Origin of the sequence: Paraburkholderia sp. BCC1886, from assembly GCF_900996245.1 — a bacterium.
In the GTDB taxonomy this organism is placed as follows: Bacteria; Pseudomonadota; Gammaproteobacteria; order Burkholderiales; family Burkholderiaceae; genus Paraburkholderia.
In genome coordinates, this window is sequence record NZ_CAAJGK010000043.1 from 1 (window position 1) to 57,514 (window position 57,514).

Annotated in this window: 51 protein-coding genes and 2 pseudogenes (1 of these 53 cut by a window edge); 15 read left to right on the top strand and 38 right to left on the bottom strand. The window is 63.9% G+C overall.

All coding sequences use genetic code 11. The annotated features are described in order from the left end of the window. A partial coding sequence (locus FQ746_RS34785) for a hypothetical protein (RefSeq protein WP_222105876.1) occupies positions 1 to 1,588 on the bottom strand: 1,588 nt, incomplete at its 3' end. A gap of 1,014 nt (positions 1,589 to 2,602) precedes the next feature. Here FQ746_RS34785 and FQ746_RS13135 point away from each other — a divergent pair. Continuing rightward, on the top strand, positions 2,603 to 3,364 hold the full coding sequence (locus tag FQ746_RS13135; RefSeq protein WP_144109822.1) for a 3-oxoacyl-ACP reductase: 762 nt from the start codon (positions 2,603 to 2,605) through the stop codon (positions 3,362 to 3,364). 51 nt (positions 3,365 to 3,415) lie between these two features. Here FQ746_RS13135 and FQ746_RS13140 read toward each other — a convergent pair whose 3' ends face one another. Then, entirely contained in the window at positions 3,416 to 4,402 is a 987-nt protein-coding gene (locus FQ746_RS13140; RefSeq protein WP_144109823.1) for a zinc-dependent alcohol dehydrogenase family protein, read from the bottom strand. A 115-nt stretch (positions 4,403 to 4,517) separates the two neighbouring features. On the opposite strand from FQ746_RS13140, the gene FQ746_RS13145 reads away from it, so the two are divergent. The 5 genes from FQ746_RS13145 (at position 4,518) to FQ746_RS13165 (ending at position 9,855) form a co-directional block, all read left to right on the top strand. Continuing rightward, positions 4,518 to 5,456: a LysR family transcriptional regulator gene (locus FQ746_RS13145; RefSeq protein ID WP_144109824.1), complete on the top strand. Its 939-nt coding sequence runs from the start codon at positions 4,518 to 4,520 to the stop codon at positions 5,454 to 5,456. A 138-nt stretch (positions 5,457 to 5,594) separates the two neighbouring features. Beyond that, positions 5,595 to 6,653: a transporter gene (locus tag FQ746_RS13150; RefSeq protein ID WP_144109825.1), complete on the top strand. Its 1,059-nt coding sequence runs from the start codon at positions 5,595 to 5,597 to the stop codon at positions 6,651 to 6,653. 166 nt (positions 6,654 to 6,819) lie between these two features. Further along, positions 6,820 to 7,410: a YSC84-related protein gene (locus FQ746_RS13155; RefSeq protein WP_144109826.1), complete on the top strand. Its 591-nt coding sequence runs from the start codon at positions 6,820 to 6,822 to the stop codon at positions 7,408 to 7,410. Between the two features lie 290 nt (positions 7,411 to 7,700). Further along, on the top strand, positions 7,701 to 9,194 hold the full coding sequence (locus tag FQ746_RS13160; protein ID WP_144109827.1) for a SulP family inorganic anion transporter: 1,494 nt from the start codon (positions 7,701 to 7,703) through the stop codon (positions 9,192 to 9,194). A 196-nt stretch (positions 9,195 to 9,390) separates the two neighbouring features. Next, positions 9,391 to 9,855 (top strand): histidine kinase, encoded by a 465-nt coding sequence (locus tag FQ746_RS13165; RefSeq protein WP_144109828.1) that lies wholly within the window; start codon positions 9,391 to 9,393, stop codon positions 9,853 to 9,855. 18 nt (positions 9,856 to 9,873) lie between these two features. On the opposite strand, the gene FQ746_RS13170 is transcribed toward FQ746_RS13165, so the two are convergent. After that, positions 9,874 to 10,413: a YbaK/EbsC family protein gene (locus FQ746_RS13170; RefSeq protein WP_144109829.1), complete on the bottom strand. Its 540-nt coding sequence runs from the start codon at positions 10,411 to 10,413 to the stop codon at positions 9,874 to 9,876. 232 nt (positions 10,414 to 10,645) lie between these two features. Between FQ746_RS13170 and FQ746_RS13175 the strand changes: the two genes are divergently transcribed. Then, complete coding sequence (locus tag FQ746_RS13175) at positions 10,646 to 12,070, top strand: YihY/virulence factor BrkB family protein (protein ID WP_144109830.1); 1,425 nt, start codon at positions 10,646 to 10,648, stop codon at positions 12,068 to 12,070. A gap of 348 nt (positions 12,071 to 12,418) precedes the next feature. Then, positions 12,419 to 13,582, top strand: a complete 1,164-nt coding sequence (locus FQ746_RS13180; protein WP_144109831.1) for a porin — start codon at positions 12,419 to 12,421, stop codon at positions 13,580 to 13,582. Between the two features lie 202 nt (positions 13,583 to 13,784). Here the strand turns inward: FQ746_RS13180 and FQ746_RS13185 are convergent, their stop codons facing one another. The 6 genes from FQ746_RS13185 to FQ746_RS13210 form a co-directional block, all read right to left on the bottom strand. After that, on the bottom strand, positions 13,785 to 14,660 hold the full coding sequence (locus tag FQ746_RS13185; protein WP_144109832.1) for a proteasome-type protease: 876 nt from the start codon (positions 14,658 to 14,660) through the stop codon (positions 13,785 to 13,787). Positions 14,661 to 14,815: 155 nt separating this feature from the next. Further along, positions 14,816 to 15,643, bottom strand: coding sequence for a transglutaminase domain-containing protein (locus FQ746_RS13190; protein ID WP_144109833.1), 828 nt, complete (start codon positions 15,641 to 15,643; stop codon positions 14,816 to 14,818). A 12-nt stretch (positions 15,644 to 15,655) separates the two neighbouring features. Further along, a complete protein-coding gene (locus FQ746_RS13195; protein WP_144109834.1) occupies positions 15,656 to 16,606 on the bottom strand; it encodes an alpha-E domain-containing protein in 951 nt (316 codons plus the stop codon). Positions 16,607 to 16,810: 204 nt separating this feature from the next. After that, the gene (locus tag FQ746_RS13200) at positions 16,811 to 18,220 is read right to left on the bottom strand and encodes a circularly permuted type 2 ATP-grasp protein (protein WP_144109835.1); all 1,410 of its coding nucleotides are present in this window, start codon (positions 18,218 to 18,220) and stop codon (positions 16,811 to 16,813) included. 369 nt (positions 18,221 to 18,589) lie between these two features. Then, positions 18,590 to 19,042, bottom strand: coding sequence for an HU family DNA-binding protein (locus FQ746_RS13205; RefSeq protein WP_007177969.1), 453 nt, complete (start codon positions 19,040 to 19,042; stop codon positions 18,590 to 18,592). 496 nt (positions 19,043 to 19,538) lie between these two features. Beyond that, on the bottom strand, positions 19,539 to 21,017 hold the full coding sequence (locus FQ746_RS13210) for a PLP-dependent aminotransferase family protein (protein WP_144109836.1): 1,479 nt from the start codon (positions 21,015 to 21,017) through the stop codon (positions 19,539 to 19,541). Positions 21,018 to 21,130: 113 nt separating this feature from the next. On the opposite strand from FQ746_RS13210, the gene FQ746_RS13215 reads away from it, so the two are divergent. Next, entirely contained in the window at positions 21,131 to 21,568 is a 438-nt protein-coding gene (locus tag FQ746_RS13215) for a carboxymuconolactone decarboxylase family protein (protein WP_144109837.1), read from the top strand. 47 nt (positions 21,569 to 21,615) lie between these two features. On the opposite strand, the gene FQ746_RS13220 is transcribed toward FQ746_RS13215, so the two are convergent. Continuing rightward, positions 21,616 to 23,157, bottom strand: a complete 1,542-nt coding sequence (locus FQ746_RS13220; protein ID WP_144109838.1) for a peptide MFS transporter — start codon at positions 23,155 to 23,157, stop codon at positions 21,616 to 21,618. A 360-nt stretch (positions 23,158 to 23,517) separates the two neighbouring features. Here FQ746_RS13220 and FQ746_RS13225 point away from each other — a divergent pair, with 360 nt between their 5' ends. After that, entirely contained in the window at positions 23,518 to 24,954 is a 1,437-nt protein-coding gene (locus FQ746_RS13225) for an OprD family outer membrane porin (protein WP_144109839.1), read from the top strand. Positions 24,955 to 24,966: 12 nt separating this feature from the next. On the opposite strand, the gene FQ746_RS13230 is transcribed toward FQ746_RS13225, so the two are convergent. From FQ746_RS13230 to FQ746_RS13250, 5 genes and pseudogenes are all read right to left on the bottom strand, one after another. After that, on the bottom strand, positions 24,967 to 25,266 hold the full coding sequence (locus FQ746_RS13230; protein WP_144109840.1) for a hypothetical protein: 300 nt from the start codon (positions 25,264 to 25,266) through the stop codon (positions 24,967 to 24,969). Between the two features lie 87 nt (positions 25,267 to 25,353). After that, positions 25,354 to 26,289, bottom strand: a complete 936-nt coding sequence (gene panE, locus FQ746_RS13235; protein ID WP_144109841.1) for a 2-dehydropantoate 2-reductase — start codon at positions 26,287 to 26,289, stop codon at positions 25,354 to 25,356. 185 nt (positions 26,290 to 26,474) lie between these two features. After that, complete coding sequence (locus tag FQ746_RS13240; protein WP_144109842.1) at positions 26,475 to 27,485, bottom strand: nucleoside hydrolase; 1,011 nt, start codon at positions 27,483 to 27,485, stop codon at positions 26,475 to 26,477. Next, the gene (locus FQ746_RS13245) at positions 27,482 to 27,871 is read right to left on the bottom strand and encodes a cytidine deaminase (protein WP_144109843.1); all 390 of its coding nucleotides are present in this window, start codon (positions 27,869 to 27,871) and stop codon (positions 27,482 to 27,484) included. Before FQ746_RS13245 ends, FQ746_RS13240 begins: the two co-directional genes overlap by 4 nt. A 15-nt stretch (positions 27,872 to 27,886) precedes the next feature. Next, positions 27,887 to 28,196, bottom strand: a pseudogene (locus tag FQ746_RS13250) (nucleoside transporter C-terminal domain-containing protein); the annotation flags it as partial. 101 nt (positions 28,197 to 28,297) lie between these two features. Here FQ746_RS13250 and FQ746_RS13255 point away from each other — a divergent pair. Beyond that, positions 28,298 to 28,798: a low affinity iron permease family protein gene (locus FQ746_RS13255; RefSeq protein ID WP_144109844.1), complete on the top strand. Its 501-nt coding sequence runs from the start codon at positions 28,298 to 28,300 to the stop codon at positions 28,796 to 28,798. Between the two features lie 36 nt (positions 28,799 to 28,834). Here FQ746_RS13255 and FQ746_RS13260 read toward each other — a convergent pair whose 3' ends face one another. The 13 genes from FQ746_RS13260 to FQ746_RS13320 all read right to left on the bottom strand — a co-directional run bounded on the left by FQ746_RS13260 (position 28,835) and on the right by FQ746_RS13320 (position 45,351). Further along, on the bottom strand, positions 28,835 to 30,304 hold the full coding sequence (locus FQ746_RS13260; protein WP_144109845.1) for an efflux transporter outer membrane subunit: 1,470 nt from the start codon (positions 30,302 to 30,304) through the stop codon (positions 28,835 to 28,837). A gap of 10 nt (positions 30,305 to 30,314) precedes the next feature. After that, positions 30,315 to 31,922, bottom strand: coding sequence for a DHA2 family efflux MFS transporter permease subunit (locus FQ746_RS13265; RefSeq protein ID WP_144109846.1), 1,608 nt, complete (start codon positions 31,920 to 31,922; stop codon positions 30,315 to 30,317). 7 nt (positions 31,923 to 31,929) lie between these two features. Next, positions 31,930 to 33,030, bottom strand: coding sequence for an HlyD family secretion protein (locus FQ746_RS13270; protein ID WP_144109847.1), 1,101 nt, complete (start codon positions 33,028 to 33,030; stop codon positions 31,930 to 31,932). Between the two features lie 82 nt (positions 33,031 to 33,112). Next, positions 33,113 to 33,550 carry a MarR family winged helix-turn-helix transcriptional regulator gene (locus FQ746_RS13275; RefSeq protein ID WP_144109848.1) on the bottom strand — a complete coding sequence of 146 codons (438 nt, stop codon included), beginning with the start codon at positions 33,548 to 33,550 and terminating at the stop codon, positions 33,113 to 33,115. Positions 33,551 to 33,637: 87 nt separating this feature from the next. After that, complete coding sequence (locus FQ746_RS13280) at positions 33,638 to 34,060, bottom strand: MarR family winged helix-turn-helix transcriptional regulator (RefSeq protein WP_144109849.1); 423 nt, start codon at positions 34,058 to 34,060, stop codon at positions 33,638 to 33,640. A 115-nt stretch (positions 34,061 to 34,175) separates the two neighbouring features. After that, positions 34,176 to 35,150 carry a formimidoylglutamase gene (gene hutG, locus FQ746_RS13285; RefSeq protein WP_144109850.1) on the bottom strand — a complete coding sequence of 325 codons (975 nt, stop codon included), beginning with the start codon at positions 35,148 to 35,150 and terminating at the stop codon, positions 34,176 to 34,178. After that, positions 35,147 to 35,908, bottom strand: a complete 762-nt coding sequence (locus FQ746_RS13290) for an amino acid ABC transporter ATP-binding protein (protein WP_144109851.1) — start codon at positions 35,906 to 35,908, stop codon at positions 35,147 to 35,149. The genes hutG and FQ746_RS13290 overlap by 4 nt, the downstream gene beginning before the upstream one ends. Then, positions 35,905 to 36,573 carry an amino acid ABC transporter permease gene (locus tag FQ746_RS13295; protein ID WP_144109852.1) on the bottom strand — a complete coding sequence of 223 codons (669 nt, stop codon included), beginning with the start codon at positions 36,571 to 36,573 and terminating at the stop codon, positions 35,905 to 35,907. The genes FQ746_RS13290 and FQ746_RS13295 overlap by 4 nt, the downstream gene beginning before the upstream one ends. 17 nt (positions 36,574 to 36,590) lie before the next feature. After that, positions 36,591 to 37,346, bottom strand: a complete 756-nt coding sequence (locus FQ746_RS13300) for a transporter substrate-binding domain-containing protein (protein WP_144109853.1) — start codon at positions 37,344 to 37,346, stop codon at positions 36,591 to 36,593. Between the two features lie 93 nt (positions 37,347 to 37,439). Continuing rightward, positions 37,440 to 38,189, bottom strand: coding sequence for an IclR family transcriptional regulator (locus FQ746_RS13305; protein ID WP_144109854.1), 750 nt, complete (start codon positions 38,187 to 38,189; stop codon positions 37,440 to 37,442). A 120-nt stretch (positions 38,190 to 38,309) separates the two neighbouring features. Then, positions 38,310 to 39,200 carry a transglutaminase domain-containing protein gene (locus FQ746_RS13310; RefSeq protein ID WP_144109855.1) on the bottom strand — a complete coding sequence of 297 codons (891 nt, stop codon included), beginning with the start codon at positions 39,198 to 39,200 and terminating at the stop codon, positions 38,310 to 38,312. Next, complete coding sequence (locus FQ746_RS13315; RefSeq protein ID WP_144109856.1) at positions 39,197 to 41,818, bottom strand: circularly permuted type 2 ATP-grasp protein; 2,622 nt, start codon at positions 41,816 to 41,818, stop codon at positions 39,197 to 39,199. The genes FQ746_RS13310 and FQ746_RS13315 overlap by 4 nt, the downstream gene beginning before the upstream one ends. A 29-nt stretch (positions 41,819 to 41,847) precedes the next feature. Continuing rightward, positions 41,848 to 45,351, bottom strand: a complete 3,504-nt coding sequence (locus FQ746_RS13320) for a DUF2126 domain-containing protein (protein ID WP_144109857.1) — start codon at positions 45,349 to 45,351, stop codon at positions 41,848 to 41,850. A gap of 459 nt (positions 45,352 to 45,810) precedes the next feature. On the opposite strand from FQ746_RS13320, the pseudogene FQ746_RS13325 reads away from it, so the two are divergent. After that, positions 45,811 to 46,875: pseudogene (locus FQ746_RS13325) on the top strand (putative zinc-binding metallopeptidase); the annotation flags it as partial. 423 nt (positions 46,876 to 47,298) lie between these two features. Here the strand turns inward: FQ746_RS13325 and FQ746_RS13330 are convergent. The 3 genes from FQ746_RS13330 to FQ746_RS13340 form a co-directional block, all read right to left on the bottom strand. Next, positions 47,299 to 48,582: a DUF3443 domain-containing protein gene (locus FQ746_RS13330; RefSeq protein WP_144109858.1), complete on the bottom strand. Its 1,284-nt coding sequence runs from the start codon at positions 48,580 to 48,582 to the stop codon at positions 47,299 to 47,301. A 19-nt stretch (positions 48,583 to 48,601) separates the two neighbouring features. Further along, positions 48,602 to 49,051, bottom strand: coding sequence for a DUF2844 domain-containing protein (locus FQ746_RS13335; RefSeq protein ID WP_144109960.1), 450 nt, complete (start codon positions 49,049 to 49,051; stop codon positions 48,602 to 48,604). 539 nt (positions 49,052 to 49,590) lie between these two features. Beyond that, positions 49,591 to 50,016, bottom strand: coding sequence for a phasin family protein (locus tag FQ746_RS13340; RefSeq protein ID WP_144109859.1), 426 nt, complete (start codon positions 50,014 to 50,016; stop codon positions 49,591 to 49,593). Positions 50,017 to 50,352: 336 nt separating this feature from the next. Here FQ746_RS13340 and FQ746_RS13345 point away from each other — a divergent pair, with 336 nt between their 5' ends. Beyond that, positions 50,353 to 50,799 carry a hypothetical protein gene (locus FQ746_RS13345; protein ID WP_144109860.1) on the top strand — a complete coding sequence of 149 codons (447 nt, stop codon included), beginning with the start codon at positions 50,353 to 50,355 and terminating at the stop codon, positions 50,797 to 50,799. Between the two features lie 455 nt (positions 50,800 to 51,254). Beyond that, entirely contained in the window at positions 51,255 to 52,022 is a 768-nt protein-coding gene (locus tag FQ746_RS13350) for a DUF4410 domain-containing protein (RefSeq protein ID WP_144109861.1), read from the top strand. Positions 52,023 to 52,077: 55 nt separating this feature from the next. Here the strand turns inward: FQ746_RS13350 and FQ746_RS13355 are convergent, their stop codons facing one another. The 5 genes from FQ746_RS13355 to FQ746_RS13375 all read right to left on the bottom strand — a co-directional run bounded on the left by FQ746_RS13355 (position 52,078) and on the right by FQ746_RS13375 (position 55,907). Then, positions 52,078 to 52,758 carry a dihydrofolate reductase family protein gene (locus tag FQ746_RS13355; RefSeq protein WP_144109862.1) on the bottom strand — a complete coding sequence of 227 codons (681 nt, stop codon included), beginning with the start codon at positions 52,756 to 52,758 and terminating at the stop codon, positions 52,078 to 52,080. A 57-nt stretch (positions 52,759 to 52,815) separates the two neighbouring features. After that, entirely contained in the window at positions 52,816 to 53,400 is a 585-nt protein-coding gene (locus FQ746_RS13360) for a DUF2878 domain-containing protein (RefSeq protein ID WP_144109863.1), read from the bottom strand. 49 nt (positions 53,401 to 53,449) lie between these two features. Continuing rightward, the gene (locus tag FQ746_RS13365; RefSeq protein WP_260854016.1) at positions 53,450 to 54,193 is read right to left on the bottom strand and encodes an RNA polymerase sigma factor; all 744 of its coding nucleotides are present in this window, start codon (positions 54,191 to 54,193) and stop codon (positions 53,450 to 53,452) included. Positions 54,194 to 54,221: 28 nt separating this feature from the next. Further along, on the bottom strand, positions 54,222 to 55,223 hold the full coding sequence (locus tag FQ746_RS13370; protein ID WP_144109864.1) for a MerR family transcriptional regulator: 1,002 nt from the start codon (positions 55,221 to 55,223) through the stop codon (positions 54,222 to 54,224). A gap of 252 nt (positions 55,224 to 55,475) precedes the next feature. Further along, entirely contained in the window at positions 55,476 to 55,907 is a 432-nt protein-coding gene (locus tag FQ746_RS13375) for a response regulator (protein ID WP_144109865.1), read from the bottom strand. A gap of 237 nt (positions 55,908 to 56,144) precedes the next feature. Between FQ746_RS13375 and FQ746_RS13380 the strand changes: the two genes are divergently transcribed. Beyond that, positions 56,145 to 56,891 carry a hypothetical protein gene (locus FQ746_RS13380; RefSeq protein ID WP_186310730.1) on the top strand — a complete coding sequence of 249 codons (747 nt, stop codon included), beginning with the start codon at positions 56,145 to 56,147 and terminating at the stop codon, positions 56,889 to 56,891. A gap of 6 nt (positions 56,892 to 56,897) precedes the next feature. Here FQ746_RS13380 and FQ746_RS13385 read toward each other — a convergent pair whose 3' ends face one another. Together FQ746_RS13385 and FQ746_RS13390 are read right to left on the bottom strand one after the other, a co-directional pair. Next, complete coding sequence (locus FQ746_RS13385; protein ID WP_144109867.1) at positions 56,898 to 57,365, bottom strand: DUF3331 domain-containing protein; 468 nt, start codon at positions 57,363 to 57,365, stop codon at positions 56,898 to 56,900. A 137-nt stretch (positions 57,366 to 57,502) separates the two neighbouring features. Beyond that, positions 57,503 to 57,514, bottom strand: partial view of an MBL fold metallo-hydrolase gene (locus FQ746_RS13390; protein ID WP_260854023.1) — the final stretch only. The gene runs 906 nt beyond the window's last position; only the last 12 of its 918 coding nucleotides appear in the window; its start codon lies beyond the right edge, outside the window; its stop codon occupies positions 57,503 to 57,505.

The window sequence follows — 57,514 nt, forward strand, 5'->3', positions numbered from 1 at the left end:
GTTTAGTGCGAACCGCCGCTGCCACCACCGCCACCACCGCCGTTACCGCCACCACCATTTCCACCGCCGTGGCCGCCACCATGGCCACCACCGCTGCCGCTGCCATGGCCGCCGCTGTTGCCGTGGCCACCGCTGCTGCCTTGGCCACCGTTGCTGCCTTGGCCACCGTTGCTGCCTTGGCCACCGTTGCTGCCTTGGCCACCGTTGCTGCCTTGGCCACCGTTGCTGCCTTGGCCACCGCTGTTGCCGTGACCACCGCTGTTGCCGTGACCACCGCTGCTGCCTTCACCGCCGCTGTTGCCGTGACCGCCGTTGCTGCCTTGGCCACCGCTGTTGCCCTGGCCACCGCTGTTGCCCTGGCCGCCGCTGTTGCCTTGACCACCGCTGTTGCCATGACCGCCGTTGCTGCCTTGACCACCGTTGCTGCCTTGGCCACCGCTGCTGCCTTGACCACCGCTGTTGCCGTGACCACCGCTGCTGCCTTCACCGCCGCTGTTGCCGTGACCGCCGTTGCTGCCTTGGCCACCGCTGTTGCCGTGACCGCCGCTGCTGCCTTCACCGCCGCTGTTGCCGTGACCGCCGTTGCTGCCTTGGCCACCGTCACCATGACCGCCGTTGCCGTCGCCGTGACCACCGTTGCTGCCTTGGCCACCGTCGCCATGACCGCCATTGCCATTGCCGTGACCACCGTTGCTGCCTTGGCCGCCATCACCATGACCGCCATTGCCTTCGCCGTGACCACCGTTACTGCCTTGGCCGCCGTCACCATGACCGCCGTTACCGTTGCCGTGACCACCGCTGCCTTGGCCGCCATCACCATGACCGCCATTGCCGTCGCCGTGACCACCGTTGCTGCCTTGGCCGCCGTCACCATGACCGCCATTGCCGTCGCCGTGACCACCGTTGCTGCCTTGGCCGCCGTCACCATGACCGCCATTGCCATTGCCGTGACCACCGTTGCTGCCTTGGCCACCGTCGCCATGACCGCCATTGCCGTCGCCGTGACCACCGTTGCTGCCTTGGCCGCCGTCACCATGACCGCCATTGCCATGACCGCCGCTGCCGTTGCCGCCGTCTCCATGGCCGCCATCACCATGGCCGCCGTTGCCATTGCCGCCGTCTCCATGGCCGCCATCGCCATGACCGCCGCTGCCATTGCCGCCGTCTCCATGGCCACCATCGCCATGACCGCCGCTGCCGTTGCCGCCGTCTCCATGGCCGCCATCGCCATGACCGCCGCTGCCGTTGCCGCCGTCTCCATGGCCGCCGTCGCCGTGACCGCCGCTGCCGCCGTCGCCGTGACCGCCGCTGCCACCGGTCCCAGTTCCACCCGAGCCACCGGTCCCAGTTCCGCCCGTGCCGCCAGTTCCAGTTCCACCCGTGCCGCCCGTGCCGCCCGTACCGCCAGTTCCAGTTCCGCCAGTGCCGCCGGTTCCCGTGCCGCCCGTGCCACCAGTTCCAGTCCCACCAGCACCGCCGGTTCCATTTCCGCCTGTTCCAGTCCCACCATTGGCGCCGCTGCCGTTTCCAGCGCCGCTGCCAGATCCGGTGCCCGCGCCATTCCCGGCACCCGCACTACCCGATCCATTGCTGCCAGTACCTGTGCCTGTGCCTGTGCCAGTGCCAGTGCCCGTGCCAGAGCTTGCCCCAGCGCCAGTCGAAGAGCCCGAACCCGAACCAGAGCCCGCCCCAGCCCCCGACCCCACGGCCGCCCCACCCCCGCTATTGCTCTGCGATCCCGCCGCCGCTGTCCCTCCCAAGCCCGCCGCCGCGACACCCACTCCGCCGCGCGCGCCTAAATTGCCATGGTCCGGCCGGCAGCCCAGATTCGTCCCCGGAGGGCAATCGTGAGACTGAATCGGCGCCGTCGCACCCGCCGTCGCACCCGTAGCCGGCGACGTCGTCTGCGCGCCCGCCATCGCTGCGTACAAACTGACTGCAATTGCCAGAACCGCCTGGCGCGTCCCCAGATTCAACATTTCCCCGTGTTGCTTCTTCATTTCATTCTCCTTATCTCGCACCTGGAACGACCGGCCTAATAACAAGTGAATCTCTGCTCACCGTTAAAATGAAACTTCAAAGCCCGCTTGACCTCGCCGTTAGCCACTTTTAAAACCGATAAGTAAAGTGGCTCCCGGCTTCTCTCCCGCGCAAAATCCCGGTCCGATCTGGCGTGATTCAGGAGAGTCGAGTAGCCGCACATGGACAAAAACGCTGAACAGGCACGGCCGGAGCTGATGGACGTTGAAGTTATGCGCAGCGTCATTCGCCGACCGTGCGCTAGACCACGTAAAGCCAGATTGCGCCAATAATTAGTAATTAATCCCACACGCAAAACGCGGAGGACCGTGATTTACCGGCCTTAAAATCGGAATTTATGATTCGAAATCAGGTGACCGCCCGCCGGCCATGCCTATTTATTTCCGATCCGGTATATCGAGGTTTATCCGGAGCATTAGAACGGGATTAACGGGATTCGAATGAGAGGTATCAAACAGACGGCGTAACGGCGTTTGTGAAGACCCGCCCGTTCCGGCGACAACAGGCGGCGACAACAGGCGACAATACGGCCACCGCAACTTCATCGACCACAGGAATAACGATGCTTCTATCCGAACAATGGGTGCTGGTCACGGGCGGCGCCCGCGGGCTCGGCGCGGCAATCACGCGCGCTCTGGTGCGCGAGGGCGCAGGCGTCGTGGTGAATTACCGCAAGAGCGACGCGCTCGCCCAGGCGCTAAAAGAGGAACTCGGCGAACGCGTGTTGCCGATCCAGGCGGACGTCACCGACGCCGCCGCCGTCAACCGTCTGTTCGAGGCAGCACAGGCGCAAACGGGACAAACGATCGTGTCGGTGGTGAACAATGCGCTGGCCGACTTCCAGTTCGACGGCGATGCCCGCCCGAAAGTCGACTCGATCGACTGGAGCCGCTTCCAGCAGCAGATCGACGGCTCGCTCAAAGGTGCGCTCAACACGACGCAGGCGGCCATTGCCGGCATGCGGGCGCGCGGCTTCGGACGAATAGTCAACGTGGGCACCAACCTGTTCCAGAATCCGGTCGTGCCGTATCACGACTACACGGCGGCCAAAGCGGCGCTGCTCTCGCTCACGCGCACCGCCGCCCACGATCTCGGCCCCGACGGCATCACGGTCAACATGGTGTCGGGCGGTCTGCTGCGCACGACCGATGCGAGCGCCGCCACGCCTGAGTTCGTGTTCGATCTGATTGCGAGTTCGACCCCCGTGCGGCGCGTCACCACCCCCGAAGAATTCGCGGATGCGGTGCTTTTCTTCCTGTCGCCATGGTCGCGCGCGGTGACCGGTCAGAACCTCATCGTCGACGGCGGTCTGGTCAAAGGCTGAACGCAGCGTGCGGAGCCGCGACGACCGCGGCCCGCACAGGCATCGGTTCGATCAATCCACCTCCACCACAATGCGGCCGCGCGCGCTGCCCGCGCTCAGCCGCTCAAAACCCTGCAGCGCCGTTTCCAACCCGTAGCGCTGCGGATCCACCCGCGGCGCGAGTTTGCCTTCTTCGGCGAGTCGCGTCGCAAACCGCAACATCTCGCCGTGATGGGCGCGGCGCTCGCCCGACAGCAGCGCGTGTAACGTGAAGACGCCCGAATAGCTCGCCTCGCGAAACGACAGCGGCGCGAGCGCATGCGTGCCCCAACCGAGCGCGCTGACCACATGCCCAGAATGCCTGACGGCGGCAAGAGAGGCGTCGAGCGTCGCCCCGCCCACGCTATCGAACACGAGATCGAAACCCATCCCTCCGGTCGCAGCGGCAACATATTGCTCGACCGTCTGCGTCCGGTAGTCGATCGGCGTTGCGCCCAGCGCCGCGATGAGCGCGCGATCGCCGGCTCCGGCGGTGGCGAAAACCTGCGCGCCGAGCGCCTTCGCCAGTTGCACGGCCAGATAACCCACGCCGCCCGCGCCGCCTTGTATGAGCGCGGTGTGTCCGGCCTGCAGGTTCGCCCGATCCACGATGCCCGAATAGGCGGTAATAAAGCCGAGCGGCATCGAGGCGGCTTCGCGCATCGACAGATTCGCGGGTTTCAAGGCGAGCAGGTCTGCATCGACGGCCTGGTATTGCGCGAGCGAACCCTGCATTCCGCCGACGCCGCCCGTCATCCCGTACACCTCGTCGCCAACTTCGAATCCGTCGACGCCGGCGCCGAGCGCTTCCACTACACCGGCCATGTCGATGCCGGGCACGAGCGGCAATGGATGCCGCGCATGCGCCGCCGCACCGGCGCGAATCTTGGTATCGAGCGGATTCAAACCCGCAGCGGCGACGCGCACGAGCACTTCGCCCGTCGCGGGAACCGGTCGCGGCATTTCAGTGAGTTCGAGCGGGCCGTTGTGCGCGCGCAGAACAAGAGCTTGCATGGACATGATGATTTCCTGTGATTGATCGAGCAAAGCGAGGCGATCCGACGACCGACAGGTGCATACTCCGCCATGCGAAAACGCACGTAAATCGAAAATTCCGCATGGCATACAAACGAAAATGAATGATCAGGAACTGGATTGGAGCGACGTTAAAATCTTCCTCGCGATCGTCCGTGGCGGCACGCTCGGCGCCGCCGCGCGCCTGACCGGACAGACGCAGCCGACCATGGGCCGGCGTCTGCGCGCGCTCGAAGCGGCGGTCGGTCACACGCTGTTTCAGCGCACGCGCGAAGGCTTTCTACTCACCGACGAAGGCCAAGCCGTGCTGCTCTTCGCCGAGCGCATGCAGGAGGAAGCGCACGGCTTCAGCCGTGCGCTGGACGGTCGTGCACAGGAGTTGACGGGGATGCTGCGGGTGTCGTCGTCCGACTGGTTCGGCGTGCATCTGCTCACGCCGGTTTTCTCGCGATTTCTGGAACGGCATCCGCAGGTGTCCATCGAACTGGTCACCGATTCGCGCCGTTACAACCTGGCGCGCCGCGAAGCCGATCTGGTATTCCGGATCACGCCGTTCGAAGAAGCCGACGTCATCCAGCGTCAGTTGATGCATATGGACTACGCGTTATATGGTCGCGCCGACCTGGCCGCCGCTTTCACCCTGCGCGGCGCCAACGAAAAGTCGGGCGATCAGGAGCGGGCGCACACCGGCGCCGGGCTGAGCCTGATCAGTATGAACAGCGCGTTCGGCACACTGCCGGACGTCGCATGGATCAGGCGAATGCTCCCGCAGGCCCGGCTGGCTTTCGGCAGCAACAACCGCGACGCGCAAGCGCAGATGTGCGCACGAGGCGCGGGTCTCGCGGTGCTGCCGTGCCCGCTGGGCGACGCAACACCCGGTCTCGTGAGAATCGACCTCGGCGAGCCCCCGCCCGGCCGCGACGTGTGGTTCGGTTATCACCGTGATCTGCGCAGGGTCGCACGCCTGCGTGCCCTACTCGATATGACGATCGACGCGTTCGACCCTGGCGCAACGGGCGCAACGGGCGCAACGGGCTAGCAAAACGACCTCCTTACACCCTCGCCATGACATCCTCATGTCTGTCGCGATATCCGTCGAAGTCCCGTCCAGCGGGCTTCCCGGGGCATCCGGATGTGTCAGAATGCGCGCCTGTAGAACGCTCATGCTGAACGGCTTATGAACCTGAACCTTGCGCCCGTCACTTACGGTTCGGACCGCGCGGGCCTCGTCTGCGGCTTCCGTTTCACGGCAGGCCAGGCGGGCGTGCCCATCGACGCGGACGACGCCGCCCAATGGCTTGCCCTCGAACCGTCGGCGTCGTCGACATTGGCGACGGCCGCGCCCCACGACGACGGCGAATTCCTCTGGCTGCATTTCAATCTCGCGCACGTCTCCAGCGAAAAGTGGATGCACGCGCATCTGGACTTGCCGGAGAGTTTCTTCGAAGCCCTGCGCGAAGGCTCGCACTCGACCCGGATCGAACACCAGCACGGCGCGCTGCTCGCGGTCGTCAACGACGTGATGTTCGATTTCGAGCAGACGCCGTCCGATATCGCGACGCTTTGGGTCTACACGCACGAGCGGCTGATGATCACCGCGCGCCTGAAGCCGCTGCGCTCCATCGACCGTTTGCGCGCGTCGGTCCGCGACGGCGAGCGTTTTGATACACCGGCCGAATTACTGATTCATCTGCTGCGCGATCAGGCTGATCTGCTCGTCACCATCGTGCGTCGCAGCAGCACCGAGGTGGATCGGCTCGAAGACCAGTTCCTGTCCCGCAAGAGCTTCGACAACCGCCGCGACCTCGGCGCGATGCGTCGCGTACTGGTGCGGCTGCAACGCCTGCTCGCGCCCGAGCCGGGATCGATTTTCCGGCTGCTGGTGCGACCGCCGGCGTGGCTGTCGGCGCAGGACGTGCAAAGTCTGCGCGATTCGACTGAAGAATTTTCCCTGGTGCTGGGCGATCTGTCCGGCCTCGCGGAGCGCATCAAGCTGCTCCAGGAAGAGATCGCCGCGCGGCTCACCGAGCAAAGCAATCGCACGCTCTTCACGCTGACGCTGGTGACGGTGCTCGCGTTACCGATCAACATCATCGCCGGGCTGTTCGGGATGAACGTGGGCGGCATTCCGCTCGCGGAGAACCGGCATGGCTTCTGGTTCATGGTGCTAGTGGTGGTGAGTTTTACCGCGCTGACCGGCTGGTGGGGCTTTCGCCGGCGCTCGGGCGGACGCTGACTGAAGCCCTGGAGTTCGTGTCGCGAAGTGGAATAACGGGGTCAGGCACAGGAACTGCTGAGTGCTCTACGCGTCACATGTCCGGGCCGACACAGTGGATCGGCACGAGGACAGACAGCGAACTAATCAACCACCCGTTATGAACACAACGAAGAAGGAAATAATCATGCGCAGACGACAATTCATCATGACCGGTACCGCTGCTATCGCCGCCGCAGGCCTCAGCCTCACCGGTTGCACGACGACGTCGGCTTCCTCGGGCGCAGGGGCATCGTCGAACGCAGGCAAGCGCGACACCATCAACGCCGGTATCGACTCGACGCTGGCGCGTCTGTACGAAAACGTCGGCGGCTCGCGCGAACTGGTTGCGAAGGCGCGCGGCGTGCTGGTGTTCCCGTCGGTCATCTCGGCGGGCTTCTGGGTCGGCGGTCAGTATGGCGAAGGCGCACTGCGCGTCGGCGGCCGCACGTCGGGCTATTACAGCACCGCCGCCGGCTCGTTCGGTCTGCAGATCGGCGCACAGTCGAAAGCGCTCGTGTTCCTGTTCATGACGAACGACGCACTGAACAAATTCACGTCGAGCCAGGGCTGGGCCGCGGGTGGCGACGCCACGGTGGCCGTGCTGAAGGTCGGCGCGAACGGTGCGATCGATACGTCGACCGCTACCAGCCCGGTCGAGGCATTCGTGCTGACCAACGGCGGCCTGATGGCCGGCGTGTCGCTCGAAGGCACGAAGGTATCGCGCCTGATGATCTAAGCGATCCGGTGGCCAGCTCGCCGCGCATACTGCGTTAGGCGCGAGCGGCCTCGCGAACGATCCTTGAAAGTCACGCAGCCGCTTCGCCGGCCGCGTGGCTTTTTTCATGGCGCCGCGCGTGCCGTGCGCTGCGCGTGCTGCCGGACACCCAGGCCGTCCTGCGGTACCATCCGTGCTTTCGTCATTTCGGCCTGTTCGCCCGGCTTGCGATGTCCTCTGCCGGGACTCTCTTTGCGACGACACCTCTGGCTGTCGTCACGCCGTGCCTCACCGCCGCCTCTCGCTGAACCATGAACACCGCTCTTCCGACCCCAGCCAGGCGCGCCAGTCTGTCCGGTATCAAAAGCAACGTCCTCGCCGGACTGACCTCGTCGTTCGCGCTCGTGCCCGAGTGCATCGCCTTCGCACTCGTCGCCCATCTCAACCCGTTGATGGGCCTGTACGGCGCGTTTTTCATCTGCACGATCACCGCGCTGTTCGGCGGCCGTCCGGGGATGATTTCCGGCGCGGCCGGTTCGATGGCGGTGGTCATCGTGGCGCTGGTGGTCCAGCATGGCGCGCAATATCTGCTCGCGACCGTGATACTCGGCGGTCTGCTGATGGTCGCGTTCGGCGCGCTGCGGCTCGGCAAGCTGATCCGCATGGTCCCGCATCCGGTCATGCTGGGCTTCGTCAACGGGCTGGCCATCATCATCGCGATGGCGCAGCTCGCGCACTTCCGGGAAAGCACGTCGACCGGCGAGCAGTGGCTGCACGGCAGCGCGCTGGCGATGATGACCGGCCTCGTCGCGCTCACCATGCTGATCGTGTATCTGCTGCCGCGGCTTACGCGGGCCGCGCCGCCGGCGCTAGTGGCGATCGTCGGCGTGGGACTCTTCACCCAGGCCTTGCATCTGCCTACGCGCACGCTCGGCGACATGGCGCACATGGCGGGCGGCCTGCCCGCTCTGCAGTGGCCCGCCGTGCCGCTGACGCTCGATACGCTGCGTATCGTCCTGCCCTATGCGGTCCTGATGGCGCTGGTCGGTCTGCTGGAAACGCTGCTCACGTTCAGTCTGACCGACGACATCACCGAAACGCGCGGCCAGCCTAACCGCGAGTGCCTCGCGCTCGGCGCGGCCAACATCGTGTCGGGACTGTTCGGCGGCATGGGCGGCTGCGCGATGATCGGCCAGACGATGATCAACCTGAACTCGGGCGGACGCTGGCGGCTATCCGGCGTGGTCAGCGGCGTGATGATCCTGATGTACATCCTGTTCCTGTCGCCGCTGATCGAGCGCATTCCGCTCGCGGCGCTGGTCGGTGTGATGTTCGTGGTCGCGCAACAGACGTTCGCATGGGGGTCGCTGCGCGTGCTCGGCAAAGTGCCGCGCAACGACGCGCTGGTGATCGTCGCCGTCACGGTCATCACGGTCTTCACCGACCTCGCGATTGCCGTGTTGTGCGGCATCGTCATCGCGGCGCTGAACTTCGCGTGGCAGCACGCGCGAGAAATCCACGCACAGGCCGACGAGCACGCGGACGGCAAGACTTATTCGCCCAAAGGCACGCTGTTCTTCGCGTCGACCACGCGCTTTCACGAACTCTTCGACCCCGAGCGCGATCCGCTTCACGTCACGATCGACTGCAGTCATCTGTTGCTCGCGGATCATTCGGCGCTCGCAGCTTTGCAAGCGCTCAACGAACGTTACCGGAAGGCCGGCAAGCTTTTGCGCATGAAGAATCTGTCGGGGCACAATTGTCGTTTGCTGACTCGCGCGGGAATCGAATTCGAATCCGCGTGAACGCGAACACACCCTGATGCTGACTGAGAGAGCATCGCCGTCGTTTAGACGCGATAGAAAGGCGTCACCATGACGCGTATCGCATGGGTAAGGAATCTGGCACAGAGAAATCTAAGGTAAGATTTCCCACGCCTATTTCTTTTTTACCGCTTTTTATTGCTTTTTTATTATTAGCGCGCCGTCTCCGGAGGCCACCGTGACAAGACGCGTATCGCTGGAAGACGAGAGCGAATTTGCGATCTGGAAAGATCGCAATGGAACGGGCGGAGCACATCCGTCGCAACCACAGCAAGCGCGCCGCGTGTTGATCGGGCATCGCGACAAAGCCATTGGCGAATCCCTCACTTTGTTGTTGTCGCTGAAGGGCTACGACGCCATTTACGCGGCCGATCTCATCAAGCTCGCCAGTTTTTTGAAGTGGTGGAAACCTAGCGCGATTTTGCTGGATACGCGGCTCGATTCCGCGGCCGACTATCAGTTCACGCGCACCATGCGCACCGAGCAGGCCAACGCCGAAGTGCTGATGCTGGCCATGAGTAATATCTGGCCGCTCGATACCATCTCGCAGTTAAAAGAAGCAGGGTTCGACGGACATTGCCGGCGACCCTGTTCGCTCTGGCGCGTCGTGGATATTCTCGGCGGCTATTTTCACAAGGCCTGAGGCCTTGCGCATCGACGGTTATTCGGCGGCAAGCGTCAGTTCGGCCACTTCGAAGTGGTCAACCTCGCGCAGTACCTGCGGCGCCAGCAGCAATTTTGCCGCGCGAACGCCCGCACCCATCACGACTTGCGGGCGCTCCATCACGGCGGCATCCACGAGCACGCGCCAGTCGGCCGGCAAACCGAACGCGGTGATTCCGCCGAACTCCATGCCGCTGTGCTCGACCGCGGCTTCCCGTTTGGCAAACGACAGCCGCTGCGCACCCAGCGCGGCCTTGACCGCGCCGTTGATATCCAGACGCCGCGAGCCCAGCGACACCAGCGCCGCATAGTGTTCACCGCCGTCCTTCTTGTAGCGGATCACGATCGTATTGGCGCAGTCCTCGAGACCGAAGCCATATCGCGCGCTGAACTCGGCGGTGTCGGAGGCGTCGTCGCTGACGGCGAAAACGGTGATGCCGCTGGCCGGCAAGCGTTCGACCACATGAGCCGGCAACTGCGCGCCCCACTGATCTACCGGAACGATGTCCAACTGTTTGACGGATTCGTGGGAGTGCATAGCGATGGACGTGAAGAATGAGCCAGCCGGCATTCTAGCGGCACGCTGCGCCGATCGGGCGCACGGCGGCCCGCGTACCGGCCAGTTGTCGAGACGGGCACAAGGTTTGCGTAAGACTGGAACGCGAAACCCCACGTCGAGGTCCGCCCGATGCGGCGTTAAGCCGCCCGGACCGACGCCGGTTTCGCCTACGCCGCTTTACGGCGCCAGCAATTCAGCGAGAAAAACGATCATGGATATCGACACCCTTTCCGCCGACAATCTCCAGCAGGTGGCGCGTACTCAGGCCAACTGGGCAATCGGCGCATTTAAACAGTTCTCCGAAGACCGCTGCGCAGCGCTCGCCGCCAGCATCGCGTTTTACGCCGCGTTCTCGCTGGCGCCGACGCTGGTCATGGTCATTGCCGTGGCCGGCTGGTTTTTCGGCGCCGAGGCCGCGCGCGGCGAACTGTTCAATCACATCCATGGATTGCTCGGCGACCAGGCTGCGGCCGGCGTTCAGACCATCGTCGAGAATGCGCATCACAGCGGCAGCGCGGGCGGTGTCGCGGCGATCATTTCGTTTTCGATGCTGGCCATCGGCGCATCGGCGACGTTTTCGTCGCTCAATAGCGCGCTGAATATCGTGTGGCCGAACACGGGACCGCGTTCGTCGAGCGTGATCGCGCTGGTGCGGGTGCGGCTCATCTCGTTCGGGCTCGTGCTGGGCGTCGCATTCCTGCTGATCGTCTCGCTGGTGCTCGACACGGTGATTACCTTTGTCGGCAAATGGCTGTGGGGCGATTCGCCGTACGTGATCATCGGCAATCTGCTGCAGCTCGGCGTCGGCTTGCTGGTGCTGGCGTTCGCGTTCGCCGGCCTGCTCAAGTTTCTGCCCGATGCGCGGGTGCGGTGGCGCGATGCGTTCGTCGGTGGAATCGTGGCGGCCGTGCTGTTCTCGGCGGGCAAGAAGCTGTTTGCGCTTTATATCGCGCATGCCGGTATGGCCAGTTCGTTCGGCGCTGCAGGGTCGCTCGCCGTGTTGCTGATGTGGCTGTATTTCTCCGCGGCGGTCCTGCTGCTCGGCGCGGAGTTCTCCGCGGCGCGCGGCCGCATGCACGATCCGCGTGGCGGTTGGGGCATGCAGGAAGAGTCGCCGCCGGGAAGCCGCGCCAAGCTGGCTTCCGTGCTCGCCGCATCGACGAAGGCGCCCGAAGCTCAAGCCGGTTCCCCCGATCGTCGGAGCGGCGCTATTGGTGTAGTGGCTGGCGCGATAGCCGGTGCGAGTGCCGCCGTCAGGCAATCCGGCTCGACGCCGGGAAGTCCGGCTGCGGTTGCCCCTACCACCCTGCCCGCCGCGCGTGCCGGGACGGCGAGCGCGCTCGCCACGGCTTCGCCTGCCTCGGTCCTGCGCGTGCCCGCACGGCAAAAAGCGTCGGCGCGGGCGGCTGCCATGAAGGTCGGCCGCACCGTCGTAATGGCAGAAACGCAAGCTACGCGAATCGCCGCCGTCACTCTGGTCGAAGCCGGCCGTCAGGCCGTCGTCGCGGATCGCTATGTCAGACGTCATCCGTGGACGTCGATGCTCGTCGCCGCCGCGGCAGGCCTCGCCGCGGCCGCTGTCGCGCGCCGTCACGACGACAGTCGTCACGACGAGATCACCCCTTCGCACGACTGAAAATCCCGCCGCGGATTCAGAAATCAGAAGTCAACCCCTGCGACCGATGCACTCGTTCTAACGACATCGGTTGTAGGAATAAGCCGTCTTCAACTTACGACAATCCTTCAAATCCGCCGCGAATTAGCCGACGCCGGATCGGTCACTGTCAACGAAACAACAATAATGCCGAGTCAACGAATAAATATTGCGGAAATAGAAATAATCAAGAACGCGCTTTAAATACAACGCTTTGCGCTGTTTGTCACTTTTTAGAGACAGTCTTTTTTTTCCTGTACTTGCCGATAGAGTCGGTGAGCTATTCTCCTTTCCGCAACAAAGAAACTAATCATCTGCGTGGAGAAATGGATGAAACGAATTGCACTGTCTACCCTCTCGCTGGCGCTCCTGGGCGTTACCGGCGCGGCACATGCTCAAAGCAGCGTCACCCTGTACGGTTTGATCGACGAGTCGGTCCAGTACGCTCATAACACGGTCAATGCAGCCGGCAACAACAGCAACCAGGTTGGTCTGGTTGGCGGCAACCTGCAAGGCGATCGTTGGGGCTTGAAGGGTACGGAAGATCTGGGCGGCGGTCTGAAGGCAATTTTCCAATTGGAAAACGGCTTTGACCTGAACAGCGGCGCACTGGGTCAAGGCGGCAAGATGTTCGGTCGTCAAGCCTACGTCGGTTTGACGGGCGATCAGTTCGGTACGGTCACGCTGGGTCGTCAATACGATCCGCTGGTCGACCTGGTTCAGCCGCTGACGGCTGACAACTATTTCGGTTCCACTTTCGCAACGCCGGGTGACGTCGACAACAACGACAACTCCTCGCGCACGAACAGCGCAATCAAGTACACCTCGCCGGTTTGGGGCGGCCTGCAGTTCGAAGGCTTCTACGCTCTGGGCGGCGTGGCAGGTGCAACGGGTTCGGGTCAAACGTGGTCGGGTGCCGCAACGTACGCAACGGGTCCGTTCAGCGTCGCTGCAGGTTACTTCCGCGCCGACAACGGCAACTCGACGGCTCTGCGCACGACGTGGGCCAGCACGTCGGACGGCACGTTCGACAACCAGGTCAACACGGCTTATCTGACGGCCAAGTCGATCGGCATCGCTTCGGTGGCAGCACAATACGTGGCAGGTCCGTTCACGGCCAGCCTGCGTTACAGCAATGCACAGTACAAGCCGGACGGCAACTCGGCATTCAACTCGACCGAGAAGTACAACATCGGCGCAGCTTACCTGGGTTACCAGGCAACGGCAGCGGCGCTGGTCGGCGTGGGCTATACGTACACGAAGTCGACCGGCGACACGGGCGCAACGTATCACCAGATCTCGGTGGGCGGCGACTACACCCTGTCGAAGCGCACGGACATCTACCTGGTTGGTGCATACCAGCACGCAAGCGGCGACCAGCGTACGGCTGGCGGCGCAGTGGTCAACGCTGGCGCAGCAATCGGTTCGTACGGCTACAACTCGGCATCCAGCTCGCAAGAACTGGTCAGCCTGGGCATCCGCCACAAGTTCTAATCGAACTTGCTGGACTGCTGAAGCACGCAGTTGAAAACCAGCCACGGGCGCAAGCCTGTGGCTGGTTTTTTTTCGTCTTGCGAGTCTGGCTGAGTCCGGTTGAGCCTGGCTTTGCCCGGCTCGTGCGGGTAAAAAAAAGGACGTCATGAGCTTTTAGTCCGGCTCATGACGTCCTTTCCTCGATTCGACTACCGATAACCGGCTAGCGCCGCTGCGACTTGCCCTTCTCCGACGATTGCGCAAGTGTCTGCGCCGGCATCGCGTTCAGCTCATGCTCGATCCCGTCCGCGCCGACCGGCCCACGGTGCAGCACCAGCGCACGCTCGCGCTGCAATACCGGCACGTTGGGCGAGTCCTGCCAGTCCGGATCGGGAATCTCGCCGAACACCTGCCGCAGGCGTTCGCCCCAGGTCCGGTGAATCATCTCGAAGTACGTGTTGTCGTGATCGATCGACACGAATCGCGTCACCCGCAGCGAGTCCTTCTGATACACCAGCAGATCGAGCGGCAAGCCCACCGACAGATTCGAGCGCAGCGTGGAATCCATCGACACCAGCGCGCATTTGGCGGCTTCGTCGAGCGGCGTGGACGGCGTCAGCACGCGATCGATGATCGGCTTGCCGTATTTGGCCTCGCCAATCTGGAAGTACGGATTCACGGCGGACGCTTCGATGAAATTCCCCGCCGCGTAGATCATGAACAGCCGCGGCCGGTTGCCCGCAATCTGCCCGCCGAGAATGAAACTGCAATTGAAATCGACGCCGAATTCGTTCAACGCCTCGGCTTCCCGCTGATGCACGAGGCGCACCGCGCGCCCGATCACGCGAGCCGCGTCGGCCATGGTGGGCGCATTCCAGAGCGTGGCTGCCGCCGCGTCGGTCGGCTCGGTGAGTTCGTGCAGCACCGCTTGCGTGAGCGACAGATTGCCGGCGCCGAGCAGCACGAGCATGCGCTCGCCCGGCTGTTCGAAGACCGACATCTTGCGCGCGGTGCTGATGTGATCGACGCCCGCATTGGTGCGCGTGTCCGAGAGGAACACGAGACCGTCGTCGACGGACATCGCGACACAGTAAGTCATGAGAAAGTTACCCGCAAAAAAACACTGAACGGACGCTATTGTAATGCGGCGCGCATGCGCCTCTATTGCGTATTACGGCGGGTGCGGGGTGAAACTGAATGGCAATCGACCCTGACGCCCGCCGAATCCGCTTCGGCGAGCGCTGCGAGTCAAGGCTACTGCGCCGCCTGACCGCTCACGGTCACCGACACCTTCAACTGCTCTTCCAGCCCGCCGATACGACGCCCACGCACCGGCGCCGCCGCTTCGTAATCGCGGGCGACGGCGAGCCGGCAATAGATTTCGCTGGCAAACGAAGCATGTGTCACGTCGACCGAAATCCAGCCCTTGCCTTCGAGCCACACATCGACCCAAGCGTGGCTCGCGCCGTTCGGCGCGACGGCGGAGGTTTCCGGGTGCGTCACTTCGCCCGGCTCGATATAACCGCTCACGTAGCGCGCCGGAATGCCGCGTGCACGGCAGCAGGCCAGCATCAGATGCGCATGGTCCTGGCAGACGCCATTGCCGAGTTCGAGCGCCTGCGCGGCCGTGCTGGTGACCTCCGTGATGCCCGGCGTGTACTTCACGCGCTGCACGATCTGTTCGGACAGTGCGATCAGGCTGCTCGAGGTATCCAGCGCCGCCACCGACTGCGCCAGTTCGCGGACCGCCGCATCGGCTTCCGTGAGCCGCGTCGAGCAGGTGAAATGTTCGAGCGGAATCGGACCCACACCGTCGGGTAGAAAGCCGTCGACGAGCGGAATGGTGTCCACTTCGCCGCCTACGTGCAGGCGAATCTCGCTGTGCGGCTTGTTGATCACCAGCGTATGCAGCACGTTGCCGTACGCATCGAACGTCGCGTCGAGCTTGCCGGGCGCATCGATGCTCCAGCGCCGCACCATCTGCGAGGCGCCGTTGGACGGCGTCAGGCGCAGTTGCTGGATCGAATAGTGGACCGTCGCTTCATAGCGATAGGACGTGTCGTGGCGGATCGTCAGGTACATGGGAAAACTCCGTCAGGCGACAGGCAGCATCAGATAGGTACGCGCCACCATGTTCCCCAACTCGAACACGCGAGCGAGGAACTGGGTCAGATAGGCGTGCAGGCCGGCTTCGAAAATCTGCCGGATGTCGGAATACACCAGTTCGGCGCGCAGCTTGCCGGCGAAACGTTCGCACTGGTTCGAGCCCGACGTGCGCAACATCGCCAGGTTCGAGCAGACGCCTTCGAGCGACGCGAGCAACGAACGCGGCATCTGCTGATTCAGAATCATCAGTTCGACCACGCGCGCGGGCGTCACCACATCGCGATACACCTTGCGATAAATTTCGAGTGCCGACACCGAGCTCAGAATCGAGGTCCAGTAGTAGAAGTCTTCGAGCTGACGCGCGGCGTCGCGTGAATTCGGTTCGACGTCGGCAAAGCGTACGTCGAGAATGCGCGCGGTGTTGTCCGCGCGCTCCAGGAAAGTGCCCAGTTGCGTGAAGAAGAATGCGTCGTCCTGCAATGCGGTGCCGATCGTCACGCCGCGCGACAGATGCGAGCGGAACTTCACCCACTCGAACAGCGCGCCGGGATTGCTGACGGCCTGGCCCGACAGGCTGCGCTCGTTGAATTCGAGCCACGTGTCGTTGATGGTTTCCCACCACTCGGTAGTCAACGTGCCGCGTACCGCGCGGGCGTTTTCGCGCGCGGCCTGCAGACACGAGTGAATACTCGACGGGTTGGTGGAATCGGCCACCATGAAATCGAGCACGTTGTCGCGCGTCGGTTCGTCGTAACGCTGCGCGAACGCGGTTTCGAGTTCGGAGATACGCAGCACCGAACGTTGCGCGCGCGCCTCCTGATCGGGCGTCTGCGGCAGCAGCAGCGCCTTCAGGTTGATGTCGAGCATGCGGGCGGTGTTCTCCGCGCGCTCCATGTAGCGGGCCATCCAGAAGAGGTGATCGGCGGTGCGACTTAGCATGACGGCATTCCGTTATCTGATGACGCGAGCCTCGTTGCGAAGTACAGGCTCGCGCTGGTTATCCGTGTTCGCCGGCGGCAGTGGACGATGGTCGTGCCGGCTGCCGGCTGCTGGTTAGGTGGCTCGATGACTATTCGCGAGCGGACGTCGGTGCGTTCTTACGTTAGCGGGAAAGCTACGCCACGCCGCCGCGAAACGCAGCCATCAGTCCACCATCCAGGTATCTTTGGTTCCGCCCCCCTGCGAGGAATTCACGACCAGCGAGCCTTCCTGAAGCGCGACGCGAGTAAGACCGCCCGCGCACATCGTCACACTCTTGCCGGAAAGCACGAACGGCCGCAAGTCGATATGGCGCGGCGCGATACCCGCTTCGACGAAAGTCGGGCAAGCGGACAGCGCCAGCGTGGGCTGCGCGATATAACCCGCCGGCCGTGCAATCAGACGTTCGCGGAACGATTCGATTTCGGCCTTGGTCGAGGCCGGTCCCACCAGCATGCCGTAGCCGCCCGCGCCATGCACTTCCTTCACCACCAGTTCCGGCAGATGCGCGAGCGTGTAGGCGAGATCGTCGGGCTTGCGGCACTGGAACGTGGGTACGTTGTTCAGAATCGGCTTTTCGCCGAGATAGAACTCGATCATTTCCGGCACGTACGGGTAGATCGATTTGTCGTCGGCGATACCCGTGCCCATCGCGTTCGCGAGCGCCACGCGGCCGGCGCGATACGACGTCAGCAAACCCGGCACGCCGAGCGCCGAGTCGTTGCGGAAAGCAAGCGGATCGAGAAAGTCGTCGTCGACCCGGCGGTAGATCACGTCGACGCGCTTCGGTCCCTGCGTGGTACGCATGAACACATAGTTGTCGTCGACGAAGAGGTCCTTGCCTTCCACCAGTTCGACACCCATCTGCTGCGCGAGGAAGGTGTGCTCGAAGTACGCCGAGTTGTACATGCCCGGTGTGAGCACCACCACCACCGGATCGTCGACACCTTCGGGCGCGACCGAGCGCAGCGTATCGAGCAGCAGATCGGGATAATGCGCGACCGGCGCAATGCGGTTCTGCACGAACAGTTCGGGGAAGAGCCGCATCATCATCTTGCGGTTCTCGAGCATGTACGACACACCCGAGGGCACCCGCAAGTTGTCTTCGAGCACGTAAAACTCGCCCTCGTCACCCGCGCGAACCACGTCGACCCCGGCGATATGCGCGTAAACACCGAGCGGCACGTTCACGCCCTGCATCTCCGGGCGGTACTGCGCATTGGTGTAGACCTGCTCGGCCGGCACGATACCGGCGCGCACGATGTTGCGATCGTGATAGACGTCGTGGATAAACAGATTGAGTGCCTGCACCCGCTGACGCAAACCCGCTTCCAGAGTTTGCCATTCGCCACGCGGGATGATGCGGGGAATCAGGTCGAAGGGAATCAGTCGCTCGGTGCCGGACAGGTCGCCGTTCACCGCAAAGGTAATGCCGACCCGGCGAAATAGCAGATCGGCTTCCGCACGCTTGCGCGCGATCGCCTCATTGCCCTGCTTCACCAGCCAACGCTCGAAGCGCGCATAGTGTGGTCGCACGGCATCGTCATGATGACGCATCTCGTCATAGCATCGCATGTCACGCCCCGCTCTTGTTGTCGGATAGAAGGCGAATGCGCTGCGCATTCGGTGTTCGACAATCATTGAAGCAAGCGCTATGCCATTGAGCCTATCGCATGCGAAATCACAGTGCATGCACGCGAACGGCGCATCCCGACCGGCAAGGCCTGGACGCCATCGTACTGCGGCGGCTCATGATGCGCTAGTACGGTGCACACGCGGCATCGCGGTGCGTGTTCGACGAGCGGACCCACGTAGCGATCGGGCATAAAAAATCCCCGTGAATTTTCATTCACGGGGATCTCTGACGACTCACACGACTAACCGGCTGTTGCGCCGGCGGCTCATGAAAAAACTGTCATGAAGCGCGGCCGGCGCATTGCACGATCAGCCTGCTGCAGCGTCTTTCAACTTCTTCAGCGGACGTGCCTTGATGCGCACGCTGGCCGGCTTGGCCGGGAACCAACGCTCTTCACCCGAGAACGGGTCTTTGCCGAAGCGCTTCTTCTTCGCCGGCACAGCTTGCACGACGATCTTCAACAGGCCCGACAGCGTGAACTCACCAGCGCCCTTCTTGTGGACGGCGCCGAGGATCGTATCTTCGAGCGCGGCCAGCACGGCCTTGGCGGTTTTCGGTTCGACAGCGGCGCGTTCAGCGACGTGTGCAGCCAGCGAGGCCTTCGTGAAGGTGTCCTTGATCGGCGACGGTGCGCTGGACGCCTTCACGGCGACCTTCTTAGCTGCGACGGCTTTCTTCGCAGGAACTTTCTTTGCAGCAACCTTCTTGGTGGGTACCGGGGCAGCAGCCTTCTTGGCCACCTTTTTTGCGGAAGTCGGCATGTTTCTCCTACCTGTAGTGGTCAGTGAATTGCACGAAGCGCAGACGGTATGTGCACGCTTCAACGCCGGATTCTACAAGCGCTCAAGCGATTTGCGCGACTCTTTTATGCGTCGCCGCGAATGTTTGTTGCGCCGCGCAGACTGCCCCGATCATTTTGGGCCTTGTTTTAGCGGGTAAAAGTGTTTTCGGAGGGGTCGGCGAGGGGCGCTGTCACGCACACGTAAACGGCGTTACAAACCGTTTCGATGCATGAATCAAGGGACTTTTATTCGATGGGCCGCGCTCACGAGATGCCGGACCTGGCGCTCGAACGGCATGCACGGACTCTGTGTTGCAACAAAAACGCCTGTACGTAGCAGCGAAATCGACTCATGCAGCCTCGCTCACTCATGCTGCGGCAGAAAATCGCAGCCGGTTCCGAATGGATGATCCGGGCGCGGGTCGCCCGGATGCCGCGCCGCCGGCATCGGGTATCTCCGCATTGGCGATGCGTTTTTATTGCGCCAGCTTCGGCAGCAGGCCGGCGAGTTTCGTGAGCGCAGCGTCGATCGACTCGACTCCGATACTCCCGTAGCCGAAGATCAAGCCGGCCTGCGGCTTCACGCGTTGATGAAACGGGGCGATGCCGTATAAGCCGATCGCTGCATCGTGCGCAGCGTCGATCACCGCCGACTCGGTCAGCGGCGCCCGCAATCGTGCCGCCAGATGAATGCCGGCGCTCGGCACGATCGGCTCGAACCAGGGCGCCAGTTCGCCATGCAGACGATCCAGCAGCAACGCACGACGCGCGGCGTAGAGCTTGTGCATACGGCGCAGATGCTTGGCGAAATCGCCGTCGAGCATGAACGAGGCGAGCGCGGTTTGTGTCAGCGTGCAGCCGTGCCAGTCCGAAATCTGCCGGGCCCGATACAGCGCACCGAACAGCGACGCCGGCGGTACGACATAACCAATGCGCAATTCCGGGAATAGGGTTTTCGAAAACGTGCCGACATAAGCGACGAGACCCGCGCGGTCGAGACTCTTGAGCGGCTCCATCGACCGTCCTTCGAAACGGTATTCGCAGTCGTAGTCGTCTTCGATGATCACTGCGCTGCGTGCCTGCGCCCAGGCCAGCAACTCGACGCGTCGCTCGAGACTCATCGGCATGCCGAGCGGAAACTGATGCGACGGCGTCACATAGACGAGCCGCGCGTTGTCCGGCAGTTTGCCGACGATCAGTCCTTCGCCGTCCACCGGCACCGGCACCACGCGCGCGCCGGTCGCGTTGAAACACGCCAGCGCCGGCGGATAACCGGGGTCTTCGAGCGCCGCGACATCGCCCGGGCGCAACGTGACGCGCGCCAGAAGATCGAGCGCGTGCTGCGCGCCCTGCGTGACGATCACTTCGTCCCAATTGCTCGACACCGCGCGATTGAACGCGAGGTAGCGCGAGATGGCAAGGCGCAGCTCCTGCTCGCCCGCCGCGTCGCGATAGATGCCGATGCCGCGCGCCTGCGTGCGCAGCGCGCGATTCACGCAACGGCGCCAGACGTCGAACGGAAACAGCGCCTTGTCCGTCGCGCCGCCGATGAAGTCGTACGGCGAGGCCACCGACGCTCGCGGCGCCTGCAAGCCGCCGGGCTGTTGCTCCCACAACGGCTGCGCGCGGGGGACGGCCTTTGCTTTGGATCTGGCGCGTTCGCGGGCCAGGTCGGCGGCACGCGCGTAGGAAGAGCGCTCCGCCGGCAGACGCTCGAAGCCGTCGGCGACGAACGTGCCCGAACCGGCCCGCGTGCTCAAGTAGCCTTCGGCGAGCAGCCGCTCGAACACGTCGAGCGTGGTCTTGCGCGAGACGCCCAGCTGCGTCGCGAGATCGCGCGTGGACGGCAACCGGGTGCCGCCGGCCAGCCGCCCTTCGAGAATGCCCGCGCGCAACTGTCGATAGATCTGCCCGGACAGATCGTGACGCCCTTCCATGGCGATATGGATTTCCATCGAAGTGGCTACCTCAAATATCCAGAAAATGGTTATTTCTAAAGACCAGTGAGGATCGTAAGCTTAATGCCATCCCCGCGGTTCGAGCGGATATCTTTAAAGGAAACTTCATCATGCAAGCACGACTCGACTTCTACCGGGCCAGCCCGTCCGCCACCCGCGCGATGATGGCGCTCGAGGCCGCCATCGGCAAGAGCGGTATCGACAAGACGCTGGAGGAACTGATCCGGATTCGCGCGTCGCAGTTGAACGGCTGCGCGTTCTGTCTGGATATGCACGTGGCGGACGCGCGCAAACACGGCGAAAGCGAGCGGCGCCTCGCCACCGTGGCCGCGTGGCGCGAAGCGCCGTTCTTCACCGACCGCGAGCGCGCGGCGCTCGAGTGGACGGAAGCCGTCACGCTGATTGCAGAGACGCGCGTGCCGGACGCCGTGTGGGAAGTAGTGAAGCCGCATTTCAGCGAGCAGGAAATTGCCGACCTGACGCTGCTGATCGTGGCGATCAACGGCTGGAACCGGATTGCGGTTTCGTTCCGCAAGCTGCCTGAATAAGGACGCTGAAGCGGCGAGACGCGAGAAAGGCCGACGCGCGGGTTGTCTTACTCCACCGTTGCGCTATCCAGCGCCCCCGTATGCCGCGCGTCAAGACGCGCGGCGTCGCAGCAGCGTTGATGTTCCCGTGACAGCCGGCTCATCAGCGGCAGCAACAGGACCGCGACCAGCGCCCCACCCGCCGCGAGCCAGCCGAGTCCCGTGAAAAGACGCGCGTACAGCGGCAACGACACGAGCGGATCGAGTTCGCCTGCCGGCATCTGCGCGAAATTCGCGACCACGCTGCCCAGATACTGCGACACGCCGGTCGCCACGAAGAACGCGCCCATCATGAAGCCGCTCATGCGTGCGGGCACGTAGCGCGCGATCATCGCAAGGCCCAGGCCGCTTACCAGCAGTTCGCCGAGCGAATAAAGGCCGTAACCGCCGACCATGAACCAGGACGACACCCGTCCGTTCACCGCGTACCGCGCACTCGCCGCATACACGAAGAAGCCCGCCGCGACGACCGCAAAGCCGATTGCGTACTTCACCGCGACCGGCACGTCCTTGCCGCTGCTGGCCAGCCGGGTATACAAAAGCGCCAGTAACGGACTCATCACCATGATCCAGATGGGGTTCAACGCCTGGAATTGCGCGGCGCTCCATGTGAACAGCGTGACGCCGAACAGCGAGAAACGCGGATCGACATTGCGCAACGCGAATAGCGTGAGCGACGTCGACATCTGCTGATAGAACACGAAGAACAGGATGACCTGCGCGGTCAGGATCAGGGCCGCGACGAGTCCGGCGCGCTCCGGGCGCTCGCACTTCATCAGCATGTAACCGAAGATGCCCAGAATCGCGACCCCCGCCGCGTAGACGCAGGCCACCGCGACGGCCTTGTCCTGCAGCACGAACATCGTCGCGGTGCCGAGCGCCAGACCGCCCAGCGCTACCGCGTCGACCCGCTTCCAGCACACCGGTTCGGCGTCCGGCGCCGTACCGATATGCGCGATCGTGCGGAACATCAGGAAGTAGTTAAGCACCGACAGCAGCATGCCCGCGCAGCACACGGCGAACGCCGCATGCCAGCCCCAACGGTCCTTGATCCACGGTGTGGCGAGCATCGACACCGTCGAGCCGACGTTGACCGCCATGTAGTAAATCGTGAAAGCGCTGTCGATACGCGCGTCGTCGCCTTCGTAGATACGCCGCACCAGGTTGGCCGCATTCGCCTTGAAGAGCCCGTTGCCCACCACGATCACGCCGAGCGAGGCGTACAGATAACCCAACCGTTCGTTGGGCAGCGCCAGCATGCAGTAACCCACGCTCAGCACGACGGCGCCGAAGATCATCGTGCGGCGCGCGCCCAGAACCCGGTCGCCGATCCACCCGCCAATAGACGGCGCCGCATACACGAGCGCCGCGAACGCGCCCCAGGTGAGCGTGGCCTGGCTGTCGCCGAACTGCAGCTTGTCGATCATGAACAGCACCAGCAGCGCGGCCATGCCGTAGTAGCCGAAGCGCTCCCACATCTCGATCAGAAAAACGGTCGAAAACGATCGGGTTTGAGTAACCCGTACGCCCGGCAAATTGGATGAGTTCATCGTGGACCTTGTTGGGACGGTGACGGTAAAGCCGTGAATTCGTTTCGCTCATTCTGGCGATTTTGCGCGCCCGGCATCAGCGGAAAAGTACGGAAAACGCTGCGGCATTGGCTGGTTTCGCTTGCAGCTTTTTCCCAAGGAGTCTGCCGATCCGGACGAGCCTGCCAGCGATTCTGCCAGCACCAAAATCGGCATCGAGGAAGTCCTCCCGACCATCAAAGGATTTGGGCCGGACGGCCCGCGAACGTCCGCGCTCCAAACTAATTTTGCGATATGTGCGGCGTTTTGACCCGCTGAAACCGCGCTGCTAAGGTCACCGCAAGCTAAAGGTTCACCACGACAAACACTGAGACACGCCCCATGCAAGACCACCCCACCCCAAGCCGGACCAGGAAATCCGGCGGCACCGTCCGGTTCGATTTCGCACTTGCGCTCGCCGCGTCGATATCGGCGGCTCCAGCCCATGCGGCCAACGAACCAGCGCCACCCGACACCAGCAATGCCATCGTCGTCGCCGAGGCCGGGCAGACCGTCGTGCCGCCCGAACCGCTGTCGAGCCAGGCGAGTAGCAAAGGCCTGATTGCCGACAGTCATCTCAATCTGCAATGGCGCAATTACACCGATTACTTCCAGGCGCCGGACACGATCTACCGTCACGCGTGGGTGCAGGGCGTGCAGGCCAACTTCGAATCCGGTTATACGCGCGGGCCCGTTGGCTTCGGCTTCGATGCGTCGCTATTCGGCGCGCTCAAGCTCGACGGCGGCAACGGCGCCGGCAATATGGTGCACGTGGGCAAGGACGGCGGCGGCTCGGGACAACTCGCCTGGGCCTATCCGGGCCTGTACGACATCAAGGGGCGCATCTCGGAGACAGTCGTCAAGTACGGCTTGCAAACCGTCACCAACCCGTTCCTCGAACCGCACGACAACCGCGCGCTGCCGCCGACTTTTCTCGGCGCCTCGCTCGTCAGCAACGAATTCGCCCACGCCACGCTGGAAGGCGGCAGCTTCACTAAAGTCGACGCCCGCGGCCACACCAACCTGAGCAATCTCACCACTTCGTACGGCGGCACGCGCATCGACCGGGTGACCTACTTCGGCGGCAGCTGGCGTTACGCGCCCAATGGCGAGCTGGCCCTGTACGCCGATCAGGCCGACAACGTCTGGCGCCAGTACTACGGCTCGCTGTCGCACTCTTTCGGCGACCCGCGCAGCATCAAGTGGAGCGGCCTCGCGAACGTCTACTCGACCCACGACACCGGCGCGGCCCGTCAGGGCAAGATCGACAGCAATGCGTACAGCCTGGCGATCTCCGCGCAACACGGCCCGCATGCGCTATTGCTCGGCTATCAGCAGGTGCTCGGCGAGCAGTTCTTCGATTACGTGAACGAGACCAACGGCATCTATCTGTCGAATTCGCTCGACGTCGACTACAACGCGCCGCACGAGCAGTCCTTGCAATTACGCTATTCGTTCGACGGCAAATACGCGGGTCTGCCCGGCTTCAAGGCCATGCTGTGGGGTGCGTATGGATGGGGGGCGAACGGCGCGGCGGGCGCGGCCGCGAACGCGTCGACGGACGCGCCGCTGCACGACCTGTACTGGAAGCATGGGCAACCGGTGCACGGGCATCATCACGAGTTCGGGTTGATTCCCAGCTATACGCTGCAAGGCGGACGCTTCAAGGACACGAAGCTCACCTTCATTGCGATGTGGCACAACGGCTCGTATTACTACCCGGACGGCAACAACATGGAGTACCGGCTCGTCGTGAACGTACCGGTCAAAGTGTTCTAGGCGTGGCGGCGCTCAGAATACGACCGAGAGCGCCACCGCGAGCCAGATTGCCAGCACGCCCGCGAGAAACAGATGACGCGCGAGCCGCACCCGTTTGTCGTCGCTTTCCGTTTGAGCCGGACTCGTGGCAATCCATGGAACGAATCCGAGGCAGGCGAAGCCGATCATCGCTGAAACGAACACCAGCACGTCGGCCACGCGCCAACGGGTCGGCTCGTAAAGGCCCCAGTAGCCGAGAAAAACAATGCCGATCGAAAAGATCGTCGCCGCGGCGCCGCTGAGCGCCGCCACTGAACCCGTTGGACTCGGCATGCTGTTCTCCCCGGCAAATCGATCGGACCATCACGCGCGGCACCGCGCTCGCACTGCCCGCACGCGCCGGGCAGGCGAGTGCGACGTTCAGGACGTCCGCGTCTGCCTCGCCTCGTACGTTTTCAGATGGGTATAAGCGATCCGCAGCAGCGACAAACCATGCTCGCCCTTTTGCGCGTCGCCGCCGCGTGAAATCAGATCGCCGAGAATATGATCGGCCTCGGTATGCGAGTGGTTTTCCACGTCGCGCAGCATCGAGGCGGTCAGCGGCGACGGCGTGAACAACGTGGCCGTGACGCGCGCGTCGAAGTCCGGGCCCATCGAGAAGCCGCTATGCCCGGCCACCGCGCGGCACTCGCCGAGCAGGTTTTCGATCACGCGCTTGCCGTCCGGCGCAGCCAGCATCTCGCCGACCGACCCGCGCATCAGACAGGTGCTCGCGGCCAGCGTGGCGAGGAACACCCACTTCTCCCACATGCGCAAGCGGATGTTCTCGCTAATCGTCACGTCGATATTCGCGCCGCTCATCGCATCCGCAATTGCCTGAGTGCGCTCCGATGCGCCACCGGCCAGTTCGCCGAAAGTGATGGCGTGCGATTCGTTCAGATGCACGATGTGTTGCGCGGCGTCGAGCGTCGCCGCGATCACGCACTGGCCACCCAGCACGCGGGCCTCGCCGAACTTTTCGGTGAGCACGTCGATATGCCGCATGCCGTTCAGCAAAGGCAGAATCGCCGTCGATTCGCCGACGAACGGCTTGAACGAGTCGATTGCGTCTTCCAGGCTATACGCCTTGCAACTAAGCAGCACGAGATCGAACGGATCGGCGGTCGCGCCGGCGAGTACGGTCTTGACGTCGTGTAGCGTGAGGTCGCCGCGGGCACTGCGAATGACGAGGCCATCCTGACGAAGTTTCTCCGCACGCGGACCGCGCACGAGAAAGGTCACGTCCTGGCCGGCGGCCGCGAGACGCCCACCGAAATAGCCGCCTACCGCGCCCGCCCCTACTACTAGAATTCGCATCTTTCGCCTCTTGATCGATTGGTATCACGCAGGCCGTCATCACGCGATGCCGCGCTTGGGACTCCGGCGACAGCGGACGCGCTGCGTGTGTGCAGAAATGTAGCAAAGATTGCGCATCGGCATCGGCCATCCGGTCGGCACCGGCTCGGGCGCTTCCATCGCGTCGCCCAGCCGCGCGGCAGAACTCACGCCAACAGCAGCGTCTGCTCGTACAGCGCGAGCATCCCCTCCGCGTTCACGCCCATGCAGACCCGGCACGGCGGACGGCTGTCCCAGTCGGGCGCCGGGACCGGCATCGCGGCGGGCTTCTGGATTGTCTGGCCGACGGCGAGTCCTTGAGTCACGACGCGCACCGGGCCGCTGCGCGTTGTATAAAGCTGCGGCGCCAGCACATAGGCGACCGCCGACGAATCGTGCACGTAAATGCCCGCCAGTTGCGCGCTGTCTTCGTGGAACGCTTCGTAATGGCGCGACACGTCCCACACGAAACGCGCCGCATCGCCGCCGCGCTGGCGCAGCGACGCGAGATAGTCGTGGCTCATCACCGTGCGCTGCGTGACGTCGAGCCCCACGATCGTCACCGGCCAGGCGGCGCCGAACACGCGATCCGCGGCATCCGGGTCGCCCAGTATGTTGGCCTCCGCCGCGGGCGTCACGTTGCCGAGCACGCCATCGGTGCCGAATGCGCCGCCCATGACGACCACCTGCTTGACCAGCGGTGCGATGTCCGGATCGTCCGCCAGCGCCAGCGCGAGATTCGTCAGCGGGCCGACGGCAATCAGCGTGACCTCGCCAGGATGCGCGCGCACCGTGTCGATGATGAACCGGTAGGCCGGGCGCGCATCGAGCGGCGCTTCTCGAGTCGCGTCGAGCACGATATTGCCGAGGCCGTTGTCGCCGTGAATCCAGGCGAGCGGCGCGGGCGCCGCGCGTTCGAGCGGTTCGGCGGCGCCCTCGGCGACCGGCACGCCGGGCGCGAACCGTCCGGCGAGAAAGCGCGCATTGCGGGTGGTGGTGGCGATCGTCGCATTGCCGAACACGCTGGTCAGGCCGAGCAGTTCGATATCCGGATGCAGCGCCTGGAAAACCAGCGCCATCGCATCGTCGACGCCGGGGTCGGTGTCGTAGATGACCTTATGACGACTTGCAGGGCGACCTTGAGCGTGACCCGCGTCTCGATTCGGCGGCTGGCTCATAAATAGAACGCGTCCGGCAGGAGTTCCGCGGCGGTCGTATCGCGCGTGACGCCGCGCAGATTGCCCAGCCGTACCGGCAACGCCGGGCCGCCCAGTTCGATCATCACCTGGCGGCATGCGCCGCACGGCGAGATCGGTCCTTCGGTATCGCCGACCACGGCCAGCGCGGCAAACTGATCGCGCCGATATCCCGCAGCGATAGCACTGAAAAACGCGGTCCGTTCCGCGCAATTGCACAACCCGTACGACGCATTCTCGACATTGCAACCGTCGAACACGATGCCGTCGTGCGTCAGCAGCGCGGCGCCGACGAGGAATTTCGAATAAGGCGCATAGGCCTTTTCACGCGCGGCGTGCGCGCGCTGCAACAATTCGTCCATGTTCATACGACGATCCTCGATTCAATTCAGCGTGACGAACATGCCCGCGATAGTCCCGCTCATCAGATTGGACAGCGTCGCGGCCCACACTACGCGCAGCTCATCACGCGCCACATCCGCTCGCCGCGTCTTTCAGATAAGGCGACAGCGACGCATAAGCGACAAACTCGTTGAGAATGATTTTCCGCCCGGGAAAATTGCCGGCCAGCGCCGCTTCGTTCCACGGCACGCCGATCAGATAAGCGAGCGGCGCGAACACGACGCCGAGCAAGCCCTGCAACGACCATTGCGGATGCCCGAACCGGCCGACAATCCCGCCGCCAATCCCGTTGGCGGGGTGTCGAAGTGGCATAGATGCTAAACGATAGCGCGGCGCGCGCACAAGGAACGGTTATTGCATCGTCATACGATTCCGACCCGAAGGAGAGCGCGATGAAACCAGACCAAGACGTGCCGTCCTCCACCGACGAGCTGATGACCGTGCCGGACACGTCCAGCCCGGCCTATGCGGCCCGTCATCCGCTGACGCGCGCGTTCGACAAATTTGCCAGCCTCGTCACCCGTTGGGCGGGCTCGCCGGCGGCGTTTTGCCTAGCCGTGGCGACGGTCGTGCTGTGGGTTGTTACCGGGCCAATCTTTCATTACTCCGACGGCTGGCAACTGGTGATCAACACCGGCACGACCATCGTGACCTTTCTGATGGTGTTTCTGATCCAGCAAAGCCAGAACAAGGACAGCGTCGCGATCCATCTGAAACTGAACGAGCTGATCGCCTCGCATCGCGCGGCGAGCAACGGCATGATCGGCATCGAGGACGCGAGCGAAGACGAATTACGCCGACTCGCGGCGGCCTACCTGCGCCTGAGCGGCGCGGGCGTGGCCGAAGAGAAGAAGGACCCGGAAGATTCAAAAGAGCCGCCGAAGCATTCTTGAGCGGCTTCAAGGCTTCGGCCTCGCCGGCACCTTCGTTCAGCGGTTCGCCGAGACCGCCGAGACCGTAGTGACCGCCGAGACCGAAGTAACCGCCACCGCGTCCGGCCCGCTATCCCAGCCGCCGCCGAGCGCGCGGTACAACGCCACCGCGGCCAGCGCATGCTCGCGGCGCGCCTGGTTGAGCGACTCGGCGTCGCGCAGATACGCTTCCTGCGCGGCGAGGACATCGAGAAAACTCGACGCGCCGCCTTTGTACAACTCGCCCGACAGACGCAACGCGTGATTCGACGCGTCCAGCGCGCCGCTCAGACGCTGTACCTGGACCGCACCGTTCACCAGTTCGCTGCGGTTGTCCTCGATTTCCTTGAGCGCCTGCAACAAAGTCTGTTGCAGGCCGAGTTGCGATTCGCGCATGCGGCTTTCGCTCGCGTCGATATTCGCAGTGATTCGCCCGGCGTTGAAAATCGGGCTGGTCGCGTTCAGCGCGGCGCTGAACAGGTTATCCGTCAGGGTCGGCAAGCCGAGATAGGACGAAGCCAGGAGTCCGTCCGCGAGATTGATCTTGAATTGCGGATAGCGCTGCGCCTTCGACACGCCCACTTCCGCCGCGCGCTGTTCGACGGTGGCATACGCGGTCCGCACGTCCGGCCTTTGCAGCAGCGCCTCGGACGGCAGCGTCTGCGGCACGCTTTGCGCGGGCAGCGGAATGTCGCGCGGTTGCGCCAGCAACAAACTGTCGATACTTTCCGGCGTGCGCCCCGAATAGACGGCGATCAGACTCAACTGATGCTGCACGACCGACTGCATGCGCGGAATCTGCGCCTCCAGATCCTGCAACTGGTTATCCGCCCGCGCCACGTCGAGTTGCGTCGACAAACCGTAATGCAGACGCTGCTGCGTGAGCTTCAACGCACGCGCACGAATCTGCTGGTTGTCGCCGAGTATCTGCAATTGCGCCTGCGCCCAGCGCAGATCGATATAAGCGGCCGCCGTGTTGGCCGCGAGCGCGAGCCTCAGCTGATTCAGCGACGCCTGACGGCCCGCGACCTGAGCTTGCGCGGCCAATACCGCAAGACGTTCGCCACCGAATACGTCGGGCGTCCAGCTTGCCGTCAGACCGGCGCCGGCCTGCCGCACGTAACCGAGCGGCGGCGGCGCATTCTGCCGCGCATCCGCAGCGTTCGCCGTCGCGTTCAATTCGGGCAGCAGGAGCGCGCGGTCCTGCGTGGCGAGGTCTTGCGCCTGCTTCACCCGCTCCATCGCGGCCTGCACGTCCAGATTGCCGGTCAGCACCGTCTGCACCAGCCGATGCATGACAGGGTCGCCGAACTGCGCCCACCACGCGTCGGCACTCACGCTCTCCTGCGGCGCGTCGACGTTCCAGGCGGGCGGCGCGATCGCACTCACGCTCTGCGGCAAATCCGCGTGCGTGGCGGGTTGCACGGCGCACGCCGCGAGCGTCGCCAGCGCAGCGCTCGCCAGTACTTTAAGCAGTAACGGCTTCATGTCGAATTCCTCAATGAGCATCGGGCGGCGGCGCGGTATTGCCGAACGGACGCGAAAACAGCAGGCTCAGCAACCCCACCACGAAACACAGCGACAAGGCGAGAAACGTATCCGAGAACGTCAGCACCAGCGCTTCGCGCATCAGCAGGGCGTGCAATTGACTCAAACCGGCGTTCGCGGCATTCAGCGCGTCGCCGCCCATGATGGCGAAATGCGCGCTCTGTCTTTGCAAAACGGCTTCGACTGCGGGACGTCCCACGCTCAGGTGTTCGTCCAGTCGTTCGTAATGCAGATTCAAACGGTCGTTGAGCATCGTGCTGCTCACCGCAATGCCGATTGCGCCGCCGAGATTGCGCATCAGATTGAAGAGTCCGCTTGCCGAACGCAGCCTGGACGCGGGCAGCGAACCGAGCGCCATGGTGACGATCGGCGCAATGCTGAACTGCTGGCCGATGCCGCGCAGCGCCTGCGGAATCAGCAGTTGCTGCCAGCCCCACTGACTCGTCAGCGGCACGTAGAGATAGCAGCCGATGCCGAACAGTGTCAAACCGAAAACCAGCAGCAGACGCATATCCACGAAACGGGCGAGCGTCGCATAAGCGGCCAGCGCGACGAGCTGGAAGCAGCCGACCGAGAGCAGCGCGAGGCCGATCTGCAACGAATCGAATCCGCGCACCCGCGACAGGAACACCGGCGTGAGAAACACCGTGCAGAAAATCCCGATGCCGGTGATGAACGACAGCAAACTGCCGATGCCGAAATTGCGCACGGCCAGCGCGCGCAGATCGACGATCGGCTCTTTCGCCGTGAACGCGTGCACGAGAAACAGAAAACAGCAGATTGCCGAGACCCACGTGCACAGCAAGATCACGTCGTCGCCGAACCAGTTCTTGCGCGGACCTTCTTCGAGCACGTATTCGAGGCAGCCGAGAAAACCGGACATCAACAGAATGCCGAGGTAATCGCCTTTTTTCAGCAGCGATAAATCCACTTCGTCGATATGCACGTACTTGGGCACCATCAGCGTGACGGCGACGCCCGGCACCAGGTTCAGATAGAACAGCCAGTGCCACGACCACTGCGACGTGATCCAGCCGCCGATCACCGGGCCGACCGTCGGCGCCAGCGACGCGAGTGCGCCGATGGTGGTCGACGCGATCAGCCGTTGTTTGCCGGGGAACAGCACGAACGCGGTGGTAAACACCGTCGGAATCATCGCGGCGCCCAGCGCGCCTTGCAGACCGCGAAACAGGATCATCGAGTTGATGTCCCACGCGAGCCCGCACAGCATGCTGGTAATCGTGAAGCCGAGCGCGGAGAACGCGAACAGCCAGCGCGTCGAGAACACCCGCGTGAGCCAGCCCGACATCGGAATGACCAGAATCTCGGCGATCAGATACGAGGTCTGGACCCACGAGAGTTCGTCCTGACTCGCGGACAGGCCGCCGCCGATATCCTTTAGCGAAGACGCGACGATCTGGATGTCGAGCGTCGCCATGAAAAAGCCGAGGCACATCAGCGCGAACGCGAATACCTTGGTGCGGGTGGGTTGATCGGCTGGATTGGCCGGACGGACCGGCGCAGCAGAAAAGCCTGGACTGGCGATGGCCTGGTTCATGATCGGCTCAGTCGCGCGCGTCGGCGGCGTGGCGGTCGAGATGCACTTTCACCGTTGCCGACAGACCGGGACGCAACACGCCCTGCATGTCTGCCGGCACCGTGAGACGCACCCGCACCGGTACGCGCTGCACGATCTTCGTGAAGTTGCCCGTGGCGTTTTCGGCCGGCAACACGCTGAACGTGGCGCCCGTTGCAGGCGCGAGACTTTCCACCACGCCTTGCAATGACCTGCTCGAGGCGTCAAGATCGACGTCGACCGTGTCGCCTACGCGCATCTTCTTCAACTGGTCTTCCTTGAAGTTCGCGTCGACCCACAGGCCGCTGGCCGGCACCACGGTCAGCAGCGAGACGCCCGTGTTGGCCAGCAGCCCGACCCGCGCCGTGCGATTGCCGACATAGCCGTCGATCGGCGAGCGGATCGTCGTGTACTCCACGTTCAGGGCCGCGACGCGCTCGGCCGCCTGTGCGGTCGCAATGCGCGCCTCGGCATCCCCAATCTGCGCATCGAGCACTGCGATCTGGCGCTGTGCTGCAGTCAGTCCGGCGCGGTTGCGATCGACCGCGGCGTGCGCCTTGGTCAGATCGGCGTCGGCGCGCTCCACGACCTGGTTGGAAACGGCCTCGTCCTTAACGAGTTCGCGATAGCGGCTCTGGTCCGCCGCGCTACGCGTCAACTCCGCGGCCGACGCGCGCACTTCGGCGGACTGCTCGTCGATCGTTGCGAGTTGCAACGCCTTCTTCGCCTGCAATTCGGTCACCGCTGCCTGGGCGCTTTGCACCTGCGCATTCGCTTCGGCGAGACGCGCGTCGTAGTCGCGGGCATCGAGCCGGATCAACACCTGGTTCGCATGCACGAACTGGTTGTCGCGCACCAGCACTTCCGTGACGAAACCGTTCACCTTCGGCGCCATCACGGTGACGTCGCCGCCTACATACGCGTCGTCCGTCGTCTGCACGAAACGTCCGACGAAGAACCAGTAGGACACGGCCAGCGCCAGCACGACGAGGACCGCGACGATCGCGAGCAACATCCACGGTGTGCGCCGTGCCGGTTGCGCGGGCTGCGCCGCGGCCGGCGGCGCGATAGTCGATGGAGTGGTGGACATGGTGTCTGTATGTGCGTATGCACTCTTTAGGTTGAAAAAAAAGGCGTTGTCGCCTCTTACCGTTTGGAGACTGTGAGGGGATTCAGGTCGTGTCCTGGGTGATCGTGTCTTGCGTGATCGCGAAGAGTTCGCTGCGCAGCGCTGCTGCGCGCTGTTTGCCGAAGCGGTGTTCGAATTCGTCTTGCGCGGCATGCCAATGCTGGCGTCCTTCGACGAGCCGCGCCTCGCCTGCCGCGGTCAGCGCGACGGACAGCGTACGCACATCCGCGCCGAGCGCCGTGCTCGACACCAACCCATTGCGACGTAGCGGCTGGATCGTGCGGACCAGGGTGGTGCGTTGCATGCGCATGACGTCGGCCATCTGCTTCATCGTCATCGGACCTGCGCGTTTGAGGCGCCCCAGCAGGGAAAATTGCGTGATCGTCAGGCCGACATTCGCGAGATGCCGGTCGTAGAGCTGCGACACATAGCGCGCGGCCTGGCGGATCGCAAAACAGTCGTCGTCGGGTAGCGCTTCCACAGTCGCGCCTCCTTTTGCAAAGTGCGTATGCACACAATATCGCGCAGCAGCGCCCGGGTTGACGGGCCGCTACGCTTTCTCGATGAACTAACCGGTGATGCTGAACAACTCGGCGCGCAAGGATTTGGCGCGCCCTCTACCGAACATCTGCTCGAACTCGTCCTGTGCGGCACGCCATGCCACCGACGCCTGATCGAACACCGCTTCGCCCTGCTCCGTCAGGCTGAACAAAAAAGTCCGGCCGTCGTGTTCCGCGGACTCCGCCGTCACCAGACCGTCGCGTTGCAGCGGCTTCATGGCGCGGACCAGCGTGGTGCGCTCCATGACCATGGCCTCGGCCAGATCCAGAATGGGCAGATTGGGAGTGCGGGCGAGCTTGGCCAGAATAGTGAATTGCGCGGCGGTCAGGCCAACCCCGCCGAGATGGCGTTCGTAGATTTGCGTGACGTGCCGCGCCGCCTGGCGCAGCGCGAAGCAATTGCATTCGTCGTAAGAGATAGGACGGGTCATGCAGCGCAGTCTATATGTGCATACGCACATAGTCAATACGATTTTGCGGCCGTCCCGCCTCTCTTCGCTCAATCCAGGAATCGCGCCTTCGTATCGACGCGCAGCGAAGAGCGCCTCAGAGCAACCAGTACCCCAGCCGGGCCGCCGCCCTCGCCGTGCGCCTGTCCTGATCGAGAGAGGGGTTGTATTCCGCGATATCCGCTGCGCGCAGTTTGCCCGACTCGCGCACGCACCGCACCATCGTTTCGACCACCGACAGCGGCACGCCCAGCGCCGCCGGCGCCGACACGCCCGGCGCGGTGCCGGCCGGCAGCACGTCGAGGTCGATGCTCAGGTAAACATCGTCGGCCGCGTCGAGTAGTGCTGGCAGACCGGACAGAAGCTGCGGCAATCGCGGCTCCTGCATATCGATATCGAGCACATGCCGCACGCCGAGTCGTCGTGCATGCTCGAACAGCGACGCCGTATTGCCGATCTCGCTAATGCCGAAACACACATAATCGAACGGCACGCCGCGCGCCGCGCAATCGGCAGCCATCTGATCGAACGGCGTACCCGAATTCGCCGGCCGCTTCTGCCGCAAGTCGAAGTGCGCATCGAAGTTGACGATCAGCAGCTTGCGCGCATGGCCATCGCCGCCAGGCGAACAACCTTCACGGTCCCGATACCGCCGCCACCCGCAATACGTGCCCCACGCCACCTCATGGCCGCCGCCCAACACCAGCGGCCTCGAACCCAACGCGAGCACGTCGCTCACCACCTTGGACAGTTCGGCTTGCGCGCGCTCCAGGTCGCCGTCGTCGCACAGCACGTCGCCCGCATCCGCGAGCAGGGACAGCGACGACTTCGCGGGCAACCCGGCGAGCGCACGCCGTATCTCCTTAGGCGCATGCGCGGCGCCCGTGCGGCCCTGATTGCGGCGCACGCCTTCATCCGAACCGAAGCCGATAATGACCGCGGCATCGCCCGTGGCAGGGGTGCGACAAAGACCGTCGAATGCCACCACCTGATTGAACACCCGTCGCGTATCGCCAGGCTCGCCGTCGTCGTAGCGGCCGACCCACACCTCGTCGTCGAATGGGACTCTCATGCGCGCGACAACACCGCCTGCAAAAACGCCCGCGTGCGCGGTTGCGAAGGCGCCGAAAAAATCGCCTCGGGCGGCCCGGCTTCGACAATCGCGCCGCCGTCCATCACCACCACCACGTCGGCCACCTCTTTCGCGAAACCCATTTCATGCGTGACGACGACCATCGTCATACCCTCGCTCGCCAGCAGTTTCATGACCTGCAACACTTCGCCGACCAGTTCGGGATCGAGCGCCGAAGTCGGCTCGTCGAACAGCATCACGCGCGGCTGCATCGCCAGCGCGCGCGCAATCGCGACGCGCTGCTTCTGCCCGCCCGACAGACTGGCCGGCATGTCGTGCGCCTTGTGCGCGAGGCCGACTTTCGTCAGCAACGCGAGGGCGGCGGTTTCGGCGTCGGCCTTGCTCGCGCCACGCAACATACGCGGTCCGACCGTGATGTTATGCAGCACCGACAGATGCGGAAACAGATTGAACGACTGGAACACCATGCCGACTTCGGTGCGCAGCGCGTTCAGCGAGCGCTCCTTGAGCATCGCACCCTGATCGACCAGCCGGTGTCCGCAAATATCGATGGTGCCGCCTTCCGGTTGTTCGAGCCCATTGCAGCAGCGCAGAAACGTACTCTTGCCGGACCCGCTCGGTCCGATCACCACGACGACCTGCTGCGCGCGAATATCGAAGTCGATACCGTTGAGCACCGTATGCGAGCCGAACGACTTGGTCAGTCCGCGAATGCTGACGATCGGTTCACTCTTCATTGCACCATCCCTCCAGCCCGCAGGCGCCGTTCAACGCGATGCAGCGCGTAATTGGTCACCTGCGTCAGCACCAGATACACCAGCGCAATGGCCAGATACACCTCGAGTGAACGATAGGACACGCTGATAATCTTCTGCCCTTCATGCATCAGATCGTCGATGGTCAGCAGCGACACCAGCGCGGAGTTCTTGATCAGCGCGATGAACTCGTTGCCGAGCGGCGGGATCATCCGCACGATTGCCTGCGGCAGAATGATGGCGCGCATCGCCTGGCCCGACGACATGCCGATGGAGCGCGCGGCTTCCATCTGCCCGCGATCCACCGACTGGATCGCGCCGCGCACGATCTCCGACACATACGCCGCCGAATACAGTCCCAGACCGAGCATCCCGCACAGAAACGCCGGCAGCAGAATGCCGAATTGCGGCAATCCGAAGAACAGCAGGAACAGTTGCACGAGCAAGGGCGTGCCGCGGAAAAACGTCAGGTACGCGGTGCACAAACCGTACACCACGCGCCGCCGCGGCGTGAGACGGCCAATGCCGATCAACAGGCCCAGCACGCAGCTCAGCGCAAGCGAGGCGGCGGTCACTTCGACCGTCGTCAGCGCGCCATGCATGATGTCCGGCCAGCCGGCGATCACCGGCGAGAAGTCGAGATCCATGTCGTTCGCTCAGTGGTTTATTGCGCGCCTGGCCCGAACCACTTCTTCACGATGGCCGCATACGTGCCGTCGGCCTTGATCTTCGCGAGCGCGCTGTTGAAGTCGGTCTTCAGTTGCGGTTCGTCTTTACGCACGGCGATACCGTAGCCTTCGCTCGTCAGCGGCTTTTCGAGCACACGGAAACCGGCCCGCGTACGCGCCAGCTGATACGCGGCAGGCTTGCCGGTCACCGCCGCATCGGCGCGGCCGATGCCGACGAGGTCGAACATTTCCTGGTTCTTTTCCACTTCCACGCGGTTGATCTGCGGGTAGTTGTCACGCAGGAAATTCACCGACTTCGTGCCCACCTGCACGGAGACTTTCTTGCCGTTCAGGTCGGCGATCGACTTGTACGGCGAATCGGCTTTCACCAGCGCAACCAGACCGCCCGCGTAGTACGAATCGCTGAAGTCGATCACCTTCGCGCGTTCGTCGGTGATGTAGATCGCGGAGATCGCCGCGTCGAAGCGATGCGCGATCAGGCCCGGCACCAGTCCCTTGAAATCGATGTCGGTCCATTGCACGTGCTTGCCCATGGTTTTCGCCAGCGCATTCATCATGTCGACGTCGAAGCCGGTACGTGCGCCGTTTTCGGTGAATTCCATCGGCGGGAAGGTGGCGTCGGTCGCGACGTTCAGCACGTCGGACGTTTGTGCGGACGCGGCACCGGAGAAGCCGGCAAAGCTCGCGGCAAAAGCGATACAGGCGAGAGACAGCAGTTTTTTCAGCTTCATGAGGAGGGCTCCTTTAAGTGCGTTCAATGTGTGGGTGAGTTTCGGAATCCAGATCGATAGCGACGCGGGCGCGCCGTTCGTCTCCGTTGAAAATCAGTCGCTTTGCATGTGTCCGGAAATCGCGCGCGCAGCGCGCAGTGTCGCGTCGACGAACTGGTTTTCGCGGCCGCGTGCCCGCGTGGAAGGCGCCATTAGCGTGATGGAGGCATTGCTGCCGGCCGCGCGTCCGGTGCGATGAAAGATCGGCACGCTCACGCCCCACACGCCCGGATCGACTTCGCTGTCGCTCACCGCATAGCCTTGCTGGCGAATCTGTTCGAGTTCGGTTTCGATGGCGGCGCGGCCGGCGGGGTCGTCGCCGAACAAACCGTCGAGCGCTTCGTCGCGTGAGCGGGCGGCCATGAAGGCCAATAGGGATTTGGCGGAAGCGCCGGCGCGAAGCGGCACGGCGCGGCCTTTTTCGAACGAGCAGCGCAACGACTGCGGGCTGTCGACCATGTCGAGGCACATCACCTGATGCTTGATGGCGACCAGCAAACCGACGCTTTCCTGCGATGCGTGTGCGAGTTGCTGCATCTCGTGGCGGCTCGCTTCGACCAGCAACGAATTCAGATCGAAGCCGAGCGCGAGTTGCAGACTGATGGGACCCGGTGCGTAATACCCGGCGTTTTCGGCGACGAAGCCCCAGCGTTTCAGCAGGGCAATCTGCCGGTAGAGCGTGCTTTGCGCAAGGCCCGTCACCGCGAGCAGGTCCTTGACCGACATCGCCTTGCCGTGACTGGCGAGCGCCGCCAGCACGAGCAATACGCGTTCAGCCCCGGTCACCCCTTGTTCCGCATTCACGATCGATTACCCGCAACTCATGACGGGTCAAGAATGCCAGAACGTTCCCGGATTTCAAAAATCGGATTCCCGATCAGTGGGAATGCAGGCTAAAAATTTATCGCGATGACGACAACGCAATTACAGCGCGAGTACCGTCACGCCCACCTCGACGCGATGCGCGCCGCCGCCGAGAATCATCCCGCGCAACAGCGATACGTCGCTGTAATCGCGGCCGATGGCGAGCGTCACGTGGTCGAGATCGGCGAGCACGTCGTTGGTCGGATCGAGGTCGATCCAGCCGCTACCCGGGCAATACACCGAGACCCACGCATGCGAAGCATCCGCGCCGATCAGCTTCGGTTGCCCCGGCGGCGGATCGTTACGCAGATAGCCGCTCACGTAGCGCGCCGGCAAACCGAGCGAGCGCAGGCAGCCGATCATCACCTGCGCGAAATCCTGACACACGCCGCTCTTCAGTTCGAACGCGCGTTCGGCGGGCGTATCGAACATGGTGGCCGATGGCTTGTACGCGAAGTCTTCGTGAATGCGGTGCATCAGGTCGATCGCGCCGGCCGCCACCGGCGTACCGGGCGGAAAGCTCGGCATCGCGTAGGCGCGCAGCGTCGGCCGCGGCACGATGTTCGGCGACGCGAAACAGAACTCGACCTCGGGCCGGAATTCGCCGCCGACATGAAAGCGCAGCGTACGCGCAACGCTTTCCCATGCCGGCGTCGCGTCGGGGTCGAGCGTGGTCCAGCGTGGCGTCAATGCAACCGTCGTTTCGCTGACCATTTGCAGACGCTCGTGCGGCGCGTCGAGCGCGAAGTACAGCACGTCGTTGCCGAACGCATCGAAACGGCTGGTTCGATACGACGGTTCCGGCTCGATGGTCTCGCTATGCGACACGACGCGTTGCCACGAGCAGGCAATCGGCCGGATGGTCGCGAGATGCTGCGCGGTCTCCACGTAGGTGGAGTAACGGTAGGTGGTGCGATGCGAAACGGACAACACGGTCGGCGCGACTTTCATGACCACACCTGCGAGGCGACCGTGCTCGCGTGACTGAAATAGCGCGCGCTGATTTCATGCGCGGCGGCGTTGGCGAAACCGCCGACCTGATCGCAGACGGTAATGAGTTGAGCGTAGGCGCCGTCTTCATCGACCGCGCAAAGCGCTTCGAGCGAGGCCAGCGACGCAGCGGGAGCCATCAACTCCGCGAACTTGCGATGCCGCGCGTTGCCGGCCGACACCGCGATTTCGTCGAGCTTCTTGCGCAAGCGGTCGTAGACACCGTAGACGCCGCGTGGATTGTCCGGCTCGATAACCAGCAGATCGAGCAACGCCGGCACCTCGAAGCGCCCGGGGTACATCGAGCGATAGGTCAGCGTGCTGTCGAATAACTGCAGCAGCAGGTCGAAGCCCGCGGGCGTCGCGAGTTGTCCATTGTCGGCGACCACCCGCACGAACGACGTCATCGTGGAGACCCGCTCGATATGGCGGCCGACGAACAGCAGGCGCCACGCTTCGTCGCGCGTCATGCGGTCGCCTTGCGCGCCGCTGATCGCCGACAGTTGCACCGACAGCCGTTCGAGCGCGTTCATCAGCGTGACGCGGTCGTAGCGGTCGCTGCGTTCACTTCGGCCATTGGTCTTTTCAGCGTTGCCATTACCGGTCGCCGCCGGCATCAGCGTCTGCAACGCGTCGCGAAAATCGTTGCGCGACGCGAGAATCGTGCGCCAGTGATCGTTCGACAAGCGGCCGCGCACTTCGCCGTTCGAGCGCGCCTGGCACTGCAGGTTCTGACCGATGCTCGACGACCCGCCGCCTTCGCTCAGATTCGCGACCAGCGCGCGTTCGAACGCTTGCGGCGAAAGCGGCGAATACAGGTCGCCCGATTGCACGAGGCCGCATTGCGTCGCGAGTTCGACCAGCGTCGGGAACATCGCGTCCGCGTCGTTGCCTTCGAGCGAGCCGAGAATCAGCCGCAACAGCCGCACGTTGTTCTCGGCGCGCTCGCCGTAGCGGCCGGCCCAGAACAGGTTCTCCGCTGCGCGGCTCGCGACCGTGCGATGCTTGCGCGCGAGGTCGGCGGGTTGCATCGGCGAAGGCAGCAGCGTGAAGGTCGAGGTGGGCTGGCTCGACAACACCCACGTATCGACACTGCTGCCGCCGAATTGCATCGACACCGTGGTCTGCCGTTCGGCGGCGAGCCGCGTGAAGCCGCCCGGCATCACATGCCAGCCGCCGTTGAAGTCCGCGATGGCATACACCCGCAGCACCGACGGACGCCGCCCGACCGTGCCTTCCTCGTAGCGCGGCGTGCAGGAAAAACGCTGCGGCTGCTGGATCGTGTAGGCGTCGGGCATCGCTTCGATACGCTCGCGCCACGACGACAGGCGCTGTCGCCCCTGCTCGATGCCAGGCGGCGCATCGCGCGCGCCCATCGGCCAGGTCGGCACGATGAAGGCTTCGTCGAGCCGCGCGAACGCATGCTCGCGCGCGGCCTTCTCGCCGCACCACCAGGTCGGCACACTCGGCAGAATCAGGTCTTCTTCCAGCAAGGTTTCGGCGATGCCCGGCAGAAACCCGTGCAAGGCCGGCGATTCCGCGAAGCCGGCGCCCGGCACGTTCGACACGATCACGTTGCCCGCACGCATGACCTGCAACAGGCCCGGCACGCCGATGCTCGAATCGGCGCGCAATTCGACCGGATCGGAGAACGCGTCGTCCAGTCGTTTTAGCACGACATGCACGCGCTCCAGTCCGTCGAGTGTTTTCAGATACAGCTTGTCGTCGCGCACGGTCAGGTCCTTGCCCTCGACCAGCGTCACGCCCAGATAGCGCGCGAGAAACACGTGCTCGAAATAGGTTTCGCTGAACGGGCCCGGCGTGAGCAGCGCGATATGTGGCGATGCGTCCGTCTTTGTCTGATCGTGCATCGTCGCCTGCGCGGCCTGCACGAGCGTGGCGATGAGTTGCGAATAGGTCGGCGCGAGCCGGCTTACGCGCAGCGCGCGGAACGGATCGGCGAACAGCGTGGAGACGATCAACCGGTTCTCCAGCGCATAACCGAGCCCGGACGGCGCCTCGGTACGATGCGCCATGACGGTCCAGTCGCCGTTCGGCGCCCGCGCCAGATCCACCGCGACCACTTGCAGGAACTGGCCGCCCGGCGGCTCGTAGCCCTTTACCGAGCGCAGATAGCCCGGATGCCCGAACACCAGCGCGGGCGGCAACTGGCCGCGCGCCAGCAGGGTTTGCGGGCCGTAAATATCGGCGACGATCGCATTGAGCAGATGCGCGCGCTGCGTCACGCCCTGCTCGATATGCGCCCACTCCGCCTCGCTGATCAGAAACGGCAGCAGGTCGAGCGCCCACGGCCGCGGCTCGCCGTTATCCGCGTAGACGTTGTAGCTGATGTCGTTGTCGCGGATCTGCTGCGCGACCGACGCGCGATGATCTTCCAGCCGCGCGATGCCGTCTTCGCCGAGCCGCTCGAAGAACTGCCGCCACGGTTCGCGCAACGCGCCCGTCGCGTCGCGTAACTCGTCCCAGTGTCCCTCGTAACCCGGCAACAGCCGCAACAGGGACGAAGCGTCCGCGCGCGTCGCGGACGTTTCGAAGGGAAAAGTCGATTGAAAGGCCAAAGTCGTGTCGATCTAAGAGGGTGTGGATGTCACCAGTAACGCAGGTCCAGAGTGAACGGAAACTCCAGACTGCGCTGCGGCATGTCGACCTCGAGCGGACCCGGCGTATGGCCCGACGCGAAGAAACGCGCACGCCGCCGGCTTTCCGCCTCGTAGGCGTTCACCGGGAAGGTCTCGTAGTTGCGTCCGCCCGGATGTGCGACATGATACTGGCATCCGCCCACCGAGCGGCCGATCCATGTGTCGACCAGGTCGAAAGTGAGCGGCGCATCCACGCCGATGGTCGGATGCAGCGCCGACGGCTGCGACCATGCGCGAAAGCGCACGCCCGCGACGAACTCGCTGACCCGGCCGGTCGGTTGCAGCGGCACCGGCACGCCGTTGACGGTAAGCACGTGGCGGTTGTCGTTCAGACCGAGCACGTGCACTTCGAGCCGTTCCACCGACGAATCCACGTAACGCACCGTGCCGCCCGGCGACCCCTCTTCGCCCATCACGTGCCATGGTTCGAGCGCGTTGCGGATGGTCAGCGAGACGCCGTTCACCGTGGTCTCGCCCACCAGCGGGAAGCGGAACTCGAAGTGCGGCGCGAACCAGCTGCTGTCGAACGCATAGCCGGCCTGATTCAGCTCGCCGAGCACGTCGTCGAAATCCATCTTCACGAAGCTGCCGAGCAGGAAGCGGTCGTGCAGTTCGGTGCCCCAGCGCGTGAGCCGCTGCGTGTACGGCGTGTGCCAGAAGCGCGCAACCAGCGCGCGCAACAGCAGTTGCTGCACGAGACTCATGCGCGCGTGCGGCGGCATTTCGAAGCCGCGCAGTTCGAGCAGGCCGAGCCGGCCGGTCGGACCGTCCGGCGAATACAGCTTGTCGATACAGAACTCGGCGCGGTGCGTGTTGCCCGTCACGTCGATCAGGATATTGCGCAGCGAGCGGTCGATCATCCATGCCGGCAGGTTGGCGCTTTCGCGTCCGCCGAGCAGATCGATCTGCCGTTGCAACTCGCGGAACGCCACTTCCAGTTCGTAGACCTGGTCATTGCGCGCCTCATCGACGCGCGGCGCCTGGCTGGTCGGTCCGATGAACAGCCCGGAGAACAGATACGACAGCGACGGATGGTTGTGCCAGTACGCGATCAGACTCGCGAGCAGGTCGGGACGGCGCAGGAACGGACTGTCGGCCGGCGTCGCGCCGCCGAGCACGAGGTGGTTGCCGCCGCCGGTGCCGGTGTGGCGGCCGTCGGTCATGAACTTCTCGCTGCTCAGATAGCTTTCCGCGGCGGACTGATACAGGTACTCGGTGTGATCGACCAGTTGCTCCCAGCTCGCAGCCGGGTGGATGTTCACTTCGATCACGCCCGGGTCCGGCGTCACCTGCAACAGTTTCAGACGCGCGTCGCGCGGCGGCGGATAGCCTTCGAGCACGACCTGCATGCGCAGTTCGGCGGCGCTCGCTTCGACGGCGGCGAGCAGGTCGAGATAGTCGTCCAGCTCGGTGAGCGGCGGCATGAACACATGCAGCAGCGTATGGCCGCTGCCGAACGCGTCGGTCTCGGCCTTCGGACCGGCGGCCCGCTTCGGATCGCGCGCTTCCACGCAGATCGCGGTGCGGATGGTTTCCTTCGACGAGACGCCGCGCGCGGGCGCCTTCGCGTCACTGCCGTCACCTGCGCCGGTGGCGCTTCTGGCGCCCGGCGCGAGGGACGACAACGCCCCGCTGCCCGCCATGCCGCTCAGTAAATCCGCCGCGGACGACGACCACGCCGCCGCATGCCGCGCATCCGCGTTCGTCAGGCTGCGGTTCGTGCCGTCGTACTGCATGCGCAACTGTGCGGCGGCGCGCAACGGCACCGGCGGCGCAAACGGATCGTGCGCGTGCTGATACGGATAATCGGTCTTCGACACCCACGGCAGCGAGTCCAGCGGCAGACGGTAGCCCATCGGCGAATCGCCCGGAATCAGGAACATGCGCTCGTCGCGCAGGAACCAGCGGCCGCTGACCCACTTCGGCGCTTCGTGCGGCACGTCGCGCTCGCGGCCGAGCGGCAGCACATAACCGGTCGGACCGTTCAGGCCCGAGTCGAACACGCGGCGCAGGCGCACGCGTTCCAGTTCGTCGTCCAGACGCGCGTCGAGCGGATCGACGTTGACCGGCAAACGGCGCTCGCGCCACAGGTAGTACCAGACGTCTTCGAAACCCGGCAGGATGTTGTCCTCATCGAGCGACAACTTGCTTGCCAGCGTAGCCAGGAAGCGTTGTGCGTCCGCCGCCGTGTACTTGCCCGGCGCGCGTTCGTCGCCGAACAGCGACGGGTCGTGCCAGCACGGCTCGCCGTCGGCGCGCCAGTACAGCGACATGGCCCAGCGCGGCAGTTGCTCGCCCGGATACCACTTGCCCTGGCCGATGTGCAGGAAGCCGTTCGCGCCGTACTCCGTGCGCAGCTTCTCCATCAGCGCGACTGCGTAGCCGCGCTTGGTCGGGCCGAGCGCGTCGGTGTTCCACTCGGCGGCGTCGCGGTCGCGCACCGCCACGAAGGTCGGCTCGCCGCCCATCGTCAGGCGCACGTCCATGTCGTTGAGCTGGCGGTCCACCTGCTCGCCCATTTTCAGCACGTCCTGCCAGACCGCTTCGGTGTACGGTCGGGTCACGCGCGGCGTCTCGAGCACGCGCTCGATCGTCATGATGTGCTCGAACTCGACTTCGGATTCGTCCACCGCGCCCGAGATCGGCGCCGCACTGCCCGGTTCGGGCGTGCAGGCCACCGGAATATGCCCTTCGCCGGCGAGCAGGCCGGAGGTCGGGTCGAGCCCGATCCAGCCCGCGCCGGGCAGATACACCTCGCACCAGGCATGCAGATCGGTGAAGTCGACTTCGGTGCCGCTCGGGCCGTCGATGGATTTGACATCGGGCGCGAGTTGCAGCAGGTATCCGGACACGAAGCGCGCCGCCAGCCCGAGTTGCCGCAGTGTTTCGACCAGCAGCCAGCCGGAGTCGCGGCACGAGCCCGACGCGTTCACGAGCGTTTCTTCAGGCGTCTGCACGCCCGGCTCCATCCGGATCAGGTAGCGGATATCGCGTTGCAGCCGCTGATTCAGTGCGACCAGAAAGTCGGCGGTGGCCACCGGCGTGCGGTCGATACTCGCGACGAACTCGGCGAAGCGCGGCGTCATCGCCCGCTTGATGCGGTACGGCGCCAGTTCCTCGGCAAGACCGGGTTCGTAGTCGAATGGAAATTTTTCGGCCGACGGCTCGAGGAAGAAGTCGAACGGGTTATAGACCGCCATCTCAGCGACCAGATCGACGGTCACCTTGAATTCGCGCGTCTGATGCGGGAACACGAGCCGCGCCTGATAGTTGGCGAACGCGTCCTGCTGCCAGTTGATGAAATGGTCCGCGGGCTCGACCCGCATCGAATAAGACAGAATGGGAGTCCGGCAATGCGGCGCAGGCCTGAGACGCACGACCTGGGGCGACAGCGATACCAGCCTGTCGTAGCGGTAATGTGTGACATGATTCAACGCGACGCGTATGGACACACGTGACTCCTGGACAAAGGTTGGCAACCCGCCAAAAAGCAAGCTTCATGCCGTTGTTGGAACAAACACGAAAAACCGCTAGAACGGCCCGTACTCCGCTGATTTCCACCGGTTGCGAAGTTTGACGCATCGCACGGTCGCCGGCTAGAACCGATCGCGCGGATTTGCACCGCCGTTTTCAGGCGCGCGCACCAAAGCGGCGCAACGCGCATGCACGATCATGCACGAATTCTGCGTTAAAGCAGTGACGTCTGATCAATGCGGCACGACGCTTGCGAGGCAACCTCGTTCTTGCGGGGATCAGCGGGTGCCGTGTACGTGCGCTCCACATCCGGCAGCAACGGATTTCGCGGCCCGACACCGACGCCCGAACCAGCCGGCGCGCCCCGCCGCGCGGCATGCACCATCAAGGCGCCGCACCCTGCTCCACGATCGCCATCTACTCTTCAGGCTCGACCGATGAAAACCTTTCACTGCAATTGCTGCTCGCACCTCGTGTTTTACGAAAACGTTCGCTGTGAACGTTGCGAGTCATTGCTTGGCTACGTGCCCGAACTCAGCGAGATCAGCGCTTTCGAAGACGCCGGCGACGGCCAGTGGCGCAGTCTCCATCCGAAGTCGGACGGCGCGCTGTTCCGCCAGTGCCACAACTACGCAGTCGAAAACGTCTGCAACTGGATGATTCCCGCCGAGTCGCCCGACCAGCTTTGCCGCGCCTGTCAGTTGACGTTGACCATTCCGAACCTCAGCGCGCCGGACAACCGGGTCTACTGGTACCGGCTGGAAATGGCGAAGCGGCGGCTGTTGTACACGCTGGCCGAACTCGGACTGGACGTGAAGTCGCGTCAGCAGGATCCCGAGCATGGTCTGGCTTTCGAGTTCCTCGAGGACGGCGGCGACGGCGCCAAGGTTTTGACCGGCCACGACAACGGGCTGATCACGCTGAACATCGCCGAGGCCGACGACGCTTATCGCGAGAAAGTGCGCACCGCGATGGGCGAGCCGTACCGAACGCTGCTCGGCCACTTCCGGCACGAGACCGGGCATTACTACTTCAGCCAGCTGGTCGAGGACAACCCGCGCTGGATCGAACCGTACCGCAAGCTGTTCGGCGACGAAACCGTCGACTACGGCGAAGCGCTCGCCACTCATTATCGCGATGGCGCGCCGGCCGACTGGCAGACCTCGTATATCAGCGCGTATGCCACGATGCATCCGTGGGAAGACTGGGCGGAGACATGGGCGCACTACATGCTCATCGTCGACGTGCTGGATACGTCGACCTCGTATGGGTTGGCGCTGCTGCCGGAAGATCCGAGCGAGCCGACGCTCAACGACCGCACGCCCGTGGAAGACGCGAGCTTCGATAACCTGATGAAGCGCTGGTTTCCGCTCACGTATGTGCTCAACAGCCTGAACCGCAGTCTCGGGATGGCCGACGCGTATCCGTTCACGCTGGCCACGCCGGTGGTGGACAAGCTGCGCTTCGTGCATCGCGTGATCGCGGCAGCGGGCGATACGTCGCAGCCAAGGGAAGCGGCGGCGCCTGCTGGAGGGGAAGCGGCTCCGGCACCGACACCGGCTCCGACACCGGCTCCGACTCCTGAAACGGCTCCGGTGGCGGCTGCAGAATCAGCCCCGGTTGCGGATGCGCCGGTTGTCGCAGATGCTGTGCCGCCGGTCGCGAACGAAGCGCCGCCGCAAGCGCCTGCACCTATGCCCGCGCCCGCGCCGGTCGAGAACACCGCACCGCCCGTCGAAGGCGCACCGGTGAACGATGTCCCCGTCGCCAACCCGGCACCCGTTCCTGCACCTACGCCTGCACCTGCACCTGCACCCATCGCGCCGCAGTAACGGTCTATCCACGATGGTCCGCATGAAAAAGCCCGCGACCGGTTCTCCCGGTCGCGGGCTTTTTAGCCATCACGCTTGCACAACCAAAGAAACTCAATACGCGACGTAAGGCCCCGTGCCGCCCGGCGTGGTCTGCTGCTCCACTGCCGCATACACATTACGGCCGTAGAAGAACGGCAAACCCCAATCGAAGATTTTCGAGGTCACGTACGCAGGCCCTGCCAGCAGCGGCAACGCCAGATCGCCGGCATAGGTCTGCGAGATCGTCGTCGCGTTGCCGACGCTGAAATCCACCGCGCTCGTCACGCCGTTCACGCCTTCGATCGTCGCGCTCAGTTGCTGCGTCGAAGCCGGGCAATAATACGCGTCGTTCGCTCCCGTGCAGGCCGTCAACGCGCTGGTCTGGAAGAACAGTCCCGTCGAGCCGCTATCGAGAATACTGCTGCCGTACGTCGTACCGTTCTGCACCGTGGTGAAGGTGCCGTTCGACGGACTCACGCCGATCACCTGCGCGCTACCCAACGAATTGTTGGTCTGCGTGCCGATGCCGAACACCAGTTGCCCCGTCACCGACTGCGCGCCGCCCGACACCGTCGGCAAGCTGAGAATCGAACCGTTGTTGTCGGTGCTGAAATACGGAATCGGATTAGCGACCTGGTAGGTCTCGGCGAGCGGGATCGACGTGCAGGTCGAGCCGGTGCAACCGTAATAGGTGCCCGGAATAGCCTGAGTTACGCAGTTCGCGCCGCAATCGTGCTTGAACACACCGATGCCGAGAATGCCATTGGCCTGCAAAGAAGAAGGCGTGTTACGCGCCGCGCCCAGGTTCGTGCAACTCGACGGCGCCGACGCATAGTTCGGGTCGATCACCTGAATTGGCAGCGATGCGGCTTTCTCGCCGGCAATCTGCAGATCGGCGAGTTTCACCGAGCCCCACGTGTAGCCGTCGAAGAACTGCATGCACTCGGCGACCAGATTGCCCGACGCATCCTGCTGTTGCGGCAGCGTCATCGAAGCGGGCAATTGCGAAGCAAAGATGCGCACGCCCCACGAACCCGTATCTACCAGCACGTGATCGATGGTCTGGCAGTTGGTCGTGCCCGGTGCGCAGATCGTGATGCTGACGAACGGCATATTGGGCACGTTGCTGACGCCCGCATCGACGGTGACGCGCACGGCGTTGGACGCTACCACCTGTGGCGACGGCGAGGTATTCGTCACCGTGGGCGCGGCCGTGCCGCTGGTCGCCGTACCCGCGCTGCTGCTCGAGCCGCTGGAACCACCGCCGCCACCGCCGCAAGCGGTGACCACCACGGCGAGCAACGCAGCGCTCAACACGGTGCCGAGCGTGGAAAAAAACGAAGACTGATGACGCATGACCGGCTCCGTCGAAAGATTACTGGATGACGCCGACATCGACGCCCGTAGGCACCGCTTGCGGCAGATAGGCATGACCGGCGAAGGCGCGCAGATGGCCGCTGGAATACACGACCAGGTCGCTGCTGGAGACCGCGAGCGGCGTACCGCGACGCGTCGTCGTTGCGCTCACGTAGGTATCGAACGAGGAGCCGAGCATCGACTTCAGATCGGGCAAGGTCGGTCCTTCCCATGCCACGCCGAACACGATGCCGCTGGGCGCGACGTACTCGCGCACCACGGTGCCGGAGGGTAGCGTCAGCAGATTCACCGAGTACGCGCTTTGTGTAGTCGCGGCGCGTGCCACGGCGTGAAGGCGTGTCTGATCACTGTCGACGGAGCTGACGTTCTGGCCGAGAGTGGCGTGCGCGGCAAACGGCAGCGCGCAAGCAGCCACGAGCATTGCGCGAGCAATGCGGGTAGAGAGCATCGGTTTCAAGAGATTTCCTTCGAAGTGAAACGCTCGTGGCCAATGACAGTGATGCGACCACGAACGGGAATTCAGGGGCGCAGTCTCGAGCGGCGGGGCCGGTGCGGCATTCACGTCGCTTGGGTTGCGTGAATGCGTCTACGGAGTGGCGGCGGGAAACTTTAGGGATCGATCGAACGGACGGCAATCGTTTGCGAGCCGATTTAAACCGTAAGGGCACGCAAGGTCGTTCGATGTCGTTCGAGGTTTCCGAAGCGGATCGCCGAGGGACGGCGCTTCGCAGGATGTTTTTGCGACCGGAGTCGTTTGAAGCGAACGGGCAGGTCAAGCGGCCGTTCTGCTCGAGAAAAATATCGATGGCAACGGTCTTGTTTCACTCAATGTAAGCGTGCGCTTAATAATGAGTGGCAAACCGGCGTTCGAGGTGCTGACAAAGCGCTCAGGTCAACATCGAAAAAAATGCCGCGAGCGACTCGGCGTCGTTCACGGCATCTCTTTTTGCGAACCTTTAAATCGCAGAATGCGAGGTACAGGTCCCCTTATTTCTTCTGTTGCTGCAGGAGCGATTTAAGCTCGTGCACATTTTCTTCTACGCGTTTCGCGATCACCGCATACGACTCGGCTTGGGTCTGATACGCCGCTTGCGCAAGTTGCTGCATATCGGCGAGCGACTTGTGCAGACTCTGCTGGATCAGCTCGGCAGTCTTCGGGGAAGGCGCAGCGCCACCCGCGGTCAACTGACCCGTGAGCGACTGCAATTCGCTTAACGTCGTGCGCAACATGTCAGCCTGTTTCTGCGCGAGCGTCTGCATGCCCTGAAACGCAGTCTGATTCGCCTGAACCAGCGCTTCCACGTCCTTGCGGCGCGCTTCCATGATGGCGGGTACGTCGAAACCGGGGAGCTTGAACTGCTCGAGCATTTTGGTGAAATCGCCAAACGGATTGGCGGCGTCAGGTCGGTTCATGCGAAATCCTCCTTAACGGTTGAATGATTACGCGCCGGCGGTGCTGCGTCGTCGCTGCATCCCGCAGGGTGCTGACGACGCATCCGCCATTGGCATCGCGTGTGTCGTTCGACGGTGGAAACAGCAGGTGCTTCTGGGGTCGGACGGCACAGTGGGCTCATCATGCGCTATCCGGCAGCATTGCGCCACCGGGCACACCCTGACATCCGCGAGACTGTCCGCAAGGTTCGGTAAGGTAAGCGCAAGCCCCCGTAACCCATCGATCCGCCGGCTCGTTTATCGTGGCTGACGTTCCGGCGCACCGTTGCGCCGGCGCAGTTCGACGGGAGCAACACGATGAAGAAAAGTATTTTTGGCGCGGCGCTGGCCGCCGTATTGACGATGGTCGCAACGGCCGCCTTCGCGCAGGAAGCACCGCAGGCACCGGGCGGTGCATCGATGCACGGCGAACCGCAGCATGGCGGCCACGGCGAACACGGCGAAGGACCGCACGAACATGGTCCCATGGGTCCCGGTTTCGCGGTGATCAACGACCTCGAACAATTGCGCCGTCTCTATGCGATGACGGGTCACGAGAGCGACATCATCGCCGTGTATCACGACGTGCTCAACAAGACTCAGGACCCGATGCTGCGCCACTTCGTGTACGACTCGCTCGCTCGCGAGCAGTTGAAGCCGGCTAATCCCGATGCGGCCATCGCGACACTGCGCACGAGTCTCGCCGAAGACCTCGTCGCTGCGAGCAAGCCGCCGCACGGCATGCCGCCGCCGCCCGCGCAATAAGCCGCTAATTGCACGCACCGCCCGACGCGACGGACGTCCTGCACCACCTGGCGCCTGTTCGCATATAGCGTTGGCTGGGCCACACTGCAGCTTCACTGCCCCCTAGTCATCCTGCGTCAGGTGACTAGGATTAAGGCACTCCGCAACGCCTGTGTGCCTGGTGAAGAATGCGCTATCCGTTCAATCTGGCCGTCGCCGCCGTTCTGCTCGTTTTCGTTCTGTGCTGCATCGTCAAGCTCGCCTTGAACTGATGCGTCGCACTGCGGCGCGTCGGCGCACGCAGACTTCCCACTCGTTGTCCCGGCCGCCCGTTGCATGCATGACATCGCACGAAACAATTGCGCGATGGAAGTCTCCTGTCGATACGACGATACTGCGCTTCGCCTTCGCCTCCCGGGCGAACGCTTCACATCGCAGCTTCACATCGCATTCACATCGTCGACGACAGGATGAACATGCCGACTTCAACGAACTTCCTCAAGCACCACGCCGCCCGCCTCACCTGCGCCGCCGTGGTCTGCTGCAGCGCGCTCCTGACCGGCTGTGCCGGCAGCAAGATTCACGACACCAACGAGTTCAGTTCGGAACCGCACGCACGGCCCGATACCATCTACGTCTACGCGTTCGATTGCGATCCGGCGCAAGTGAAGCTCGACGGCGGCGTCGTGGAGAAACTGGCTTCGCATATGAGCAGCACGTCGATCGCACAGAAGCAATCCGCCGAAGCCACCGCGATGCGCGAGCAGGTCGCCGACGAGATCGTGCATCGACTGCAGAAGATGGGGCTGAACGCGTTGCGCTCGGACACGCCCGCGCCGCTCGCGCAGAACGCGTTGCTGGTGGAGGGCCATTTCGATTCGATCGACTCGGGTAATCGCGGCCGGCGCATCATGATCGGGCTCGGCGCCGGTCAGAGCGAAGTGATCAGCTCCGTGCAGATTCTGTATAAACCGGCGGGCAGCGACCCGCGTCTGGTGCAAAGTTTCAGCGCCAGCGCCGACAGCGGCAACGCGCCGGGCATTGTCGAGACGGCGGGCGTCGGCGCACTGGCGGGCAGCATTGCGACATCCGCTGCAGTGGGCGCGGGCGTGCATACGTTCGACGAGACCAAACGCGCGAACGTGTCGGCGGACGCGGCTCGTCTTGCCGATGCCGTGGCGCGGCAGGTCGGGCAGATCGGCGTAGACCGGGGCTGGCTCACGACGAAGAATCTGAAGGGGTGATACTCGAGTGAAGCGTGAGATGAACACGCCTCCCCGGCTCACGCGAACTCAAGCTTCAGCGCTTGCTCGTGTAGCGCAGCCACACTCCGTCGTGTTCGGTTTTTTCCACCGAAGCCAGCTTGAGATACGCTGGCGCCTGCCATTTGTCCATTGCGACTTCGAACGACGACGGATGCTCGCTGCGCGCATCGACCAGCGGCAGGATCAGCACGCTGACTTCGTCGACGAGACCCGCGTTGACGAACGTGCCGCTCACATGCGAGCCGCCTTCCACGATCAGCTTCTTCACACCGAGTTCGCGCGCGAGCGTCTCTACGACGTGGCCGAGATCGATCTCGGTCTTGCCGCCGAACACGTAAGACACGCCAATCGATTGCAAGTAAGCGAGGTAGTCGTCGGGCACCGCTTCGGTCAGCACTTCGACGATGTGCGACTTCAGCGCCGTATTGCTTTTCCACGCCACGCGTCCTTGCGGGTCGATCGAAATGGCGTACTGATCCGCCTTGCGATCGACGAAATGATCCTTGCGCGGCACCGTGCCTTTCGCAAGTCCTTTCGGATAATCGGTGCCGTGCGAGATCTCCTGCATCGTCACGCGGCCGCAAATCCAGCCGTTCGCTTCGAAGCTCGCCGCAGTGGTTTCGTACAGATCGGAAGCGAAGTCGAGATGCCAGCCGTCGGTGAGACTGCGGCCATCGAGCGAGGACATCATGTGAACGACGATATAAGGTTTCATGCGTCTAGCCTCCTTGGCAGGTTGTGTGAACCTGTCAGCAAGGGGCGTTCCGCCGGGCTAATGCGGGCTTGTTGGCGAGGGCGCCTGAGACGTTGGGGTCGCTGGGGTTGCCACACCGTCCCAATGCTGGGCGAGCCGCAACAGACCCGGCAGCAACACAGCCCAGCCGATACTCAGGGTCACCCACGCGGCGACCGGCCGTTCGACATGCACCGCGCCGAGCGCCGCACCGGCGCGAAACGACAACGGCCCGGCGATCGCGCCAAGCAGCGCGGCCCACACCACATGTCCGCGCAGCCACGCATACACCACGTTGAACTGGATTGCAAAAAGTGCCCACAGCGCGCAGAGCCAGTACGGCGCGAGCCCGTTTATCCAGGCGCCGCTCGGGTAGCTCAACAAACCGGCATCGACCACCAGACTCTCCCACGCCAGCCCGATTGCAACGGTCACCGCAACGAGCCGCGCTTCGCGCCGGGGCGCGGGCACACGTGTCAGATGCCAGGCGAGCGCGCAGGCCGCGAACAGCACGCCGAGCCAGCCTGCCCGATGCGCGCCGCCCAGCACGCAAACGAACCAGCCCGCCTGACAGACCACGAAGTAGAGTCCGGTTTCGAAGCGATGCCCGTGAGGAGCGCGCATGGCGGTCAGCCAACCACCGCGATTACCCCGGAACCCAACGTCGCGGCCGTCAATACGACCCGCCGTGACGTGGCGCGTGCCGCCCTTCCACCATCCCGCGCAACGACTCCAACCCGCGGCTGATCCACGTTTTGACCGTGCCGATCGGTGCATTCAGCGTCTGGGCGATTTCCGACTGCGACTGCCCGCGAAAATAAGCGAGCGCAATGGCTTGCCGCTGCACGGGCGCAAGCCGGCCGAGATAATCGGTCAAGCGTTCGGCGTCGAGCGAAGCCTGCTGGGTCAATTCGGGGTCGCCGTCCGCGCCTGCAATGCGCTCGTCCAGTTCCTCGAGATACACACCCGAATACGGATTGCGCCGCAAATAATCGAGCGCCTGATTTTTGACGATGGTCGACATCCACGTTGAAGGCGACGCCTTCAACGGATCGTAGGAGCCCGCAAATCGCCAGATCTTGATAAAGCCGTCCTGCACGACTTCGTCCGCAGCTTCGCTCGCGCGCGTGACCCGCACGGCGAGCCCGAACAGCGACGGCGCCGACGCGCGGTAGAGCGAATCGAACGCGGCGGCGTCGCGCGTGGAGACGCGTTTGAGCAGCGCGGCGAGATACGCGCTGCGTTCGTCCAGCGCAGACATCGAGTTGCCACTGGCAGCGTTCGCGACGTTCGAAAAATTCGCGACATCCGCGACATCCGCTACCGAGGCGAAAGCGGCGACGTCGCCGTCCGTGTCGTCGTTGGCGACGATCGTGTCGTTTTCTTGCGTCTCGTCAATCGAAGCATCGTATGACATGGCGGGTCCCCTTCGACGCTGCGCGCGGTTAGTCCGACACGGTTTGCGGCGCGACCGGCGCCGCAAACCAGCCTTCTTCGCGCGCGATCCGCTCGAGCGCGGCCTCGACCATCGCGCAGGCACGATTGCTGACGTCGCCGAGATAACGGTGCAGCGCGGCGTCCTGCGCCGAACGCGAGACACAGGTGTCGCTGTAGCGCTCGAACGCCGATAGCTTCATGACCAATTCAGCGAGATGCCGCGGGCATTCGCAGGCGATCGTCGACGAGCGCCCAGCGATGGCTTCCAGTTCGATGTCGTCGTAGCGGCGACGCATGCGTGCCCAGACCGGGTCGTCGCCAGAACGCTCCTGAATGCGGACGCGTTCGCACAGGTCGCCGAGAATCTGCCGGAACTCCGTGCGGCTGTCCGGCTCCCGATACAGGCGCACGCCCGCCACCCGCAAACTCTCCGCGGCATGACCGGTACCAAAGCTGTAGACCACCGCGATGGCCTTGGCGCGCACCGCTTCACCGAGCGAGACGATCTGGGCCGCGACTTCCTCGTGCAGTGATTCGACGTTGACCATCAACGCCTCGATCGGCTCGCGCGATTCGCGCTGCAACGCGGCGCCGAGATCGGCGAAGGTCGCGAGGTCGCGCACGCCGTACAGACGCAGGTCGATTTCCGTAGCGTGCAGGCGCTGTTCCAACCGGGTTCCAACGAGCGCAAGGCGCAGATCGACCGGATCGCCGGGCACGCCATCCGGCAACGCACCGCGTGCGGCCAGAAACTGCAATTGCTCGCCGTCGAGCCGGGCAATCGCACCAATGGCGTGACCGCGGCCGACCAGCATTTTGATGAGCGTGAGCCGCCTGACGTCCTCTTCCGAGTAAAGACGCTGGCCCGACGCCGTCTTGACCGGGCCTACGACGCCGTAACGGCGCTCCCAGATCCGCAATGTCGTAACCGGCATTTTTGCCAGACGCGCGGCTTCGCCGCTTCTATAGCCCCGCTGAGCCGACCCCGACTCGTCCGATGAAGTCACCATGAAACTCTCCTTGCAGCCTGTTTCGTTTCAAGCATACCGGGATTTTGGGCGTGTTGAAACGACTTATCGATACGTAACACGCGTTTGAAACGGTTTTTATCGATACAAGGAGGTTATCGGCATCGGATCCGTGGAGCTTTACTGGAATTTGTAGAGGAAAAACTCCGGATTGCACTCGTCAGGAAGCGGCGTGACTCGCCAATGACGAGTCGCCGGCCGCGACGACAACGATTCGAGCCGGCAAAAGCCGTGTCATCCGTGCCAGAGGTTGCGCAGCAATGCGAGCAGCGCGGTGGGGGCCGTGCCTTTTTGACAATAGCCGTCGAAATTATGACGTGACCGCGCGGTCTCCCTGACGTGCTCCTCGTCGAGCGACGTGAAGGCAACGATGCCCAGACTTTGGGTTGGGAGATAGCTGCGCAGTGCGATTGCGGTTTCGTAACCGTCGCGCTCCGGCATCATGATGTCGAGTACGACGACGTCCGGCACCCAGTCTTTCACGCACTGCAGCGCTTGCGCGCAACCGTTGGCGGAGCGGGCTTCCACGCCTTCGTACGAGAGGTAGGTGGCGAGCGCGTCGGCGGCACCGGCGTTGTCGTCGACCACGAGCACGCGTGGCAGTTCGTGGAGGACCCGTACTTCGCGGGCGCTCCATCGCTGGCAAGTTGAGGGGGTGCGCGGCATAAGTCAGCTTGCGAGGAAATGCCCCGTCGTCAGCAAACTTCGTGCCGAAGGCCGTCGCCGGGCTCCCTTCCAATTGCGGGCGAGTCGCGTGAAAACCGCTCCCGTCCGCACTTTCGGCCATGACAACAACAAGTTACAAACCAGCCTTTGACGGCGATATGGCGCAGATGTTTATGATGGGCCCGTCGCGTCTTCTGAACGGTCTACTGAATAAATATGAGGAATGCTGGAAAAACCTTGATCGTCGGGATGCTGGTCGCCGAGTTGGGCTACGCCACCTACGTGCTGACCGATAAAGGCGATGAAGCCGCCGTGCCGCCGGCCGTGCGCGCCGACGAATCGCTCGATGCCGCGAACAGTCATGCCCCGCTGGTCCCGATGTCCGAACTGCACGTTCGCGATACGCCGACGCCGGCACCTTCGCCGGCTCAGGCGCAGATTCAGGCTCAGCCGCCAATCACACCGGCCGCGACGTTACCCACTCAAGTGGCTGCACTGCCGCGCACCGTGCCGGCCGACGACCTCATTTCGGTACCGGCACGATCGGCGGCCGGGCCGGTGATTCCCGAGGCGCCGTCCACGAATCAGCCGTCACGTGCCGCTGCTTCGTCCAAACCCGCGCCGTCGCAACCGCGTACCCGAAGCCAGCTCGCCGCCGTACAGAAATCCACCCCGAAGCCCACCGGATCGACCCACGCCAGCGTCGCCGAAGCCGCACAGGATACCGGCAGCCGGCGCCGTCCGAGATATAACCCGGTTGCCGCGGCCTCGACGGAAAAGCTGGTGAGGGAATCCGCGCGACCAGACCCGTCGCTGCCACAACCGTGGACCCGGGGTGAACCGCCGCCGCGCCGCGCCGCGAACGGCTCGAGCCGCAGCAAGTCCGACCGCGCCGTCGCCGCCGCCATGACCGCGCAACTCGTGCGCGATTCGGCCCAGGCGAACCGTTCGCCTGCCGCAACGGGTAAAGGTGGCGACAAGTAACGCCCGCTATTCGGCGCCTGCTTGCGCGATAGCGGACGCGACGATCATCGCGTCCGCGTTAGCCGGAATCTCGCCGCGCACTCTCGGCTTGTAGATGAAGTCGCCGCGCCGGATCAGCGTGCCGGTGAGCGCACAGTAGCCCATGCTGCGCGCCCGGCAACTGTGCCAGACCTGATCGATGTAGCAGCAACGCGTCGCGTCCTGCCAGATAACTGCGATCGTCGACACCGACAGACGTTCGACCACTTCCACCAGAACATGCGAAGACGGCGCACGCAATGCCGCCCGTCCGACCGGCCGCGCGGCAGGCGGCGGGTTCGCGGGTACACGGTAAGCGCACAGAAGCGCACTGATCACATGACCCCAGACTGGCCCGCCGGCGCGCTCCGTCACGCCGGCGGCGGTCGCCGGCGCAACGGAACCCTCCAGTGCGGGCGGCGCGCTACAGACATTCGACTGCATTTCGATATGCATTGCATTGCTCCGTAGCGACGACTCGCAATGGGAAAACGGTCCCATCCTTGATGCATCCAGAACGCGGCGGGTTTCGATCGGTGCGGTATCCCTGCCCATTTCCTTCGCGGCGTAGCCCGCGTGAAAACACAGCGGCCTCATTGACCCGG

Bases quoted from the DNA above. Each gene is read 5' to 3' on its own strand.
- FQ746_RS13230 (WP_144109840.1), bottom strand. From the start codon at position 25,266: ATGCCGAGTCCAACGGGTTCAGTGGCGGCGCTCAGCGGCGCCGCGGCG.
- FQ746_RS13190 (WP_144109833.1), bottom strand. From the start codon at position 15,643: ATGTACCTGACGATCCGCCACGACACGTCCTATCGCTATGAAGCGACG.
- FQ746_RS13140 (WP_144109823.1), bottom strand. From the start codon at position 4,402: ATGTCCATGCAAGCTCTTGTTCTGCGCGCGCACAACGGCCCGCTCGAA.
- FQ746_RS13215 (WP_144109837.1), top strand. From the start codon at position 21,131: ATGCAAGCACGACTCGACTTCTACCGGGCCAGCCCGTCCGCCACCCGC.
- FQ746_RS13280 (WP_144109849.1), bottom strand. From the start codon at position 34,060: ATGACCCGTCCTATCTCTTACGACGAATGCAATTGCTTCGCGCTGCGC.
- FQ746_RS13345 (WP_144109860.1), top strand. From the start codon at position 50,353: ATGAAGAAAAGTATTTTTGGCGCGGCGCTGGCCGCCGTATTGACGATG.
- FQ746_RS13145 (WP_144109824.1), top strand. From the start codon at position 4,518: ATGAATGATCAGGAACTGGATTGGAGCGACGTTAAAATCTTCCTCGCG.
- panE (WP_144109841.1), bottom strand. From the start codon at position 26,289: ATGCGAATTCTAGTAGTAGGGGCGGGCGCGGTAGGCGGCTATTTCGGT.
- FQ746_RS13375 (WP_144109865.1), bottom strand. From the start codon at position 55,907: ATGCCGCGCACCCCCTCAACTTGCCAGCGATGGAGCGCCCGCGAAGTA.
- FQ746_RS13265 (WP_144109846.1), bottom strand. From the start codon at position 31,922: ATGAACCAGGCCATCGCCAGTCCAGGCTTTTCTGCTGCGCCGGTCCGT.
- FQ746_RS13170 (WP_144109829.1), bottom strand. From the start codon at position 10,413: ATGCACTCCCACGAATCCGTCAAACAGTTGGACATCGTTCCGGTAGAT.
- FQ746_RS13210 (WP_144109836.1), bottom strand. From the start codon at position 21,017: ATGGAAATCCATATCGCCATGGAAGGGCGTCACGATCTGTCCGGGCAG.
- FQ746_RS13195 (WP_144109834.1), bottom strand. From the start codon at position 16,606: ATGCTAAGTCGCACCGCCGATCACCTCTTCTGGATGGCCCGCTACATG.
- FQ746_RS13175 (WP_144109830.1), top strand. From the start codon at position 10,646: ATGGATATCGACACCCTTTCCGCCGACAATCTCCAGCAGGTGGCGCGT.
- FQ746_RS13385 (WP_144109867.1), bottom strand. From the start codon at position 57,365: ATGCATATCGAAATGCAGTCGAATGTCTGTAGCGCGCCGCCCGCACTG.
- FQ746_RS13225 (WP_144109839.1), top strand. From the start codon at position 23,518: ATGCAAGACCACCCCACCCCAAGCCGGACCAGGAAATCCGGCGGCACC.
- hutG (WP_144109850.1), bottom strand. From the start codon at position 35,150: ATGAGAGTCCCATTCGACGACGAGGTGTGGGTCGGCCGCTACGACGAC.
- FQ746_RS13360 (WP_144109863.1), bottom strand. From the start codon at position 53,400: ATGCGCGCTCCTCACGGGCATCGCTTCGAAACCGGACTCTACTTCGTG.
- FQ746_RS13255 (WP_144109844.1), top strand. From the start codon at position 28,298: ATGAAACCAGACCAAGACGTGCCGTCCTCCACCGACGAGCTGATGACC.
- FQ746_RS13160 (WP_144109827.1), top strand. From the start codon at position 7,701: ATGAACACCGCTCTTCCGACCCCAGCCAGGCGCGCCAGTCTGTCCGGT.
- FQ746_RS13135 (WP_144109822.1), top strand. From the start codon at position 2,603: ATGCTTCTATCCGAACAATGGGTGCTGGTCACGGGCGGCGCCCGCGGG.
- FQ746_RS13200 (WP_144109835.1), bottom strand. From the start codon at position 18,220: ATGCGATGCTATGACGAGATGCGTCATCATGACGATGCCGTGCGACCA.
- FQ746_RS13340 (WP_144109859.1), bottom strand. From the start codon at position 50,016: ATGAACCGACCTGACGCCGCCAATCCGTTTGGCGATTTCACCAAAATG.
- FQ746_RS13365 (WP_260854016.1), bottom strand. From the start codon at position 54,193: ATGTCATACGATGCTTCGATTGACGAGACGCAAGAAAACGACACGATC.
- FQ746_RS13180 (WP_144109831.1), top strand. From the start codon at position 12,419: ATGAAACGAATTGCACTGTCTACCCTCTCGCTGGCGCTCCTGGGCGTT.
- FQ746_RS13370 (WP_144109864.1), bottom strand. From the start codon at position 55,223: ATGGTGACTTCATCGGACGAGTCGGGGTCGGCTCAGCGGGGCTATAGA.
- FQ746_RS13155 (WP_144109826.1), top strand. From the start codon at position 6,820: ATGCGCAGACGACAATTCATCATGACCGGTACCGCTGCTATCGCCGCC.
- FQ746_RS13300 (WP_144109853.1), bottom strand. From the start codon at position 37,346: ATGAAGCTGAAAAAACTGCTGTCTCTCGCCTGTATCGCTTTTGCCGCG.
- FQ746_RS13245 (WP_144109843.1), bottom strand. From the start codon at position 27,871: ATGAACATGGACGAATTGTTGCAGCGCGCGCACGCCGCGCGTGAAAAG.
- FQ746_RS13335 (WP_144109960.1), bottom strand. From the start codon at position 49,051: ATGCTCTCTACCCGCATTGCTCGCGCAATGCTCGTGGCTGCTTGCGCG.
- FQ746_RS13240 (WP_144109842.1), bottom strand. From the start codon at position 27,485: ATGAGCCAGCCGCCGAATCGAGACGCGGGTCACGCTCAAGGTCGCCCT.
- FQ746_RS13260 (WP_144109845.1), bottom strand. From the start codon at position 30,304: ATGAAGCCGTTACTGCTTAAAGTACTGGCGAGCGCTGCGCTGGCGACG.
- FQ746_RS13310 (WP_144109855.1), bottom strand. From the start codon at position 39,200: ATGAAAGTCGCGCCGACCGTGTTGTCCGTTTCGCATCGCACCACCTAC.
- FQ746_RS13270 (WP_144109847.1), bottom strand. From the start codon at position 33,030: ATGTCCACCACTCCATCGACTATCGCGCCGCCGGCCGCGGCGCAGCCC.
- FQ746_RS13290 (WP_144109851.1), bottom strand. From the start codon at position 35,908: ATGAAGAGTGAACCGATCGTCAGCATTCGCGGACTGACCAAGTCGTTC.
- FQ746_RS13330 (WP_144109858.1), bottom strand. From the start codon at position 48,582: ATGCGTCATCAGTCTTCGTTTTTTTCCACGCTCGGCACCGTGTTGAGC.
- FQ746_RS13350 (WP_144109861.1), top strand. From the start codon at position 51,255: ATGCCGACTTCAACGAACTTCCTCAAGCACCACGCCGCCCGCCTCACC.
- FQ746_RS13205 (WP_007177969.1), bottom strand. From the start codon at position 19,042: ATGCCGACTTCCGCAAAAAAGGTGGCCAAGAAGGCTGCTGCCCCGGTA.
- FQ746_RS13150 (WP_144109825.1), top strand. From the start codon at position 5,595: ATGAACCTGAACCTTGCGCCCGTCACTTACGGTTCGGACCGCGCGGGC.
- FQ746_RS13220 (WP_144109838.1), bottom strand. From the start codon at position 23,157: ATGAACTCATCCAATTTGCCGGGCGTACGGGTTACTCAAACCCGATCG.
- FQ746_RS13355 (WP_144109862.1), bottom strand. From the start codon at position 52,758: ATGAAACCTTATATCGTCGTTCACATGATGTCCTCGCTCGATGGCCGC.
- FQ746_RS13295 (WP_144109852.1), bottom strand. From the start codon at position 36,573: ATGGATCTCGACTTCTCGCCGGTGATCGCCGGCTGGCCGGACATCATG.
- FQ746_RS13185 (WP_144109832.1), bottom strand. From the start codon at position 14,660: ATGACTTACTGTGTCGCGATGTCCGTCGACGACGGTCTCGTGTTCCTC.